The organism is Methylobacterium fujisawaense (genome assembly GCF_039619325.1).
Taxonomy (GTDB): Bacteria; Pseudomonadota; Alphaproteobacteria; order Rhizobiales; family Beijerinckiaceae; genus Methylobacterium; species Methylobacterium fujisawaense.
Genome location: NZ_CP155000.1, coordinates 358,290 through 413,511, shown reverse-complemented (window position 1 = coordinate 413,511; position 55,222 = coordinate 358,290). Strand labels below are relative to the sequence as shown.

54 protein-coding genes (1 of these 54 running past the window's edge) are annotated in these 55,222 nt (G+C 72.3%); 30 read left to right on the top strand and 24 right to left on the bottom strand.

Annotated features, from left to right (window positions below; genetic code table 11):
* Window positions 1-721, top strand: the 3' portion of a protein-coding gene (gene serA / locus ABC766_RS02060; protein ID WP_345822653.1) for a phosphoglycerate dehydrogenase. The gene continues 503 nt to the left of window position 1, outside the view; the window shows 721 of its 1,224 coding nt (coding positions 504-1,224); its start codon lies beyond the left edge, outside the window; its stop codon occupies window positions 719-721.
* Between the two features lie 226 nt (window positions 722-947).
* Here the strand turns inward: serA and ABC766_RS02055 are convergent, their stop codons facing one another.
* The 4 genes from ABC766_RS02055 to ABC766_RS02040 all read right to left on the bottom strand — a co-directional run bounded on the left by ABC766_RS02055 (window position 948) and on the right by ABC766_RS02040 (window position 5,870).
* The gene (locus tag ABC766_RS02055; RefSeq protein ID WP_345820930.1) at window positions 948-2,924 is read right to left on the bottom strand and encodes a family 2A encapsulin nanocompartment cargo protein cysteine desulfurase; all 1,977 of its coding nucleotides are present in this window, start codon (window positions 2,922-2,924) and stop codon (window positions 948-950) included.
* On the bottom strand, window positions 2,911-4,344 hold the full coding sequence (locus ABC766_RS02050; RefSeq protein WP_043389294.1) for a family 2B encapsulin nanocompartment shell protein: 1,434 nt from the start codon (window positions 4,342-4,344) through the stop codon (window positions 2,911-2,913). Before ABC766_RS02050 ends, ABC766_RS02055 begins: the two co-directional genes overlap by 14 nt.
* Window positions 4,345-4,777: 433 nt before the next feature.
* A complete protein-coding gene (cysE, locus tag ABC766_RS02045; RefSeq protein ID WP_345820929.1) occupies window positions 4,778-5,650 on the bottom strand; it encodes a serine O-acetyltransferase in 873 nt (290 codons plus the stop codon).
* A 13-nt stretch (window positions 5,651-5,663) separates the two neighbouring features.
* Window positions 5,664-5,870 carry a hypothetical protein gene (locus ABC766_RS02040; protein WP_043354144.1) on the bottom strand — a complete coding sequence of 69 codons (207 nt, stop codon included), beginning with the start codon at window positions 5,868-5,870 and terminating at the stop codon, window positions 5,664-5,666.
* A 535-nt stretch (window positions 5,871-6,405) separates the two neighbouring features.
* On the opposite strand from ABC766_RS02040, the gene ABC766_RS02035 reads away from it, so the two are divergent.
* The 3 genes from ABC766_RS02035 to ABC766_RS02025 all read left to right on the top strand — a co-directional run bounded on the left by ABC766_RS02035 (window position 6,406) and on the right by ABC766_RS02025 (window position 8,275).
* Window positions 6,406-6,684, top strand: a complete 279-nt coding sequence (locus tag ABC766_RS02035; protein WP_043389298.1) for a hypothetical protein — start codon at window positions 6,406-6,408, stop codon at window positions 6,682-6,684.
* Between the two features lie 53 nt (window positions 6,685-6,737).
* Window positions 6,738-7,961, top strand: a complete 1,224-nt coding sequence (locus ABC766_RS02030; RefSeq protein ID WP_345820927.1) for a hypothetical protein — start codon at window positions 6,738-6,740, stop codon at window positions 7,959-7,961.
* A gap of 92 nt (window positions 7,962-8,053) precedes the next feature.
* The gene (locus ABC766_RS02025; protein ID WP_043389304.1) at window positions 8,054-8,275 is read left to right on the top strand and encodes a hypothetical protein; all 222 of its coding nucleotides are present in this window, start codon (window positions 8,054-8,056) and stop codon (window positions 8,273-8,275) included.
* A gap of 27 nt (window positions 8,276-8,302) precedes the next feature.
* Here ABC766_RS02025 and ABC766_RS02020 read toward each other — a convergent pair whose 3' ends face one another.
* Genes ABC766_RS02020 through ABC766_RS02000 form a run of 5 tightly spaced genes read right to left on the bottom strand, consistent with a single transcriptional unit; the run spans window position 8,303 to window position 13,373 of the window.
* Complete coding sequence (locus ABC766_RS02020) at window positions 8,303-9,103, bottom strand: ABC transporter ATP-binding protein (protein WP_345820924.1); 801 nt, start codon at window positions 9,101-9,103, stop codon at window positions 8,303-8,305.
* Window positions 9,104-9,110: 7 nt separating this feature from the next.
* Complete coding sequence (locus ABC766_RS02015; protein ID WP_345820923.1) at window positions 9,111-10,478, bottom strand: ABC transporter substrate-binding protein; 1,368 nt, start codon at window positions 10,476-10,478, stop codon at window positions 9,111-9,113.
* 33 nt (window positions 10,479-10,511) lie between these two features.
* Window positions 10,512-11,546, bottom strand: a complete 1,035-nt coding sequence (locus tag ABC766_RS02010) for a branched-chain amino acid ABC transporter permease (RefSeq protein ID WP_345820922.1) — start codon at window positions 11,544-11,546, stop codon at window positions 10,512-10,514.
* 7 nt (window positions 11,547-11,553) lie between these two features.
* Window positions 11,554-12,447 carry a branched-chain amino acid ABC transporter permease gene (locus ABC766_RS02005; protein ID WP_345820921.1) on the bottom strand — a complete coding sequence of 298 codons (894 nt, stop codon included), beginning with the start codon at window positions 12,445-12,447 and terminating at the stop codon, window positions 11,554-11,556.
* Window positions 12,444-13,373, bottom strand: a complete 930-nt coding sequence (locus ABC766_RS02000) for an ABC transporter ATP-binding protein (RefSeq protein ID WP_345820919.1) — start codon at window positions 13,371-13,373, stop codon at window positions 12,444-12,446. Before ABC766_RS02000 ends, ABC766_RS02005 begins: the two co-directional genes overlap by 4 nt.
* Window positions 13,374-13,798: 425 nt before the next feature.
* On the opposite strand from ABC766_RS02000, the gene ABC766_RS01995 reads away from it, so the two are divergent.
* Both ABC766_RS01995 and ABC766_RS01990 read left to right on the top strand, forming a co-directional pair.
* Window positions 13,799-14,530 (top strand): Crp/Fnr family transcriptional regulator, encoded by a 732-nt coding sequence (locus tag ABC766_RS01995; protein ID WP_053609776.1) that lies wholly within the window; start codon window positions 13,799-13,801, stop codon window positions 14,528-14,530.
* A 57-nt stretch (window positions 14,531-14,587) separates the two neighbouring features.
* Entirely contained in the window at window positions 14,588-15,304 is a 717-nt protein-coding gene (locus ABC766_RS01990) for an HWE histidine kinase domain-containing protein (RefSeq protein ID WP_043355062.1), read from the top strand.
* Window positions 15,305-15,353: 49 nt separating this feature from the next.
* Here ABC766_RS01990 and ABC766_RS01985 read toward each other — a convergent pair whose 3' ends face one another.
* Complete coding sequence (locus tag ABC766_RS01985) at window positions 15,354-16,133, bottom strand: Crp/Fnr family transcriptional regulator (protein ID WP_043756572.1); 780 nt, start codon at window positions 16,131-16,133, stop codon at window positions 15,354-15,356.
* 309 nt (window positions 16,134-16,442) lie between these two features.
* Window positions 16,443-16,661: a DUF6894 family protein gene (locus ABC766_RS01980; RefSeq protein ID WP_043355064.1), complete on the bottom strand. Its 219-nt coding sequence runs from the start codon at window positions 16,659-16,661 to the stop codon at window positions 16,443-16,445.
* Window positions 16,662-16,987: 326 nt separating this feature from the next.
* Here ABC766_RS01980 and urtA point away from each other — a divergent pair, with 326 nt between their 5' ends.
* From urtA to ABC766_RS01945, 7 genes are all read left to right on the top strand, one after another.
* Window positions 16,988-18,283 carry an urea ABC transporter substrate-binding protein gene (urtA, locus tag ABC766_RS01975; protein ID WP_345820916.1) on the top strand — a complete coding sequence of 432 codons (1,296 nt, stop codon included), beginning with the start codon at window positions 16,988-16,990 and terminating at the stop codon, window positions 18,281-18,283.
* A gap of 280 nt (window positions 18,284-18,563) precedes the next feature.
* On the top strand, window positions 18,564-20,138 hold the full coding sequence (gene urtB, locus ABC766_RS01970) for an urea ABC transporter permease subunit UrtB (RefSeq protein WP_345820914.1): 1,575 nt from the start codon (window positions 18,564-18,566) through the stop codon (window positions 20,136-20,138).
* 5 nt (window positions 20,139-20,143) lie between these two features.
* A complete protein-coding gene (gene urtC, locus ABC766_RS01965) occupies window positions 20,144-21,298 on the top strand; it encodes an urea ABC transporter permease subunit UrtC (RefSeq protein WP_345820912.1) in 1,155 nt (384 codons plus the stop codon).
* A complete protein-coding gene (urtD, locus tag ABC766_RS01960) occupies window positions 21,295-22,092 on the top strand; it encodes an urea ABC transporter ATP-binding protein UrtD (protein ID WP_043389328.1) in 798 nt (265 codons plus the stop codon). The genes urtC and urtD overlap by 4 nt, the downstream gene beginning before the upstream one ends.
* 2 nt (window positions 22,093-22,094) lie before the next feature.
* Window positions 22,095-22,790 (top strand): urea ABC transporter ATP-binding subunit UrtE, encoded by a 696-nt coding sequence (gene urtE / locus ABC766_RS01955; RefSeq protein WP_043756581.1) that lies wholly within the window; start codon window positions 22,095-22,097, stop codon window positions 22,788-22,790.
* 370 nt (window positions 22,791-23,160) lie between these two features.
* A complete protein-coding gene (locus ABC766_RS01950; protein WP_236952905.1) occupies window positions 23,161-23,298 on the top strand; it encodes a hypothetical protein in 138 nt (45 codons plus the stop codon).
* A gap of 160 nt (window positions 23,299-23,458) precedes the next feature.
* A complete protein-coding gene (locus ABC766_RS01945; protein WP_345820909.1) occupies window positions 23,459-23,743 on the top strand; it encodes a hypothetical protein in 285 nt (94 codons plus the stop codon).
* A gap of 91 nt (window positions 23,744-23,834) precedes the next feature.
* Here ABC766_RS01945 and ABC766_RS01940 read toward each other — a convergent pair whose 3' ends face one another.
* The 3 genes from ABC766_RS01940 to ABC766_RS01930 form a co-directional block, all read right to left on the bottom strand.
* A complete protein-coding gene (locus ABC766_RS01940; protein WP_345820908.1) occupies window positions 23,835-25,481 on the bottom strand; it encodes a hybrid sensor histidine kinase/response regulator in 1,647 nt (548 codons plus the stop codon).
* 485 nt (window positions 25,482-25,966) lie between these two features.
* Window positions 25,967-26,800, bottom strand: a complete 834-nt coding sequence (locus ABC766_RS01935; protein WP_345820907.1) for a hypothetical protein — start codon at window positions 26,798-26,800, stop codon at window positions 25,967-25,969.
* 83 nt (window positions 26,801-26,883) lie between these two features.
* Window positions 26,884-27,516, bottom strand: coding sequence for a LuxR C-terminal-related transcriptional regulator (locus ABC766_RS01930; protein WP_043389341.1), 633 nt, complete (start codon window positions 27,514-27,516; stop codon window positions 26,884-26,886).
* Window positions 27,517-27,790: 274 nt separating this feature from the next.
* Here ABC766_RS01930 and ABC766_RS01925 point away from each other — a divergent pair, with 274 nt between their 5' ends.
* The 12 genes from ABC766_RS01925 (at window position 27,791) to ABC766_RS01870 (ending at window position 40,222) form a co-directional block, all read left to right on the top strand.
* The gene (locus ABC766_RS01925; RefSeq protein ID WP_043389344.1) at window positions 27,791-28,384 is read left to right on the top strand and encodes a hypothetical protein; all 594 of its coding nucleotides are present in this window, start codon (window positions 27,791-27,793) and stop codon (window positions 28,382-28,384) included.
* A 3-nt stretch (window positions 28,385-28,387) separates the two neighbouring features.
* A complete protein-coding gene (locus ABC766_RS01920) occupies window positions 28,388-29,488 on the top strand; it encodes an AAA family ATPase (protein ID WP_043355315.1) in 1,101 nt (366 codons plus the stop codon).
* 69 nt (window positions 29,489-29,557) lie between these two features.
* A complete protein-coding gene (locus ABC766_RS01915; RefSeq protein WP_345820899.1) occupies window positions 29,558-31,513 on the top strand; it encodes an AAA family ATPase in 1,956 nt (651 codons plus the stop codon).
* 22 nt (window positions 31,514-31,535) lie between these two features.
* A complete protein-coding gene (locus ABC766_RS01910) occupies window positions 31,536-32,897 on the top strand; it encodes a hypothetical protein (protein WP_043756594.1) in 1,362 nt (453 codons plus the stop codon).
* A complete protein-coding gene (locus tag ABC766_RS01905) occupies window positions 32,894-34,348 on the top strand; it encodes a peptidoglycan-binding protein (protein WP_345820895.1) in 1,455 nt (484 codons plus the stop codon). Before ABC766_RS01910 ends, ABC766_RS01905 begins: the two co-directional genes overlap by 4 nt.
* A 9-nt stretch (window positions 34,349-34,357) precedes the next feature.
* Window positions 34,358-35,698, top strand: a complete 1,341-nt coding sequence (locus ABC766_RS01900) for a hypothetical protein (RefSeq protein ID WP_345820894.1) — start codon at window positions 34,358-34,360, stop codon at window positions 35,696-35,698.
* A 53-nt stretch (window positions 35,699-35,751) separates the two neighbouring features.
* Window positions 35,752-36,531 (top strand): hypothetical protein, encoded by a 780-nt coding sequence (locus ABC766_RS01895; RefSeq protein WP_182592923.1) that lies wholly within the window; start codon window positions 35,752-35,754, stop codon window positions 36,529-36,531.
* 67 nt (window positions 36,532-36,598) lie between these two features.
* Entirely contained in the window at window positions 36,599-37,399 is an 801-nt protein-coding gene (locus tag ABC766_RS01890) for a hypothetical protein (protein WP_345820891.1), read from the top strand.
* Window positions 37,400-37,529: 130 nt separating this feature from the next.
* Complete coding sequence (locus tag ABC766_RS01885) at window positions 37,530-37,940, top strand: hypothetical protein (RefSeq protein WP_345820889.1); 411 nt, start codon at window positions 37,530-37,532, stop codon at window positions 37,938-37,940.
* 88 nt (window positions 37,941-38,028) lie between these two features.
* Complete coding sequence (locus ABC766_RS01880) at window positions 38,029-38,919, top strand: lysozyme inhibitor LprI family protein (protein ID WP_345820888.1); 891 nt, start codon at window positions 38,029-38,031, stop codon at window positions 38,917-38,919.
* A gap of 2 nt (window positions 38,920-38,921) precedes the next feature.
* Window positions 38,922-39,881 carry a hypothetical protein gene (locus tag ABC766_RS01875; protein WP_345820886.1) on the top strand — a complete coding sequence of 320 codons (960 nt, stop codon included), beginning with the start codon at window positions 38,922-38,924 and terminating at the stop codon, window positions 39,879-39,881.
* The gene (locus tag ABC766_RS01870) at window positions 39,878-40,222 is read left to right on the top strand and encodes a hypothetical protein (RefSeq protein WP_345820884.1); all 345 of its coding nucleotides are present in this window, start codon (window positions 39,878-39,880) and stop codon (window positions 40,220-40,222) included. Before ABC766_RS01875 ends, ABC766_RS01870 begins: the two co-directional genes overlap by 4 nt.
* Before the next feature lie 9 nt (window positions 40,223-40,231).
* Here ABC766_RS01870 and ABC766_RS01865 read toward each other — a convergent pair whose 3' ends face one another.
* From ABC766_RS01865 to ABC766_RS01850, 4 genes are read right to left on the bottom strand one after another with little or no spacing between them, the layout of a single operon-like run.
* Window positions 40,232-40,531 carry a hypothetical protein gene (locus ABC766_RS01865; protein WP_075380000.1) on the bottom strand — a complete coding sequence of 100 codons (300 nt, stop codon included), beginning with the start codon at window positions 40,529-40,531 and terminating at the stop codon, window positions 40,232-40,234.
* Entirely contained in the window at window positions 40,515-41,642 is a 1,128-nt protein-coding gene (locus tag ABC766_RS01860) for a hypothetical protein (RefSeq protein WP_236952909.1), read from the bottom strand. The genes ABC766_RS01865 and ABC766_RS01860 overlap by 17 nt, the downstream gene beginning before the upstream one ends.
* Window positions 41,639-42,052 carry a DUF4383 domain-containing protein gene (locus ABC766_RS01855; RefSeq protein ID WP_075380002.1) on the bottom strand — a complete coding sequence of 138 codons (414 nt, stop codon included), beginning with the start codon at window positions 42,050-42,052 and terminating at the stop codon, window positions 41,639-41,641. Before ABC766_RS01855 ends, ABC766_RS01860 begins: the two co-directional genes overlap by 4 nt.
* An 18-nt stretch (window positions 42,053-42,070) precedes the next feature.
* A complete protein-coding gene (locus tag ABC766_RS01850) occupies window positions 42,071-43,525 on the bottom strand; it encodes an FAD-binding oxidoreductase (protein ID WP_345820880.1) in 1,455 nt (484 codons plus the stop codon).
* A gap of 948 nt (window positions 43,526-44,473) precedes the next feature.
* Here ABC766_RS01850 and ABC766_RS01845 point away from each other — a divergent pair.
* Window positions 44,474-44,728: a hypothetical protein gene (locus ABC766_RS01845; protein ID WP_043356624.1), complete on the top strand. Its 255-nt coding sequence runs from the start codon at window positions 44,474-44,476 to the stop codon at window positions 44,726-44,728.
* 118 nt (window positions 44,729-44,846) lie between these two features.
* On the opposite strand, the gene ABC766_RS01840 is transcribed toward ABC766_RS01845, so the two are convergent.
* From ABC766_RS01840 to ABC766_RS01820, 5 genes are all read right to left on the bottom strand, one after another.
* Window positions 44,847-48,095, bottom strand: coding sequence for a CusA/CzcA family heavy metal efflux RND transporter (locus ABC766_RS01840; protein WP_342144086.1), 3,249 nt, complete (start codon window positions 48,093-48,095; stop codon window positions 44,847-44,849).
* Between the two features lie 11 nt (window positions 48,096-48,106).
* Window positions 48,107-49,450: an efflux RND transporter periplasmic adaptor subunit gene (locus ABC766_RS01835; RefSeq protein ID WP_342144087.1), complete on the bottom strand. Its 1,344-nt coding sequence runs from the start codon at window positions 49,448-49,450 to the stop codon at window positions 48,107-48,109.
* A 125-nt stretch (window positions 49,451-49,575) separates the two neighbouring features.
* Entirely contained in the window at window positions 49,576-49,956 is a 381-nt protein-coding gene (locus ABC766_RS01830) for a hypothetical protein (protein ID WP_342144088.1), read from the bottom strand.
* 395 nt (window positions 49,957-50,351) lie between these two features.
* The gene (locus tag ABC766_RS01825; RefSeq protein WP_043356634.1) at window positions 50,352-50,678 is read right to left on the bottom strand and encodes a YnfA family protein; all 327 of its coding nucleotides are present in this window, start codon (window positions 50,676-50,678) and stop codon (window positions 50,352-50,354) included.
* A 186-nt stretch (window positions 50,679-50,864) separates the two neighbouring features.
* Window positions 50,865-51,068 (bottom strand): DUF1289 domain-containing protein, encoded by a 204-nt coding sequence (locus ABC766_RS01820; RefSeq protein WP_043756617.1) that lies wholly within the window; start codon window positions 51,066-51,068, stop codon window positions 50,865-50,867.
* Between the two features lie 88 nt (window positions 51,069-51,156).
* Here ABC766_RS01820 and ABC766_RS01815 point away from each other — a divergent pair, with 88 nt between their 5' ends.
* Window positions 51,157-51,435, top strand: coding sequence for a metal/formaldehyde-sensitive transcriptional repressor (locus tag ABC766_RS01815; RefSeq protein WP_043389372.1), 279 nt, complete (start codon window positions 51,157-51,159; stop codon window positions 51,433-51,435).
* Window positions 51,436-51,445: 10 nt separating this feature from the next.
* Window positions 51,446-52,567 carry a nickel/cobalt efflux transporter gene (locus ABC766_RS01810; RefSeq protein WP_342144090.1) on the top strand — a complete coding sequence of 374 codons (1,122 nt, stop codon included), beginning with the start codon at window positions 51,446-51,448 and terminating at the stop codon, window positions 52,565-52,567.
* A gap of 173 nt (window positions 52,568-52,740) precedes the next feature.
* Here ABC766_RS01810 and chrA read toward each other — a convergent pair whose 3' ends face one another.
* Window positions 52,741-53,982, bottom strand: coding sequence for a chromate efflux transporter (gene chrA, locus ABC766_RS01805; RefSeq protein ID WP_075380009.1), 1,242 nt, complete (start codon window positions 53,980-53,982; stop codon window positions 52,741-52,743).
* 403 nt (window positions 53,983-54,385) lie between these two features.
* Between chrA and ABC766_RS01800 the strand changes: the two genes are divergently transcribed.
* Window positions 54,386-54,598 (top strand): heavy-metal-associated domain-containing protein, encoded by a 213-nt coding sequence (locus ABC766_RS01800; RefSeq protein WP_043389375.1) that lies wholly within the window; start codon window positions 54,386-54,388, stop codon window positions 54,596-54,598.
* Window positions 54,599-54,718: 120 nt separating this feature from the next.
* Complete coding sequence (locus tag ABC766_RS01795) at window positions 54,719-55,138, top strand: hypothetical protein (RefSeq protein ID WP_427902279.1); 420 nt, start codon at window positions 54,719-54,721, stop codon at window positions 55,136-55,138.
* Window positions 55,139-55,222: the final 84 nt, after the last annotated feature.

The window sequence follows — 55,222 nt, the reverse complement described above, 5'->3', positions numbered from 1 at the left end:
CGTGATCTTCTACGATCTGACCGACAAGCTGCGTCACGGGAACACCGAGCCGGCCGAGAGCTTCGACGCGCTGCTCGCCGCCAGCGACGTGGTCAGCCTGCACGTCCCGGAGACGCCGCTAACCCACGGGCTCATGGGCGCGGAGCGCATCCGCGCGATGAAGCCCGGCGCCTACCTCATCAACAACAGCCGGGGCACGGTCGTGGACCTGGACGCCCTGGCGGCGGCCCTGCGCGACGGCCATCTCGCCGGAGCCGCGATCGACGTCTTCCCGGTCGAGCCCACCTCCAACGCGGAGCGCTTCGTCTCGCCCCTGCAGGGGCTGCCGAACGTCATCCTCACCCCGCATATCGGCGGCTCGACGGAGGAGGCCCAGGACCGCATCGGCGCGGAAGTGGCCCGCAAGCTGGTCGACTACGCCCAGACCGGCTCGACGCTCGGCGCGGTGAACTTCCCGCAGGTTCAGCTGCCGCCGCGCCGGTCCGGCGCCCGCTTCCTCCACGTCCACCGGAACGTGCCCGGCGTGCTCGGGCAGATCAACGCGGTCTTCTCGGGCCGGTCGCTCAACATCGACGCGCAGTACCTGCAGACGGACGGCGAGTACGGCTACGTCGTGGTGGACGCGTCGGTGGGGCCTGGCGAGGCGGACGCGGTGCTCCGCGCGCTACGGGCCATCGACGGTACGGTCCGGACGCGGCACCTCCGGCCGGCGGTAGCGTGAGGCTGACGCCGACGGCTGCCCCACCTCGTCGCCCCGTGCGGGCGACAAGGTCCACACCGCTGCGCGTGCGCCTCCCACAGAGCTCGGGCTCGCCCGAGATCTGTTCCTGGCAAGCCCGCACGGGCGAGGGGACCCGCGCCCCGTCCTGAGACCCATGGGCGAGACCCGCGATCGCGTCGCCGCCCTGCAGAGGACGAGCGCGGCGCGGATCCGATCGCCCCCGGGGTCAGTGCCGCGGCAGGGTGTGCAGCGCCGTCAGGAAGGCGTCGACCTCCGCGCGGGTGTTGTAGAAGGCCAGCGACGCCCGCACCGACTGGTCGACCCCGAACCGGCGGAGCGCCGGCAGGGCGCAGTGATGGCCCGAACGGACCGCGATGCCGCGGGCATCGAGGTGGTGGGCGACCGCCTCGTTCTCCTGGCCTTCGATCACGAAGGACATCACGCTCGCCTTCTCCCGGGCCGTGCCGATCAGGCGCAGGCCCTTCACGTCGGCAAGACCGGCCTGCGCATAGTCCAGCAGGTCGTGCTCGTAGGCGGCGATCGCCGGCAGGCCGATCCGCGCGAGGTAGTCGAGGGCCGCCCCGAGCCCCACCGCCCCGGCAATGTCGGGCGTGCCGGCCTCGAATTTTTCCGGCGCGCCCTTGTACACCGTCTTCGCGAAGGTGACGTCCTCGATCATGTGGCCGCCTCCCTGCCAGGGGGGCATCGCCGCGAGCAGGTGCGCCTTGCCGTAGAGCGCGCCGATGCCCGTCGGCCCGAACACCTTGTGGCCGGAGAAGACCAGGAAGTCGGCGTCCAGCGCCTGCACGTCGAGCGGCATGTGCGGCGCGGATTGCGCCGCATCGACCAGCACCGGCACCCCGTAGGCATGGGCGAGCTGGATGATCTCCCGCACCGGGTTCACGGTGCCGAGCGCGTTGGCCACCTGCGTCACCGAGACGATCTTGGTGCGGCCCGACAGCAAGGCCGCGTATTGCTCGAAGATGATCTCGCCCCGGTCGTTGACCGGGATCACCCGGAGCGTCGCCCCGGTCTGCTGGGCCAGCATCTGCCAGGGCACGATGTTGGCGTGGTGCTCGATGGTCGAGACGATGATCTCGTCGCCCGGGCCGATCTGCGCCCGGCCGTAGGAATGGGCGACGAGGTTGATCGCCTCCGTGGTGCCGCGCAGGAAGACGATGTCGTCCTTGGAGGGCGCGTTGAGGAAGCGGCGCACCGCCTCGCGCCCGCCCTCGAACAGGTCGGTGGCGCGCGCCGCCAGGGTGTGGGCGGCGCGGTGGATGTTGGAATTGTGCCGGGCGTAGAACGCGTTCGTCGCGTCGATCACGGCTTTCGGCTTGTGGGTCGTCGCGGCGTTGTCGAGCCACACCAGCGGATGGCCGTTGACGCTCTGGTGCAGGGCCGGGAAGTCCCGGCGGATAGACGCCACGTCGAAGGGCGCCGCGACCGGGCTCGACCCGTGCGAGAGCGCCCGCGGCGCGGGGCCCGGCGCGCGGCTCGGCTCGACGCGCGGCGTCGCGGGAGCCGTCCGGGCCGGGCGGGGGCCGAGGGTCAGGAAGTAATAGTCCGACAGGTTGTCGGCGGCCGGTTCGGGCGCCCGCGAGAGGCGGCCGGTCCTGCGAAAGCTCTCCTGCGCCTCGTCCACGCCCGCCTGCGACGGGTCGGCCGGGACGAGGTGCGGGGGGGCGAGCGCATGCGCGAAGGCCTGGGCGCGGGGGTGATCCGCCGCGACCTGCCGGTGCAGTTCAGGGCCGCCCGGAAACGAGATGTCCGGCAGTGCCGGAGGCGGGCTCACCGGGTGGACCGGCGGGATCGTGGCGGTCCCGGCGAAGGCCGGGCCGGCGGGGGCGAGATTCGGCAGGCCCGGGCCGGTGAGGCCCGGGACGCCGGCCGGCGACGCGCCGAAGGCGCGGGCCCCGAGGGCGGACAGGTCGGGCTGGATCCCCGCGGGCAGCCCGGCGGCCGGTGCCGAGGGCACGCCCACGGCACCGCTCGGCAGCGGAGCGCCGCCGAACCCCTGAGGCACGCTGTCGAGCGCCTGCGGGACCTGCGGGCCCGCGGGGAGGGTGGGGGCGAAGGGCTGGCTCGCCGCCTGCCCCTGACCGTAGATCTCGCGGGCGAGGCGCCCGACGAGATCCGCGTGCGCGAGGTCGCCCGGGCTCGCTCCGGGCACCGCGAGGGCCGTCGCCTCAGGCGTAGTCATGGTAGTTGCCCAGGAGCACGTTATCGAGGCGGGCGATCGCGTCCTCGACCAGCACCGCGGCCGAGAAGTAGCGGGTCACGAGGTGCGAGGCGATCGAATGGTCGTTGGTGCCCATGTAGCGCACCGACAGGCCGGGCTCGATCTCGCCGGTCACCCCGGATTTCTGCAGGCCGACCACGCCCTGCTCGCCCTCGCCGACCCGCAGAAGCAGGATCGAGGTGGTCTGCGCGCCGGTCACCGGGTCGATGTCGATGGGCAGCTTGTCGCTCGGCACCAGCGGCACGCCGCGCCACGTGATGAACGGCGCGCCGAACAGGTGGACGACGACCGGCGGCACGCCCCGGCGGGTCGCCTCCCGGCCGAAGGCCGCGATGGCGCGGGGATGGGCCACGAAATAGGCGGGCTTCTTCCAGACCAGCGTCAGCAGCTCGTCGAGATCATCCGGGGTGGGCGGGCCGCCGCGGGTCGGGATGCGCTGGCGCGGACCGACCTCGTGGAGCAGGCCGAACTGCGAATTGTTCAGGAGTTCCCACTCCTCGCGCTCCTTCACGGCATCGACCGTGAGACGGATCTGCTCGCGGAGCTGGTCGATCTCGTTGGAGTAGAGGTCGGTCACCCGTGTATGGGTGTTGAGGATCGTCTGGATGGTCGAGAGGTGATACTCGCGCGGATCGACCTCGTAATCCACGAAGGTCGTGGGCAGGCGCGGCTCGCCGGTATGGACAGCCAGCAGCTCGATGCCCTGCTCGCCGTAGGAGTTGGTGTGGCCCGTGAGGCGGTCGCGCTCCTCGCGGTACTGGGCGATCCTGGCGCGGATCTCCTCGCTCTCCACCGCGGCGGCGTCCAGCGTCAGGAGGGTCACCGCCGACAGGGCCTTCACGGCCGGGGCGGGCGCACGCTCGCCGGCCAAGCCGGCATCGCCGAAATAGTCGCCCTTCGTGGCCAGGCCCTGCCGCAGGCGGCCCTTGTAGGGGCCCGACAGGGTCAGCTCGACGGTGCCGTCGGCGACCACCGTGAGGCTGCGGCCGGAGGCGCCCTCCTCGTGGATCACATCGCCGGCCTTGTGCCGGCTCTCGGTGAACTGAGCCGCCAGGGCCGCGAGCTCCGCATCGCCCAGCCGGCTGAACAACGGCACGGCCCGCAGGGAGGCGGGGCGGATCACCCGGCGCTTGCCGTCTCCCTTGCCGTCTCCCTCTCCCTTGCCGTCTCCCTTCTCCTCGGCGGCGAGATCGATCCGGCCGGGGCGCGCCAGCACGACGGCGCGGCGGTTGACGCGGTAGACCCCGCCCGCCACGTCAACGAAGGGCAGAAGCCGGAGCAGCCAGCGCGGCGTATTGGCCGCGTTCTGGACCGAGGTGACGGTCGCCGTCGCAAGATTGCGTGCCGCCGTGGCGCTCACGCTCAGACCCGGTCCGCTCATCGTTCATCCTCACTCCATTCAGGGTTGCAGGCGCGCCGCATCCATCCGCAAGCAGCGGTTCGTCCCGCAGCGTATGCGGGGTCGGCGCGAGACGTCTTGATCATGACTTGATGATGATCACGGGCCGATAGAGCGCATGACCGCCAGTCGAATGATGTATCGTCCAAAGATCGGACAATCCTTGTCCGCCGCTTATCCGGCCTCAGTTCTTGTTCGGCCCGACAGGATCTGAATAAGGCCCGACTCGCCCCAGGGTCAACGGAATGATTTCCCTATTTTAGGCCGCTTCATAGGAATTGTACCTTTGGCATACTTGACGCAAAGGACATAGCGATCGTGCGATCGCCGGATCGAAGAATTTAGTTTCATCCCATCAGGGCGCGCGGCGCAGGCCGGGCGACTTTGTTTCACGGGAAGGATTTTTCGGCGCGCCTCAGATGCCGTCCCCGTAACCAAAGGACTGGTCCATGCTGAGCGCCGGCTCCTCGCCGACGGGCAAGCGCGAGACGACCCGGGCCGGCACGCCCGCCACGGTCGTGTGGGGCGGCACGTCCTGCAGCACCACCGCGGCGGCCGCCACCTTGGCGCCCGCGCCGACCCGGATATTGCCCAAAACCTTGGCCCCGACGCTCAGCAGCACCCCGCGCTCGATCTTGGGATGCCGGTCGCCGCTCTCCTTGCCGTTGCCGCCGAGCGTCACAGACTGGAGGATCGAGACGTCGTCGGCGATCACCGCCGTCTCGCCGATCACCACCCCGGTGGCGTGGTCGATGAACACCCCCGAGCCGATCCGGGCCGCCGGGTGGATGTCGCAGCCGAACACCTCTGAGATCCGGCTCTGGACGTGCAGCGCCAGGGTCGCCCGGCCCTGGTGCCAGAGCCAGTGGCCGACCCGGTAGCCCTCCAGCGCCGCCAGCCCCTTGTAGAACAGGAACGGATCGAGGAAGCGGCGGCAGGTCGGGTCGCGCTCGCGGATCGCCACGAGGTCGCGCACGGCGTGGGCGCCCGCCTGCGGATCCGCCTCGAAGGCCGAGAGACACAGGTCGCGCATCGACAGCCGGGCAAGGTCGCCGTCCCCGAGCCGGTGCGCGAGGCGGTAGGCGAAGGCCTGGGCCAGGGAGCGCTGGTCGAGGATCGTGGCCTGGATGATGCCGGCATAGAGCGGCTCCTCGATCAGGGCCGCCTCGGCCTCGGCGCGCAGGCCCGCCCAGACCTCGGCCTCAGCCGTGCCGCGGCTCGTGACGCGCAGCGGCGGCTGGACCACGGCCATCGTGGCCCCCGCGGGGGGCAGGGCGGCGTGATGCATCGGGCGCCGCCGGTCACCGCACGGGGCGGAACAGGTCGGGCAGATAACGTTTCAGGGTGTCGTGCCCCTGGAACTTCACGTCCACGGTGGCCGGGGCATTGCCCGGGGGGTGGATGCCCACCACACGGCCCCGGGCATGCCGCCAGATCCCCAGAATCTCCGCGAGGTCGATCCGCGCGAACACGACCTCGTCGCCCTGCATCATCCGCCCTGGGGTCATGGTGTCGGCTCTCCTTGAACGGCCGGTCGCGGCGGCCTGATTCGGCGGCCAACGGCGCCGGAACCGGGCCGGCGGCGTTGGCGGGAAGTCTTTTCCGGGCACCCCGGTCCGGCGGAGAAGGTTTCGACCGTGCGCGGGCGAAACGGGAGCATCATCTTCGCTAAGCCCTTGTTATCTATTGATATTTGCGCATCGTCCCTGCCTTGGCAAGCCCCGCGCGCCCGGCCTCGGGCCGGAACGGGCGTCCTCGATCGCGGCCACGATGCCGGCCCGCCCGGGCCGGACCTGAGCTTCTGCTCCAAGATGCGCCTTCGACGAACGACCTGCGCTGCAAGTCCTCGCCAATTTGGCAGCACATTCTCGGCCCCGGCCTCTAGATTGACGGTGTCGGCGCGCAGTCAACGCAGAGCCGAATGGAGGTTTGCCGTGATCGCCAGCAAGAAACGGATCGCCGGGACGACTGCGCCGTGTCTGCCGTGTTGCCGCATCCAAGACGAGGAGAGCGCACGACATCAGACACGAAAGGCGAACACCGATGCTGACCTATGACACGAGCCGGAGCACCCAGCCCGACCTGAGCGCCGAAGCGGCCGTTTCCCTCGGCCGAATCCTGACCCGGAGCGTCCGCTCCCATCCCTCCCATGAACGCGCCGCCCTCGCGAGCGCCCTCGACGACGGCCTGATGCCCGACGAGGTCGACCGGATCCTCGCCGGCCGCCGGGTGGCCGAGGCCTTCCCGATCCGCCGGGGCGAGAGCCCCGAAGCCTACGCGTCACGGGCCGTGTCCGAGATGTTCGTCGCCTACCTCCAGTAGGCGCGCCGTCCGGCCACGCCGGCCTCCCCGAACACGAACGATGGACACCTGTCATGTCGGTCTTCCCCCCCGGGTGGAGGCGCCGGACGGGGACGGCTGCCTGCGCCCTCGCCCTGGCGCTGGGAGCCGCCGGCCCGGCCGCCGCGCACCCGCCGAAGGGCCGCGGCGCGGCCTCCGCGGCGTCTGCCGCCGATGGGCCGGACGTCCCGGCCCGGCTCACGGTCGGGCCGGGCGGCCGGGACCTGCGACTCGCCGGCGATCTCACCGAGGGTGTGGCCGCACGGGTCGCGGCCCTCCTCGCCGCGCACCCGCAGATCGCGCGCCTCCATCTCACCAGCGACGGCGGCCTGGTGGAGGAGGGGGCGGCGATCGGGGCGCTCGTGGCGGCGCGGGGGCTCGCCACCTACGTCCCCGACGCCTGCGCCTCGGCCTGCACGCTGATCTTCGTCCGCGGCCGGACGCGCTACCTCGCGACCGGCGGCCGGCTCGGCTTCCACGCCCCCTACGAGATCGGGGCGCAGGGCCGGATGCGCCCGGTGGATTCCGCGCCGGAACGGGCGGCCTACCGGGCCGCCGGCCTGCCGGCGGCCTTCGTGGCGCGGGCCCTGGCGGTGCCTCCGGCCGGGATCTGGATCCCGGCCGCGGCCGAGCTGCGCGCGGCCGGCATCGTCACCGAGGTCGTCGGCCCGGACCGCTTCCCCGATTCGACCCTGGACGCGGATCCGAGCGCGGCCGGGGCCCGGGCCGCGATCCTGCGAACCCTGCCGATCCTGCAGCAGGCCGACGCGGCGGGGCTCGACCCGATCGCCCGGTGGTACAGGGACGGCTACGCCGCCGGCCGACCCGAGGCGGAGGCCGCGGCAGGCCTGAGGCGGATGGCCGCCAGCTACCTGCAGCGGCGCTTCCGGGCGGCCGATGACGGGGTCGTCCGGGCCCTGGGCCACCGGATCCTGGCGATGATGCGAAGTGCCGGATCGCAGGATACGGCCGCCTGCGGCATCCTCGCGGCCGGCGACCTCGTGGCGCTCGATGCGCGGCTGCGGGCCGAGCGGCCGGCGTCGCGCGGGCTCGCACCGCTCCTCGCCCGGACGCAGGCGGGGCGGCCGGACGGTGCGGAGGCGGCAGCCCCGGACGCCGCCCGGTCGGCGGATTGCGCCGCCCGGATCGCCGGCACGCGGCACGCCCTCGGCCTGCCGCCCCACGCGGCGGCCGCCGCGCTGCGGGCGCTGTTCCTCGCCGCGCCGCAGCAGATCCTGGCGAACGGCGCCGGGCCGTAGCGGCCCGCCCCCTCTCGACACGCCGCGCAGGCGCCTATCTTCGCATCCGCCGCCAAACCTCAGGCAGCCTGGTCGGAAACGGGAGTCGATGGATGCCGGATTATCGCCTGCGCGGGGCGGTTCGTGGCGCGGACGGGGAGATCGGCGCGCCGCGCCTCGACGAGATGCTCACGGCCGCGGACGCGAAGGAAGCGGTACGCCTCGCCAACAGACGCTCACTGACGATCGAGGACGATGCGGTGAATGCCCTGTGGCTGGTCGACGCGAACGGGACCATGCTCTGGTCCCTGCGCCGGGCCGATCTGGAATCCTGACGCAGGCCCCACGGAAGGCCGGAGCCGTCAGGCCGGCGCGTGGCGGCGCGCCTCGGGCGGCGCCGCCGCCTCGGGGCGCTCGCCCCCCCCGAGATACAGGGACCGGACATCGTCCCGCGCCCGCAGGGACGCGGCACTGCCGGCCAGCGCGCTGCGTCCGTTCTCCAGCACGACGGCGTGGTGGGCGTGGCGCAGGGCGAGACGGACATTCTGCTCGGCCACCAGCAGGGTCAGGCCCTCGGCCCGGTTCAGGCCGGCGAGCACCCGGTAGATCTCCTCCACCACCCGGGGCGCGAGCCCCATGGACGGCTCGTCGAGGACGAGGAGCCGGGGCCGTCCCATCAGGGCCCGGCCGATCGCCGCCATCTGCTGCTCGCCGCCCGAAAGGAGGCCGGCGGCGACCTCCCGCTTCGCGGCGAGGCGCGGGAACAGGCCGTAGACCCGCTCCAGGTCGGCGCGCACGTCGCTGCGGCCCGAGCCGCGCCCGAGGCCGCCCGCGACGAGATTCTCCTGGACGCTCAGTCCCCGGAAGCAGTGCCGGCCCTCCAGCACGCCCACGAGCCCGGCGCGGACGAGGGCGTCGGTCCGGGTCCGCGTCACGTCGCGTCCGTCATAGGCGAGGCGCCCGGCCGTGACTTGGCCGCGCAGGGCCGGCAGCAGGTTCGACACCGCCCGCAGCAGGGTCGTCTTGCCGGCGCCGTTGGCGCCGACCAGGGCGACGATCTCCCCCGCCCGGACCGCGAGGTCGACGCCGTGCAGGGCGTGCACCGCCCCGCCGTAGACGACCTCCAGGGCCTCGACCTGCAGGAGGTTCGGCGCGGCGCTCATCGGGCGCTCACCGGGCCGCCGCGGCGGCCTGCTTGCCGGCCGCGTCCGCGGCCTCCTCCGCCGCGCAGTCGCGCGGGGTGAGGCCGTGCTCCTTGGCGTAGGCGGTCGCGGAGGCCTCGATGATCGGGCGCAGGCTCGCCCAGTCGGGGGCGATCCAGTCGGACACCACAGTCCACTTCGCCCCGTCCCATTGCTGGAAGGTGACGCGGCCCTCGCCTTCGTGGTTGGCGCAGGTGACGTTGATCGAGTGGAACAAGCCCTTGGCGCCGAGCGCCGCCACCCGGGCCTCGTCGAGGCGCAGGTGCTCGAAGCCCCAGCGCACCTCGTCGCCGGTGAGCGTGCGCGCACCGAACTTGCCTTGCGCGATCCGCACCGCCTCGACGTTGAGGATGCCGTTCAGCACCCCGAGATTGTGGTAGACGCTGCCGATCCGCTTCCTGTCGGCGAGGTTGCCGTTGCCGGCCCCGTAGACCTTGCCGACGACCTCCTGGATCACCGGATAGGCGGTCCCCGAGGCCTGGGTGGTGATGGCGACGTAGCCCTTGGCGGCGTCGCCTGCCGGGATCACGTCCTCCTCCGAGTTCGACCAGACATTGCCGACGATGCGGTCGGCCGGGAAGCCGGTCTTCTGGGCGGTCTTGAGGGCCACCGGGTTCATCACGCCCCAGCCGCGCAGCACCACGAAATCGGGCCGCAGGCGCCGGATCGTCAGCCATTGCGACTGCTGCTCGTTGCCGGGATGGGGCACCTCGATCTGCGCGACCGTGAAGCCGTACCGCTCGGCGAGCTGCGCGTAGATCGGGATCGTCTCCTTGCCGTAGGGCGAGCCATGGTAGAGCACCGCGATGGTCTTGCCCTTGAGCTTGTCGAGGCCGCCCGCGCGGGTGCCGAGATACTGGATGATGCCGCTCGTCTCGCTGTAGGGGTTGAGCAGCAGCGGGAAGACGTAGGGAAAGACGCGCCCGTCGGTGGAATCGGTGCGGCCGTGGTTGATCGTGACCAGCGGCACCCTGTCGGCGGTGATGCGGTCGATCATCGCGTAGGCGATGCCCACCGAGAGCGGGTTCCAGGCGGCGATGCCGGGCCGGGACTTCAGCCGCTCGTAGACCTCGACCCCGCGCTCGACCTCGTACTGGGTCTCGCCCTCGCTCCAGGTGAGCTTGACGCCGTTCACGCCGCCGTCCCGGGCGTTGATCAGATTGAGATAGTCGATGAAGCCGCCGAAGAAGCCGGTCCCGCCGGCCGCGTAGGGGCCGACCCGGTAGCTCTGGAGCGGGAAATACTGCTCGTCGGCCCATCCGGCGCGCGGCGCGGCGCCGGCGAGCATCACGGTGCCGGCGAGGAGCGCGGCGCGGAGGCGGGTCGTCAGGGGCATGGTCGTCCTGGGGTTGGTCAGACGGGGAGGGGATCAGGCGGCGCGGCGGCCGAGGCGGCGGCCGGCCCGGTCGAGGAGGGCGGCGAGGCCCGCGGGCTCGCGGATCAGCACGGCCACGATCAGGGCGCCGAGGACGATGCGCTGGACCATCTCCAGGGTGCCGGAATCGAAGCCGTCGCCGAGGAGCGCCGCGCCGAGGCGGGCCAGCAGCAGGGGCAGCACCACGATGAAGCCCGCGCCCAGGAAGGCGCCGCGCAGGGTGCCCAGGCCGCCGATGATGACGATGAACAGGATCTGGAAGGAGCGGTCGAGGTTGAACCCCGCCGGCTCGACAGTGCGCAGATACGCGAAGGCCCACAGCGCCCCGGCGATCCCGATCACGAAGGACGAGGCCGCGAAGGCCAGGAGCTTGGTCCGGGCGACCTTCACGCCGACGAGGCGGGCGGCGGTCTCGTTGTCGCGGATCGCCACGAGGTTGCGGCCCGTGGGGGAGCTCACGAGCCTCCACGCGACGAGGGTCAGCAGCGTGACCACCGTGAGCGAGACCAGGTAGCGCCCGCGCGGATCGTCGAAGGACAGGCCGGCCACCACCAGTCGGGGAGCGGTGATGACGCCCGAGGGGCTGTCGTCGGAGATCCAGCCGATCCGGTTCAGCGCCCAGGCGACGAAGAACTGCACGGCGAGCGTCGAGACCGCGAGGTAGAAGCCCCGCAGGCGCAGGGCCGGCAGCCCCGCCGCCAGCCCGGCGAGCGCCGCCACGAAGCCGGCGAGCAGGAGTGACGCCGGGAGCGGCAGGCCGGGCAGGCGCAGCGACAGGTTGAAGGCCGCGTAGGCCCCGACCGCCATGAAGGCGGCCGAGCCGAGGGAGAGCAGCCCGGCATAGCCGGTGAGCAGGTTGAGCCCGAGGCCGGCCAGCGCCAGGGCCAGGAACGGCGTCAGCAGCGCCTCGAACAGGTAGCTCGTGCCGGTGAGCGGCACGATCCCGTAGGCCAGGACCAGCAGGGCGCCGAGGCCGAGGGCTCCGGCGGGCGGGTGGGGGCGCGGCGCGGCGCGGGGGAGGGCGTCCATGGCGTCTTCAGACCCGCTCGACAGCGCGCAGGCCGAACAGGCCCGACGGCCGGACCAGCAGGAAGCCCAGCGCCGCCACGTAGGCGATCCAGCCCTCGATGCCGCCGCCGATGACGGGCCCGAGATAGACCTCCGACAGCTTCTCCACCGCGCCGACGATCAGCCCGGCCACGATCGCCCCGGCGATGGAATCGAAGCCGCCGAGCACGAGCACCGGCAGGGCCTTCAGCACCACCAGCGACAGGGAGAACTGCACGCCGAGCCGCGCGCCCCAGAGCAGCCCCGCCACCAGCGCGACGATCCCGGCGGCGATCCAGACCGCCGACCAGATCCGGGGCAGGCGCAGGCCGGTGTTGAGGGCGGCCAGCGGATCGTCCGCCACCGCCCGGAAGGCGAGGCCGGTGCGGGTGTAGCGGAAGAAGGCGGAGAGGAGCGCCACCATCAGGCCGGCGGTCGCGGCGGCGAACAGATCGAACCGGCTCACCAGCACGCCGCCGAGATCGATCGGCGTGTCGTCGATGCCGAGGTCGAGCCCGTGGACCTGGGTGCCCCAGGCGAGCTGGGCCGCGCCCTCGATCACGTAGGCGACGCCCAGCGTCGCCATGAACAGGGTGATCGGCGGCTGGTTGACCAGCGGCCGCAGCACCGTCCGCTCCACCGCGAGGCCGACCACCACCATCGCGGCGAGGGTCGCGGCGAGCGCTGCGGGAAAGGGCAGGCCGCGCTCGGTCAGGCTTACGAAGGTGAGGGCGGCGAACAGCATCATCGCGCCCTGCGCGAAGTTCAGCACGCCCGAGGTCTTGTAGATCAGCACGAAGCCGATCGCCACGAGAGCGTACATCACGCCCGACAGGAGGCCGCCGACCACGACCTCGATCAGGAAGGCGAGATCCGGGCTCATGCGGCGGCCGCGCCCGTGTCGGTATCCCCGTCCGCATCCCCGTCCGCGAGTCCCAGATAGGCGGCGATGACCGCCGGGTCCGCCTGCACCTCCGCCGGCGTGCCGGTGGCGATGCGGCGGCCGTGGTCGAGCACGGTCACCCGGTCGGAGAGGCGCATGACGACGCCGATATCGTGCTCGATCAGGACGATCGCGGCCCCGGACGTCTCCCGCGCCACCCGGATGAAGCCGGTCATCTCGGCCTTCTCGGTCGCCGTCATGCCGGCCATCGGCTCGTCGAGGAGCAGGAGTCGCGGCCGGGCCACCAGGGCCCGGCCGAGTTCGACCCGCTTCTGGAGCCCGTAGGGGAGGCTGCCCGCCGGACGGTCGGCCACGGCTCCGAGGCCGAGGCGGCCGATCACGGCCTCGGCGGCGTCGCGGTGCGCCCGCGCCTCCCGCCGGGCCGACGGCAGGCCCAGGATCTGGGCCCCGAGCCCGGCGCGCCGCGCCGCCGCGAGCCCCGCCAGGACGTTGTCGCGGACGCTCAGGCCCGTGAACAGGGCGAGGTTCTGGAAGGTCCGGGCCACGCCCAGTGCGGCGAGCCGCCCGGCCGGCACCCGGGCGAAGGATTCCACGCCGATCCGCACCCGCCCGGCCTGAGGCGCATAGAGGCCGGTGATCGCGTTGATCAGCGAGGATTTGCCGGCGCCGTTCGGCCCGATCACCGCATGGATCTCGCCGGCCCCGACCGCGAGGTCGATCTCCGCGAAGGCTACCGTGCCGCCGAAGGCGAGGGACAGCCCATCGACCGACAGGACCCGTCCCGCCCGGTCCCGATGCGGGCTCCCGCCGGGGGCGGGGACGGCAGCCGGGCGGGGGGCTGGCCCCGGGAGGAGGGGCCGATTGCCGTCCCGTCCCGTTCGAACGAGGCGCAGCGCAGGCTGCATGATCCGGATTCCGTTCAGGACAGGCCGCCCGCTTCGGCGCGAACCGGCGGCACCCGTTGAGAGAAGACGAGACGCAAGACGATGATCCGTCCCGGGAGGACAGTTCGACGCTCCTGCTGTTCAAATCCTGCTGCTCAGGGCGAATGAAGTCAAAAGCACAGTCTTTCCAATTTCAGGACGACACGCGAACATTCTCCCGCCGGGGAGCGGCGGCACGAGATCGTCTCCATCGTCGCGCCGACGGGCCGCACGGGACGGTCAGATCTTGCCCTGCCGGCGCGGCGACAGAGCCCGAACGCCGGCGGATCGGCCCGGCAGCAGGGACGGAAAGACACCTTGTGGTAGCATAAACTAATCCATGTAAGTATTCATGCGCGGAAACAAAATGTAGGGTTGCACGCTCAGGCCGTTGCGGAGATGCAGCCATGCCAAGCCCGCTCGCGCACAAGCTCAATTGCTACGTCCGGCTCTCGGAAGACGACCGGATGTGCTTGGCCGACGCCATGGGCCCGAGCCGCATGGTCGCCCCGCGCACCGACATCATCCACGAGGGCGACGATCCCCGCGCCATCAACGTGATCCTCGACGGCTGGGCCTGCCGGTACCGGCAGTTCGCCAACGGGCGCCGCCAGATCGTCTCGCTCCTGCTTCCGGGGGATCCGTGCGATCCGCATGTGTTCCTCCTCGACGAGATGGATCACACGATCGGGGCGATCACGCCCGTGCTCCTCGGCCAGATCTCCGGCACCGCGATGCGGGATCTGACCGCCCGCAGCCCGCGGCTCGACCTGGCCTTCCATCGCGAGAGCCTGGCCACCGCGGCGATCCAGCGCGAGTGGACCGTCAGCCTCGGCAGCCGGACCGGCATCGAGCGCCTCGCACACCTGTTCTGCGAGCTGCATGCGCGGCTGACGGCGATCGGGCTGGCGGACGGCAATACCTGCGCGATGCCGATGACGCAGAACGATCTCGGCGACGCCATGGGCCAGACCAGCGTGCACATCAATCGGACGCTTCAGGAGCTGCGCGGCCTGGGGTTGATCACCCTGCGCAGCCGGCGCCTGACCATCCACGACCCGGCGGCACTCGCCCGGCTCGCGCATTTCGACGCCGCCTATCTGCACCGCACGGAGGTCGACCGCATCGTCGCATGCTGAACCCTGCCGGCCCCGTGGCGATTGAGGCAGGTTGAACGACATCCGGAGTGGCCCGGCATGACAGACCCTCGCGACCCGGCGGAGCGACTCTCGGCTCTGGAGGCCGACAACGCACGCTTGCGCCGGCTGCTCGACGAAGCCGGCCTTCCGGACAGCCTGCGCCACGGGATGCGCAACACGATGGCGATGCTGCGCACGGTCATGCACCGGTCCGCCGAGAGCGCCGCGGATGTCGAGAGCTACGTGGCGCATCTCGACGGACGGTTCGGCGCGATCATGCGCGTGCAGGCCGCGACGGACGCGTTCGGCGATGCCGACCTGCACACCCTGATCTCCGACGAGTTGATGTTCCACCTCGCGCGCGAAGGGGAGCAGGCGACCCTCGCCGGCCCGCGGGTCCGCCTCCGCCCCAAGACCGCCCAGGTTCTTGCGCTGGCCCTGCACGAACTGACCAGCAACGCGGTGGAACACGGATCCCTGGCGCTCCCGCAGGGCCGGATCCGCGCCACGTGGCGGGTGAACCTGGAGGTCGAGCCGCCTGTCCTCAGCCTCGCCTGGGCCGAGACCGGCGGCAGCGGGATCACGGCCCCGTGCCGGCGCGGCTTCGGCACGGACGTGCTGACGGAGATGCTGGCCTACGAGCTCGGCGCGGCGGTCGATCTGCACTTTGCGCCGGATGGGCTGCGCTGCGCGATCCGCGTGCCGCTCACCGCCCGGATCGGGCGCCACGTCGCCGAGGATCCCGAGACGGCGTGGGACGGCGACAGCCGGTGAGATCCGGGCCCGCGAGGACGATGCGGGCCCCCACCGGCCCCGGCGGCGCTCACGGTCCCGATGCCGCCCGCACCTGCCCGGTCATCTGGGGAAGCGCGCCGAGCGCCTCCGGGGTCTGGGTCGATCCGGGCAGGAGGAGGTAATCCGGCGTGAAGCCGGAAAAGTCCTGCAGTCGCTTCAGGTTCGGCACGCGCACGCTCTTGCGTCCGCTCTCGATCAGTCCGGCCCTGCGCAGATCCGAGAGGACCCGCGAGAGGTGGACGTTCGAGAGCCCCGCCGTGTCGGCCAGTTCCGACTGCGCCAGCGGCAGGCGGTAGTCGGGCTCCAGGCCGAGGCCGACGGCATTCAGGCGGGCGAAGAGTTCGCAGATGATATGGGCGACCTGCCGGTCGGCGGACCGGCGCCCCACCCCGACCAGCCATTCCTGGAGCACGGCTTCGTCGACCAGAACCGACCACCACAGGGCGCGGTAGATGTTGGGCCGGCGGGCGGCGAGCTCCTTGATCGTCCGGTAGGGCACGGAGGCGACGGTGCAGGGCGTCAGCGTCGCCACGGAGTGGATCGCCCGGTTCAGGAGGGAGGCGTGCAGGTCGCAGCCGTCGCCGGGCACCAGATAGGCGAGGATCGATCGCCCCCCGTCGGGCACGAGCTTGTAGCGGCAGGCAAACCCCTGAAGGATCACGTAGGCGGCGTCGGGCCGCTCGCCTTCCGAGACCAAGTCGCGCCCCGCCTCGACCTGCGCGGTCGCGCTGGTCGCAGCGTCCAGCGCGGCCATGTCGGCCTCATCCAGGTCTGCGCGCAGCGCCAGTTTGCGAAGGAAGGGGTTCAAGGGATGTTCCGGAAGCACCGCGCCGCATCAGGAGCCGCGCCAGCGTAAACGCGCGACCGCCTATTCCTACTCCCTCGGGTCATCACATCACCGTCTCGTCCGGCCCCGGATGCCGACGGCCTCGATCCGCCGGACCATTGAACGGCCGGGCATACCGCTGCCCGGATGCGGCGTTCAGCAGAACCGGGCAAGAGCCGGACCGTTTAGGATCCACAGCCTGCGCCGGGACGAGCCACGCGACGGAAAGGCCGTGCAGACCCGCCCGTCAGGCCCAGGCTCGGCCCGGATCGCGCGGGTGAGCCCGGCGCATCAGGAAAGCCGAAGCGTGCGCAGGACGGTGCCGGCCCCGTCGTGGATCTCCATGCGCCAGCCCTCCCCGGCGTCCGGCAGCTCGCCGGCGCGCCGGAACTCCTCGATCAGCACCAGCGCTTCCGCTTCCGCTTGCGCGATCGACGCGGCCAGGACGCCCACCTCGTCCTCGATCGTCTCGCCGTCGCTGCTCAGGCGAAAATAGTAGCGCTCTGCCATATCATCCTTCTGCACAGGCCCGGACCCGATTTCGACCCGCCCGCGGGCTGCCGCCCGTCGGGCGACGCGTCCGCGCGCCGCGGGTTGAGGTAAGTGGCATCGATCCGCGCCCGATCAACGTGTCGGCGAAAACCCGATGGCAGATGCCCACCGGTTGATCCCGCCGCCGCCCGAAGCAGCATGAAGCTGCCGGTCTCGCGGGCGAAACGCCGCCCATCTGTGCGCCGCTTCGGCCGGGCCGCCGCGCGATGAGGCATGCCTAAATATGTGGCATACGATTTGCGAAGCCCCGAGCCGTCGCAAGGAAGACGACGCAGGGGACCGCCATGAAGGCATTTGGAACTTGGGCTTCGGCCGCCGCGCTGGCCGCCGGGCTCGCGATGGGCGCCCTGGGGGCAGGCCCCGCGCGGGCTCAGGAGACCATCAAGGTCGGCATCCTGCACTCGCTGTCGGGCACGATGGCGATCTCGGAGACCACCCTCAAGGACGCGATGCTGATGCTCATCGCCGAGCAGAACGCCAAGGGCGGCGTGCTCGGCAAGAAGCTGGAGCCGGTGGTGGTCGACCCGGCCTCGAACTGGCCGCTCTTCGCCGAGAAGGCCCGCGAGCTGATCAGCAAGGACAAGGTCGCGGCCGTGTTCGGCTGCTGGACCAGCGTGTCGCGCAAGTCGGTGCTGCCGGTGTTCAAGGAACTCGACAACATCCTGTTCTACCCCGTCCAGTACGAGGGCGAGGAGAGCGAGCGGAACGTGTTCTACACCGGCGCCGCCCCGAACCAGCAGGCGATCCCGGCCGTCGACTACCTGATGTCGGAGGATGGCGGCGGCGCCAAGCGCTGGGTGCTGGAGGGGACCGACTACGTCTACCCCCGCACCACCAACAAGATCCTTGAAGCCTACCTCAAGTCCAAGGGCGTCAAGGACGAGGACATCCTGATCAACTACACGCCGTTCGGCTTCTCGGACTGGCAGACCGAGGTGTCGAAGATCAAGGCCTTCGGCTCGGCCGGCAAGAAGACCGCCGTGGTCTCGACCATCAACGGCGACGCCAACGTGCCGTTCTACAAGGAACTCGGCAACCAGGGCATCAAGGCGACCGACATCCCGGTCGTCGCCTTCTCGGTGGGCGAGGAGGAGCTCGCCGGCATCGACGCCAAGCCGCTGGTCGGCCACCTCGCCGCCTGGAACTACTTCGAGTCGATCAAGACGCCGGAGAACGAGGCCTTCATCAAGAAGTGGCAGGCGTTCAAGAAGAACCCCAAGGCCGTCACCAACGACCCGATGGAGGCCCACTATATCGGCTTCAACATGTGGGTGAAGGCGGTCGAGAAGGCCGGCACCACCGACCCCGACAAGGTGATCGACGCCCTGCCGGGCATCGAGCAGAAGAACCTCACCGGCGGCACCGCCACGATGCTGCCGAACCACCACATCACCAAGCCGGTCTTAATCGGCGAGATCGAGGCGAACGGCCAGTTCGACGTGGTCTGGAAGACCGACAGGCTGATCCCCGGCGAGGCGTGGTCGAAGCAGCTCGAGGGCTCGAAGGACCTCGAGGCCGACTGGGTCAAGCTCAAGTGCGGTAACTACAACACCAAGACCAAGACCTGCGGCGGCGCCTGAGGGGCCCTCCCGCTGAACGGAGGTGCCGGACCTCCAGTTCGGTCCGGCACCTTCGGATCGCGGTGAGGCGCGGGTCCCCTCTCCCGTGCGGGAGAGGGACAGGGTGAGGGATCGGGTCCTTCCGGACAGCGCGCACCCCTCACCCCGACCCTCTCCCGCCCGGGAGAGGGGGCCTGTCGCGCCTCGCATCGACCGATCCGTGCAGACCGCGGCCGCCCGTTGGCGAACTCAGGTGCCGCACGCGTCCCCGTCCCGCTTCCCAGGCGCAACGAAAGTCTCGATGCTCCGTCTCCTCACCCTCCTCGTCCTGCTGCTGGCCGCCCCCGCGCTGGCCCAGGCGCCCGATCCCTACGGCCAGCTCGCCGGGGACGGCTACGCCGAGATCGAGGCGGGCGTCTCCGGCCTCGCCGCCAGCGGCGCCCCGCGCGCGGACGCGATCCTGTCGGCCCTGTCGGACGGACGGCTGCTGGTGCGCCCCGCCGACAGGACCCTGCTGATCCGGCAGGGCGGCACTCTGGTCGACGCCCGGACCGGCGCCGCCGCCGCCGACAGTCCCGACCTCAAGCCCGTGCGCGCCAACAACCGGGTCCGCCGGGCGATCGAGGCCGCCCGCGGGCAGCTCGACCTCGCGAGCCCCGATCCGGGAAAGCGGCGCATCGCCGCCGACGCGGTGTTCAAGGCAAGGGACGCGGCGGCCCTGCCGGCCCTCGACGCCGCCCTGGCGCGCGAGACCAGCGCGCCCGTCCGGCAGGCGCTGACCGAGGCCCGCGCCGCCGTGCTGCTCGCCAGGCCCGGCACCGCGGAGACCGACCGGATTGCCGCAATTCCCGCCATCCAGGCCCGGGGCGATGGCGACGCGATGGGCATCCTGCGCGGTCTCGCGGCCGATCCGAGCGAGGCGGTGCGCAATGCCGCCGCCCGGGGCATCGCGGCGATCGAGACGCGGCTCGCGATCCTCGGGGCCCTCCAGAACGTCTGGTACGGGATCTCGCTGGGCTCGGTCCTGCTGCTCGCCGCCATCGGACTCGCCATCACCTTCGGGGTGATGGGCGTGATCAACATGGCCCACGGCGAGATGGTGATGCTCGGCGCCTACACGACCTATGGCGTGCAGGAGCTGATCCGCACCCAGGCGCCGTCCCTGTTCGGCTGGTCCCTCGCCATCAGCATCCCCTGCGCGTTCCTGGTCGCCGGCCTCGTCGGCGTGCTGATCGAGCGGTTCATCATCCGCTTCCTCTACGGGCGCCCGCTGGAGACGCTGCTCGCCACCTTCGGGGTCAGCCTCGCGCTGCAGCAGGGCGTGCGCTCGATCTTCGGTCCGACCAACCGCGAGGTCGGCGCCCCCGCCTTCATGAGCGGCGCCTTCGATTTCTACGGCCTGTCGATCACCTGGGGCCGGATGTGGATCATCGCGTTCGCGCTGGCCGTGTTCCTGGGCCTGCTGTTCGTGCTCAGAAAAACGTCGTTCGGCCTGAAGACCCGGGCGGTCACCCAGAACCGGCGCATGGCCGCCGCCATGGGCATCCGCACCCCCTACGTCGATGCCCTGACCTTCGGGCTCGGCTCCGGCATCGCGGGGATGGCGGGCGTCGCCCTCTCGCAGATCGACAACGTGTCGCCCAATCTCGGCCAGGGCTACATCATCGACTCGTTCCTCGTGGTGGTGTTCGGCGGCGTCGGCAACCTCTGGGGGACGCTGGTGGCGGCGCTGACGCTCGGCGTCGTGAACAAGCTTGCCGAGCCGTATGTCGGCGCGGTGCTCGCCAAGATCGGCCTCCTGATCTTCATCATCCTGTTCATCCAGAAGCGCCCGCGCGGCCTGTTCGCGCTCAAGGGCCGGGCGGTGGAATCGTGAGCCCCATGCCGTCCCGCACCCCCCTCATCGACCTGAAGGGCTGGATCTTCCTCGCCGTCCTGGCCGCCTTCTGCGGCGCCGTGCCGGTGCTGAACCTCGCGGTGCCGGAGGGCTCCGGCCTGCACCTGCCGACCTACCTCGTCTCGCTGTTCGGCAAGTACCTCGCCTACGCGCTGCTCGCGGTGAGCCTCGACCTCGTCTGGGGCTATTGCGGCATCCTCTCGCTCGGCCACGGGGCGTTCTTCGCGCTCGGTGGCTACGCGATGGGCATGTACCTGATGCGCCAGATCGGATCCCGGGGCGTCTACGGCAACCCGGTCCTGCCCGACTTCATGGTGTTCCTGAACTACAAGACGCTGCCCTGGTACTGGCTGGGCTTCGACCACTTCGCCTTCGCGGCCCTGATGGTGCTGCTGGTGCCGGGGCTGCTCGCCTTCGTGTTCGGCTGGCTCGCCTTCCGGTCACGGGTCACGGGCGTCTACTTGTCGATCATCACACAGGCGCTGACCTACGCGCTGATGCTCGCCTTCTTCCGCAACGACATGGGCCTCGGCGGCAACAACGGGCTCACCGACTTCAAGGATCTTCTGGGATTTTCCGTCCAGTCCCAGAATTTCCGCGTCGGCATCTTCGTGGCGACCGGCTTGGCCTTGGCTTCGGGCTATCTGATCGCCCGGGTCATGACGGTCTCGGCGTATGGAAAGATCCTGATCGCCGTGCGCGATGCCGAGAGCCGCACGCGCTTCCTCGGCTACCGGCCGGAGCACTTCAAGACGCTGGCCTTCACGGTCTCGGCCATGATGGCGGGCGTCGCCGGCGCCCTCTACGTGCCGCAGGTCGGCATCATCAACCCGGGGGAGTTCGCCCCCACCAACTCCATCGAGACGGTGATCTGGGTGGCGGTGGGCGGGCGCGGCACGCTGGTCGGCGCAGCTCTGGGCGCCGTGCTGGTCAACTACGCCAAGACCGTGCTCACCGGCGTGATGCCCGACGCGTGGCTGTTCGCGCTGGGCGGCCTGTTCGTGGTCGTGACGCTGTTCCTGCCGCGCGGCCTCGTCGGCACCGCGATCGAGCGTCTCGGCTCCCGGCGCGCCGCCGCCACGCTGCCGCCGGAGCCCGACATCGCCCCGAAACTCGCCGAAGAAGGGCAGGGCTCGTGAGCACCGACCTCGTTGAGCGCCCGGACGCCCGGGGCCCCGCCAACCGGAAGCGGGAGACGGACGCGCTCCTCTACCTCGACGACCTGCGGGTCACCTTCGACGGCTACAAGGCCCTGCGCGGCCTGTCGCTGACCCTGGCCCGGGGCGAGTTGCGGGCGATCATCGGGCCGAACGGCGCCGGCAAGACCACCATGATGGACTGCATCACCGGCAAGACCCGGCCGGACAGCGGCATCGCGCTGTTCGACGGCACCCACGACCTGCTCAGGAGCGACGAGCCGGCGATCGCCGACCTCGGCATCGGCCGCAAGTTCCAGAAACCGACCGTGTTCGAGAGCCACACGGTCGCCGACAACATCCTCCTCGCCCTCAAAGGCCCCCGCGCGGCCTTCGCCTCCCTGTTCGGCTGGCGCAACCGGGTGGAGGCCGCGCGGATCGACGCCCTCTTGGAGACCGTCGGCCTGCTGGCCCACCGGGGCCGCCCGGCCGCCGATCTCAGCCACGGCCAGAAGCAGTGGCTGGAGATCGGCATGCTCCTCGCCCAGGCCCCCAAGCTCCTGCTGGTCGACGAGCCTGTGGCCGGCATGACCGACGCTGAGACCGCCGAGACCGCCCGGCTGCTCCGGCGGATCGCGGGCGAGCACGCCGTCCTCGTGGTGGAGCACGACATGCACTTCGTCCGCGACCTCGGCTGCCGGGTCACCTGCCTGCACGAGGGCGCGGTGCTGGCCGAGGGCTCGATCGACGCGGTCTCGGCCGACCCGCGGGTGGTCGAAGTCTATCTGGGACGATGACCATGCTCAGTGTCGAAGGCATCGATCTCTATTACGGCGCCGCCCAGGCGCTCCGCGGCGTCTCCCTGACGGCCGAGGCCGGGCAGGTGACGACGGTGCTCGGCCGCAACGGCGTGGGCAAGACTTCGCTCATGCGGGCGATCGTCGGCCAGCAGCCGGTGCGCTCCGGCGCGATCCGGCTCGACGGCCGTCCCATTCAGAACCTCGCCCCCTACGACCGGGCGCGGGCCGGGATCGCCTTCGTGCCCCAGGGCCGCGAGATCTTCCCGCTGCTCACCGTCAAGGAGAACCTGGAGACCGGCTTCGCGCCGCTGAAGCGCCGCGACCGCCACATCCCGGGGGAGATCTACGACCTGTTCCCGGTGCTCAAGGACATGCTGCACCGGCGCGGCGGCGATCTCTCGGGGGGCCAGCAGCAGCAGCTCGCCATCGCCCGGGCGCTGGTGACCCGGCCGAAGCTCCTCGTGCTCGACGAGCCCACGGAGGGCATCCAGCCCTCGATCATCAAGGATATCGGCCGGGCGATCACCTATCTCCGGTCCAAGGGCGAGATGGCGATCGTGCTGGTCGAGCAGTATTTCGCGTGGGCGCGCGACCTCTGCGATTCCTACGCGGTGATGGATCGCGGGCAGGTGGTGCTCGCCGGCCCCCGGGCCGGGATGGTCGAGGCCGACGTGCTCCGGTGGATGTCGGTGTAGGGCGCGTCGGTCGCCAGCCCCTGCCGGTGCTGCGCCGGAGGCACTTGGGAATCCGGCCCTCCGATCCGATTATTCGGACGGATGTTCAGCAATCAGACGATGGGCATCCGAAACTCCGGTCACGAAATCTGTGTTCACCGCCTCGTTCGGCCAAGGTTAAACCACAATTTGGGTTCGCCATGGGGGTCAACCACGGGGGCGCCCATGACGATCCTGGATCCGATCACCGGCGAGCTGGTCACCATCTCCCTACCAAGGCCGCGTCCGCAGACCGGTCCGCGCTGACAGGCGGTGGGGCCTCATGACGAACGCGACCGATCGAAGAACCGGACGCCGCGGCGGTCGTAGCGGCCGCCCCCAGATCCGGACGATGCCGCCGGGCCTGCTGCTGGCCGGCGGCACGGGGGCGAACGCCGCGCTGACGGCCATCGACCTCATCGCCCAGGCCCGCGCGGCCCGCCGAGAGGCCGAATCGCGCGACGGTGCGGACCGCGCGGAGCAGGGCTGACGGCGGCGACCGATTCGGTCACGCCATCGCCCGCCTGTGAGAATCGGGCTCCGCGCGACGCGGGAGTCCCGCCGGCTGCCGGGCCGGCGCGGTCCGGCTTGAAAACACCCGCACAGGAGCGTCAGAAGGCGCCAGCCTCGCAACCGCTGACGGGTGACTCATGAAGATCGGCGTCCTGATCCTGGCCGGAGCCTGCGGCGTGATCGTCGGGATCGTCATCGGATACGTGGCGGGCACGCGCGTCAGCCAGGCCTTCGCACGGCTGCCGGTGACCGACCGCTCCCCCGCCGCCCAGGCGCTCCGGATCGTCTCGCAGATCGCCGCCGAGCACGGCCTCACCCGGGACGCGCTGCTGAAGGCGATGATCGACCCTCAGGCCGGCGGGGAGGGGACGGAGCGTCCCGGCAAGGGTACCGGCAAGGACCGGCGCGATCTGGCCCGGTAAGGGGCCCGGCAATGGGCCCGGCAATGGGCCCGGCAATGGGCCCGGCAATGGGCCCGGTAAGGGGAAATCCGCGACCGCATGCGCGCCGGCCTCACGCGACCGGCACCGGCCGCGGGCGCAGCCTGATGCTGGCGGCGACGAGGACGGAGCGCAGCTCGGCCGGCCGAACCGGCTTCGAGAGGATCGGGATGTCCGGTGCGCCCAGATCCTCGCGCACGCGCGCCTCGTCATGGCCGCTCATCACCACCGCCGGCAGCGCACGGCCCGCCAGGCCGCGGACCGCCGCGATGCACTCCGTTCCCGTCACGCCGCTCCCGAGTTCGAAGTCGGTGATAAGGAGGTCGATCTCGGGCAGCGCAGCGGGGATCCCGGCCTCGGCCTGAACGCGGCATCCCCATTTGCGCAGCAGGCTGGCCGTCGCCCGCAGGACGGCGCCGTCATCCTCCACCAGCAGCACGCGCAGCCCGCCGATCGTCGCCGGCGGGTCGAGGGCGTCGCGCGGGGCCGCGGGCACCGGAGCCTCGGCGAGGGGGAGGTCGCCGATGGTCACGCAGGTTCCGCGCCCCGGCACCGAGCGCAGGGTCACCGCCAGGTCCAGCAGCGCGCCGAGCCGCCGGACGATCGGCAGGCCCAGGCCCACGCCCTCGACGTCCCGGTCGCCGCGGCGGCGGATCTGGTAGAATTCGTCGAAGACCCTGTCCTGATGCTCGGCCGGGATTCCGGGGCCGCGATCGTAGACCTGGATGGCGAGCCGACCGCCCCGCCGCCGGCACGCGATCAGGATCGGCCGGCCGGGCGCGTACTTGATCGCGTTGTTGACGACGTTCTGCAGCATCGTCGTGAGCAGCGCCCGGTCGGTGTCCACGATGCTGGCGCAGGCACGGTGGCGCAGGACCGTCCCGGCAAGCTGGGCGGCCTCCGAATTCTGGCGCCACACGTCGTCGAGGATGTCGTTGACCGGGACAGGCTCGGGGCGGGGCACCACCCGGCCGCTGTCGAGGGTCGAGATATCCAGAAGCGACTTGAACAGGCGCGAGACGCTCTGCAGCGACCGGTCGATGTTCTCGACCATCTGCAGTTCCTCCCGACCCAGCGGGGCGTCCCGCAGGCAGGCGGTGAACAGGCTGATGGCATGGATCGGCTGGCGCAGATCGTGGCTCGCCTGAGCCAGGAAGCGCGACTTGGACAGGTTCGCCTCCTGCTCGCGCTCATAGGCGCGGCGCAGACGCTCCAGGAGGCTGTAGATGTAGGTCGGCACGAGGACGGTGATGGCCGCCAGCGTCAGGACGAGAAACGGATTGCCGCGCCAGTACGCGTTGAAATACGTCGTGACCGCGAGCGAGACCAGGGCCGCGGCCGTGGACGCCTTCAGGGAGGTGCCCCCGTAGCGCAGGCCGTTGCCGACGATCAGCCGGATGACGATCGCGTAGAGCGGCAGGAACGGCGCGCCGCCCACGGCCATCGCGTAGGTCATTCCGCCGAGATCGAGGGCGAAGGTGACGACGCGGCGCGGCGTGTTGCTGCCGGGATGCCGGGCGATCCAGCCGTACAGCGCGACGGCGAAGACCCAATGGCCGGTCACGAGATAGGCGACGAACCGGGCTTCCGGCGGGGCGATGCCACCGTAGATCTGGGGCAGGAGATACAGGCAGGCGCAGCCGATGACGACGGCTCGGATGAGGGCCTGCGCCTTCTCGTTGTCGTACGCCTCGTCCCGCTGGCGGCGCGGCTGGAACATCGGCGATCAGGCCGGGCCGGAAGCGAACGGCACGGCCCCGACGCCGTCCCGGGACTTCACGGGGGCTGCGCCTCCGGCATACGGCCCGCCCCCCCTCCTGCCGGCCCCGGTATCCTGCTGTCGCGTCATCGTGCGAACTGCCCAGCCGTATCACCGCCCGGACCCGGGTAACGGCCGCAACCGTCGCCGACCGAGGACAGATCTCTCAAGCCTACCTGAGGGTGAGCAGCACTACCAGGGGTAAAAAGAAGGGGCGATCGGGCGACGCGGACGGCATTTCCGGGCGCCGGGCGGCTATACAATCCTCGACAATCTTCGGCACAGCCCAGTCCGATCATCGCAACAACATCGATTTGGAAAATATTCAGTGTGATCTTGTTTACGACACTGCAAAAATAGTCTCGCTCCACGGCCGAGTGCTCCCGGCGACCGGCACCCCGTGGCGTGGCGGGTGGCCCTCCGGGAGGCCGGCCGGGTGGCCGGCCTCAGCGGTAGGTGCCGGTGGCCGGGTCGAATCGATAGAGGCGGGCATCCCGGTCCGTGGCCGGACGCAGGCTGCCGTCCGCGCCCAGCACGGTGCCGCTGAGGGTGACCCGGACCGGGGGCCACGCGGCGGGATCGCGGGGATCCTCCGGCCGGATCTCCAGCCGGCCCTCGCTCGTGCCCATCCGGCAGGGCTCCTCCTCGACGCAGGCGGCCGAGCCGTCCGAGCCGGCCGAAACCTCGCCCGCCAGCACCCAGCGCGTCGGCGCCCCGTAGAACTGCAGGAGGAGGAAGGAGAAGTCGCGGGCCCCGGCCGCACCGGAAGCGGCAAGGCGCAGGCCCATCAGGAGGCGCCCCCGGCTCAGCGGCTTGAACACCGCGCCTCGCTGCTCGTCCACCGCCGGGGCGCTGCCGTTGCGGTTTCCGGTCCCGATCCGCCCGGACAGGGTCTGCACCCCCTCGAGACGCCAGCGCATGTCCTTGAGGGCGTAGGTGGCGGCCGCGACGCTCCGCCGGTTGGGCGCGGCGGCATCCTCGCCCGGCGCCGGCATCGTGACGAACCCGGTGAACCAGCTCCCGGTCTCGGTGGAGAACATCGCGGCGGTCCAGAACTCCGCCGTGCGGCCGTCCTTCATCCGGCAGGTCTCGGCTTCCTTGTCGGCGGGCCGCCCGCAGATCGCCGCCAGCACCGTGGCCTGCGGCAGCATGGCGAGGTCGGGATCGGCCGCAGCGGGCCGGGCGGCCAGTCCGGACAGCCCCGCCAGGGCCAGACCCGCCAGACCCGCCAGACGCCGCATGCGGGCCGGACGCCCGACCCCGTGTCCCGATCGCCTCATGCCCCGGCCTTTGCCACGGGGTCCGCGACGGCGACATTCGGACAGGTGTACGATCGGACGCGCCGCAGCCGCCCCGCCCCCCCTCATTCACCGACACCGGCCGTCGCGGCTTTCGCGGCCGCCGCGGAACGGGAGGTGACGTCGAGGGCCCGCAGGAGCGCCGAGACGTGGATGCGGACGGTGAAGGGCGAGATGTCCAGTTCCCGGGCGATCTCCTTGTTGGTGTGCCCCCGGGCGACGAGGCGCAGCACGTCGCGCTGGCGCTGCGTCAGGGGCGGGAGCGGTCCGCGCGGTAGGGCGAGGCCCGAGACGGGGCTTCGCCGGATCACGAACTCCCCGTCGCGAATCGCCGCGATCGCCTGGGCGATCTCCGCTGCCGGCAACGCCTTGCCGATGAAGCCGTCGGCGCCCTCGGCCATGACGGTCCGGATCAGGCCCTCGTCGTCGGTCATCGACACGACGACGATCGAGGCCCGCTCGAACTCGACGCGCAGCGCACCGATGGAGTGCCGGGGATCGAGGCCGGGGAACAGAAGGTCGAGGAAGAACGCCCGGGGCGGCGGCCCGGTGCGGGCCATTGCCAGGACCTGCTCCATCGTGGCGGCCTCCCGGACGAGGGCCTGGGGATAGAGCCGTTCGGTGATGCGCCGCATGCCCTCGCGGAACAGCGGATGATCGTCGGCGACGATGAGGGTCTCGCGCGCGGAGCCGTTCATTCCACTCCCGATCGCAGCATCGGAATCTTTCCCCACGACGTCCCCGGCACAGGGCCATGCCGGATGAAATCCAGGCCCTGTCAAGGGTGCGACGATAGGTCAGATACACTAGTAGACCGGTTTTTTCCGCATGCCTAGAAGTCAGCCCGTCATGATGACAGGCATCGGCCGCCGGTTCTTTTGAATCTTTCCAAAAACATCAAGGCTGTTTGTCCTGTCGTGCGTGCCGATGCGGCGCACGAATTACGTCGTTCCATGTTCGGGGGCCTGCTGGATGTCGGAAGTCGAGCGCCAGAATGCTGAGCGGCAGGCTCAGGACAGGCTGTCCGGTCCCCACGCGGCCCCGAGCCCGGCGGCATCCGCCAAGCCGGCCCTGTCGCCGAGCCTCATCGCGATCGTGGGCGGGCTGGTGGCAGCGGGCGCCGTCGCGGGCGTGCTGCTCTCGGGCGGCGGCGAGACCGCCGGGACGGCCGAGCGGCCGGCCCTGAACCTCGTCAAGACGGGCCAGATCGACAAGGCCGCCGAAACCCTGCCCGCCGACGAGAAGGACAAGATCGTCGCCGAAGCCAAGGCCTGCCGGGCGCCCCTGGGCCTGATGCGCCTGTCGAAGACGAAGGCCGATGCCGGCGGGGTGGTGCGCATCCGGGCCGGGAACTACCTGTCGCCGGCCTTCAACATCACCGACGGGCCGATCAACATCGCGGTCCCGTTCCCGGCCCCCTACGAGGCCGGCAAGGGCGAGATCGTCATCGAGGGCGCCGCCAAGGACGTGTTCGTCGAGCTGACCCCGGGTTTGACGGTCGATACCACCGCGGGCGTCAAGCGGATCCCCGTGATCTGGAACACCAGCAAGCCCTGCGGAGGCTGACGGATGTCGAAATCCGCCATCCTCCCCTTCGTCGTCTCCGGCCTCGTGGTCGCGGTCCTCACGCCGCTCCTGCTGAGCACCGATTACGGCCCGGTCGCCTGGTGGAACGCCGCCGGAGCGGAGCTGCGGTGGAGGGCGGCCATCGGGATCGCCGTCGCCCTGCTGGCGGCGCTGGGCCTCGCCGCGACCGCGACGGCCGCCCGCAAGGCGGAGGCCGGCCTCGGGCAGCCGGCCGGGGGCCTGCTCGCCCTGCCGCGCCTGATCGTGGCGCCGCGCCGGGTCGTGGAGGCCCGGTCTCCCGAGGCCGTGATCGCGAATCTGGAGAACATGGTCGGGCTCGCGCCGGTCAAGCGCGAGGTCAACGCCCTGATCGCGCGGCTGGAACTGGAGCAGCGGCGGCGCGCCGAGGGCCTGCCGGTGGCGGCGATCAGCCAGCACATGGTGTTCACCGGGCCTCCCGGCGTCGGCAAGACCGAGGTCGCCCGGGCGATCGGCGAGATCTACCGGTCCCTCGAGGTGCTGCGCCGCGGGCATCTCGTGGAGGTCGACCGCGCGGCCCTGGTGGCGGGCTATGTCGGCCAGACCGCGGCCAAGACCCTGGAGAAGTGCCACGAGGCCCTCGACGGCATCCTGTTCATCGACGAGGCCTACACCCTGGCCGCCGGCGGCGGGGGCGGGGGCGACTTCGGCAAGGAGGCGATCGACACCCTCCTCAAGTTCATGGAGGACAACCGCGACCGGATCATCGTGATCGTCGCCGGCTACACCAACGACATGCGCCGGTTCATCGACACCAATCCGGGACTGGCCGGCCGCTTCACCAAGACCGTCGAATTCCCGCCCTACAGCCCGAAGGATCTCTGCGAGATCCTGAAGCGCATGGCGGCCCGGCAGCAATTCGCGCTCCCCGAGGGGTTCGAGGCGGCGCTCACCCCCTGGCTCGCGCAGCGGTCCCGCGCCGAGGACTGGTCGAACGCCCGCGAGATGCGGACCCTCCTGGAGAAGGCCCGCGAGGCCCAGGCCGCCCGGGTCGCCCTGCAGGGCGGCGACCTGCGCCGCCTGGAGATCGTCGATCTGCTCCGCGCCACCGGCGAGGACGCCTGACGGCGAGACGATCGCGGGACGCCCCGCGCCCGCTCAGCACCACGGCCAGCACCAAGGTTTGTCACGTCCATGGAACGCCTCGACAAGCATCCGGTCGCGCTCTTCGCGGTCATCGTGCTGGGTGCCACCGGCCTGCTGGTCGCCCTGCGGCCGGACCTGCTCGGGCCGCTCGCCGCGACGCCCGCGGCCCTGCTGCGCAACGGCCTGATCCTCGGCGGCCTCGTCGGGGGCCTCCTGGCGGCGAGCTACATCCCGGCGCGGATCGAGGCGACGCGGCGCGCCCTGGACCAGGCCCGGGCGAGCCGCAGGATCCGCCCGATCCGCTTCGCGGACGACGGCGCGGGCGCGGAGAAGAAGGACCTCCTGGCCACCGCGCTCGCGACCCTCGACGGCATGGTCGGCCTCGACCCCGTGAAGCTGGAGGTGAAGGGCGTCATCGCCCGGATGCAGGTGGAGCAGCAGCGCCGCGCCCAGAACCTGCCGGTGGCGGCCATGAGCCAGCACATGGTGTTCACCGGGCCCCCCGGCGTCGGCAAGACCGAGGTCGCCCGGATCCTCGGCAACGTCTTCAAGGCGCTGAAGGTGCTGCGCAAGGGCCACGTCGTGGAGGTCGACCGGGCCGGGCTGGTGGCGGGCTATGCCGGCCAGACCGCGATCAAGACCCTGGAGCGCTGCCGCGAGGCCCTCGACGGCATCCTGTTCATCGACGAGGCCTACACCCTGGCCGCCGGCGGCGGGGGCGGGGGCGACTTCGGCAAGGAGGCGATCGACACCCTCCTCAAGTTCATGGAGGACAACCGCGACCGGATCATCGTGATCGTCGCCGGCTACACCAACGACATGCGCCGGTTCATCGACACGAATCCGGGGCTCGCCAGCCGCTTCACCAAGACCGTCGAGTTCCCGCCCTACAGCCCGCCGGAACTCGCCGAGATCCTGAAGCGCATGGCGGCCAGCCAGGGCTTCGTCATGCCGGAGGGGTTCGAGAAGGACCTCGCGGCCTATGTCGGCGCCCGGTCCAAGGCCGAGGACTGGGCCAATGCCCGCGAGATGCGCACGGTGCTGGAGAAGGCCCGCCAGGCGCAGGCGCTGCGCCTCGCCGCCAGCCCCGGCGGCGACATCAACCGGCTCGAGCCCGCCGACATCGCCGCGGCCCTCGGCCGCCAGGCCGGCGGCGCGGTCGACATGGACGCGGCCCGGAAGGTCATGGCCCGCCTCGACGCGATGATCGGGCTCGCGCCGGTCAAGGAGCAGGTGAAGACCGTGGCGGCGCGGGTGCTGGTCGATGCCCGGCGCCGCGCGGAGGGCATCGAGGTCGGCGCGGTGAGCCAGCACATGGTGTTCACCGGCCCCCCCGGCGTCGGCAAGACCGAGGTGGCGCGCATCATGGGCGACATCTTCCGGGCGCTCGGCGTCCTGCGGAAGGGGCACGTGGTCGAGGTCGACCGGGCCGGGCTGGTGGCGGGCTATGTCGGCCAGACCGCGGCCAAGACCCTGGAGCGCTGCCGCGAGGCCCTCGACGGCATCCTGTTCATCGACGAGGCCTACACCCTGGCCGAGGGCGGCGGGGGCGGCAGCGACTTCGGCAAGGAGGCGATCGACACCCTCCTCAAGTTCATGGAGGACAACCGCGACCGGATCATCGTGATCGTCGCCGGCTACACCGACGACATGGCCCGGTTCATCGACACGAATCCCGGCCTCGCCGGCCGCTTCACCAAGACCGTCGCGTTCCCGGCTTACGATCCTTACGACCTCGTCGAGATCCTGCGCCTGATGGCGTCGCGGCAATCCTTCCGGCTGCCGCCGCGCTTCGAGACCCTGCTGATCCCGTGGGTCGAGCAGCGGGCGCAGCGGCACGACTGGGCGAATGCCCGCGCGATGCGCACCCTCCTGGAGCGCCTGCGCGAGGCCCAGGCGATGCGGCTCGCCAGCGATCCCCTGGGCGATTACGGCCAGTTCGAGCTCGTGGATTTCGAGCGGGCGCTCGGCGGCGGCGCCCCGCGCCCCGCCGCATTGTCGTGACGGCCCGGGAGCCGTCGCGGCCATGAGCATCGCACGCGAGGACTGGCTGCGCGCGCACGCGACCCTCTGGTACGACGATCGCCGCTACCGCCTGGCCTGGCTCGCCCTGCCGCAGGCCGTGACCTGCGCGGTGGCGGGCCTGTGCATGGCGCTGGCCGCGCAGGGCGTCTGGGGTCAGCCGGCCACCGCCTCGAAGGCGCGGATCGCCGAGCTGAGCGCCCTGCGCGACCGGGCCGGCAAGGACGGCGACCGCACGGCGTTCGACGCGCTGACCGCCGCGGCCACCCGGGGCCAGATCGACGCCGCGACCAAGCTCGGGACGCTCTACGACCCGCTGACCGCCGCCTACTTCCCCAGCAAGCCCGCGCCGAACGATTTCGCCCGGGCGGCCGCGCTCTACGGACCGGGCGCCGCGATCGGCGACCTCCTGGCGGTCGCGCGCCTCGCGGACGTGCTGCTCGATCCGGCCAACCCCAACCGCGACCTCCGGCGCGGCTGCCGCCTCGCCCAGACCTGGTTCGACGATCCCGAGACGCTCGAGCGCACGATCACCGGCGAGGAGCGGCTCACCGTCAAGCTCGCCACCTGCTACGTCGAGCCCGAGAGCGGCCTGCCGCAGGACCCGGTCCGGGCCGGGGGGCTGGTGACCGCGGTGCTGTGGCGCAAGCACCGGCCGACGATGGACGCCTTCATCAACAATCTCGGCCAGCAGAACCCCGCCCTGGTGTCGGGCCTCCAGCGGCATCTGGCCGAGCAGCGCCGCTATATCGGCCCCGTGGACGGGCGGCCCAATCCCGGGATCATCACGGCCCTCCAGGTGGAGGCGGGGATCACCAACACGGTCGCGACCCCGCGGCCCGAGCCGCGGCGGATGGCGCCCAAGGGCCCGGATCCGGAGGTGATCGCCCTCGCGACCGCCGCCCGGGCCGGCGACCGGCGGAAGCTGGCCGAGCTCAAGGGCCGGGCCGATGCCGGGGACGCGGACGCGCTCACCGCCTATGCGCGCCTGTTCAACCCGGTGATGAACAAGGGCGACGTCTTCGCGCCGGACGCGCAGGTCGCCGTGGCCGCCTACGAGCGCGCCGCGGCCGCCGGGAACGGCATGGCGGCGGGCGAGGCCGCGGTGCTCTACGATTCCGGCTACGGCAACGTCGCCAAGGATCCCCGGAAGGCCGCGGCCCTCGCCCTGCGGGGCATCGACCTCAAGGACGACCAGATCACCTTCTGGCTGCTGTTCCCCGAGGCGGGGCACTGGAGCGACGGGTTCTGGGGCGCCCTCCAGGCCGAACTGACCACCCGCGGCTTCTACACGCTCCCGGTCGAGAACACGCGCAATCCGGCGGTCATCACGGCCCTGCGCGCCTACATGAAAGCCAAGTCATGAGCGGCGTCTTGATCGGGACCGACCGGCTCCGGGCGCACGCGACGCTCTGGTACGCGGATGCGCGCTACCGCCTCGCCTGGCTGGTCCTGCCCCAGGCCGCGGTCGCGCTCCTGGCCGGAATCGCCCTCGCGCTGCTGAAGCCCGCGGGCGAGTGGGGCAAGCCCGCCGACAGCAAGGAGAACGAGAAGCTCTATCTCGACCTGCTCGACAAGGCCGGCAAGGACGGCGACAGGGCCGCCTTCGAGAAGCTCAAGGCGGGTGCCGAGGCCGGCGACGTCAGCGCCCGCTCGTTCATGGGCGCCCTCTACAATCCCGAATGGGCCGCGCTCTACGTCAAGAATCCCGTCAAGCCCGATGCCGCCAAGGCCCTGACCTACTACCAGAAGCCCGCCGACCTCGGCTTCCCCGGGGCCCAGCGCGGCATGACCGAGCTCCTGCTCAACAGAGGCCGCGGCCAATACGATCTCAAGCGGGGCTGCCGCTACGGGCTGGCCTTCCACGCGAACCCGGTCGCCGCCCGGAACGCCTATCTCGATTCCTGGTCGACGCTCTACTGGATCGCCGGCTGCTACACCGATGCCGAGAGCGGCGTCCCGCGCGATCCGCAGAGGGCCGCCGACCTCTACATGGACACGGTGGCGGCCAAGCTGCCGCTGGCGGTCACCACCTTCACGGACGAGCTCGGCCGCCAGCCCCCCGACCTCGTGGCGGCGATCCAGCGCAATCTCGCGAAGCGCGGCTTCTACACGGGTCCCGCCGACGGGTCGGCGACACCGCAGACGCGCGCGGCCGTGCAGGCGCTGGCCGGCAGGGCCGCCGGCCCGCAGACCAATCCGGGGACCGGCAATCCAGGGGCGGGCAATTCCGGGGCGGGCAATTCCGGGGCGGGCAATTCCGGGGCGGGCAATTCCGGCCCCGGAAAGCCGGGCACGCCGCCGCCCGCGACACCGCCCGCCTCCGCGCCGAGCGTCGAGGCGTTGATGGCGCTGTTCAAGAGCGCCACCACCAACGCCGCCGACGAGGCGAAGCTCAGGAGCCTGGCGGAGAGCGGGGTCTCGGTGGCGCAGTATCTCTACGCGCTGCTCCTGTCGCCGGCGAACACGGAGCAGCGGATCACCGCCCCCGACGGCCTCTTGGCGCGGCGGTATCTGGAGCGCCTCGCGGGCGAGGCCTCCTTCGCCCCCGCGGCGGCCTCGGCGGCGTTCCTGTTCGATATCGGCGGCGCCGGCCTGCAGCGGGATCCCGGCAAGGCGGCCGACATGACGATCCGCGCCCTCGAACTCAAGTCCACCGAGATCCTGCAGAACCTCGAGCAGGACAAATGGGGCGTCGGCTTCTGGGCCGCGCTCCAGCAACGCCTCGCCGACCGGAATCTCTACCAGGGCCGCGTCGTCGACCAGCGCAACGACCGCACCATCCAGGCGGCCCGCCGCCTCCTCGGCAATCCATAGGAGACGGCCATGGCCCCCCGCCGCCGTTCGAATCCTGCGCGGTTCCCGGCCCCTCGGGCCGGGCGCCGCCTCGCCCTCTTCGCCGCCGCCCTGTTGGCCGGCCTCCTCCTGCCCGCCGCCGCGCAGGCGCAGATCAAGGTCCGCAAGGCCGATTGCTTCTTCGCGGCCGACGGCAGGACCGTCATCGACGGGGTCTGCGAGTTCCTGACCGACGCGCGCAGCTACGGCGTGGGCGGGTTCCGCCTCGCCACCTACGACAACGGCTACCTGCGCGACGGCGTGGTCGTGTCGGTGACGGCGCCGGGCCGGGGCACGGCGACCTGGAACCGGGAGCCCGGCGGCAAGCCCGAGGACGGCCCCGCCGACGGCGTCACGTCGGAGGGCGCCTGCTGGACCGGGTCCCGGAGCCGGGTCTGCGCCTGGAAGGTCGGCGAGGGCCGCCCCGGCTTCGGCGGGGCTCCCGCGGCGGCGCCCGAGGCCGGCGCGCCGCGGGCCGCCGATTGCTACCTCGAGGTCGCCGGCGATGTCCGCCTCGACGGGGCCTGCCAGTTCCGGGCGGAGACCGGGCAGACCGGTGCCCGCGGCTTCGAGATCCGCTCCTATTCCGGGAGCAAGCTCGACGTCGTGGCGCAACTCGTCCGAGACCCGCAGAACCCGCTGAAGGCCACCGCCTTCTGGAACGGGTCGTCCGGTGGCCTGCGCGCCGCCGAATCCCTCGGCGCCCTGTCCCCGAGCGGCCCCTGCTGGGACAATGACGGCGTCCGTCTCTGCGTCTGGCAGCCCGGCCAGCCTCGCGGCGGCTGGGACCGGCGGGACGGCGGGACCGCGCCTTCCCGCGATCGGCCCGCCGAAGCGCGGGCTCCGGCCCCGCCCGACACGCCGCCGTCGCCGTCGCCGTCTCCACCGCCCGCGCCCCGCGACACCGCGGAGACGCGGGACCCGCCGCCGGGCACGTTCCTGAAGCTGTCCTTCAAGGGCCGCTGCGAATCCCTGGTGATGGACGGGGAGGACCTCACCGCCCTCTGCGCCTCGGGTGCGGTGAACACCTCCGTCGTCGGGAGCCCGAAGGCCGGGTTCATCTTCGGCACCACCGACGGCAAGGCCATGGCGTTCCTGGCTTCGGCGAAGGGCCTCGTCGCGGGCGGCACCCTGCGCCAGCCCATCGACGAGCTGATGTACGCCGAGCGCGACCAGTCCACCGTCAAGGTGAAGGGCACCTGCGAGTTGCCCAACCCGATGGGCGGCCCGGTGGTCATCACGTGCAACGCCCAGTCGACGAACAGCACCTACGCGGTCCGGTTCCGCACCGATGGCGGCAAGCCGGTCCTGGAGCGCTCCGACCCGAAGTGAGCGTCCCGCCCGCGGTCCACGACCGCCCGTCCCGCAGGCCGAGGAGGAGTCCCATGGCACACAGCGTCCCGAAGTCGAGAGCGGCCGGGGTCGTGCGGCCTGGGCGGCCCGGCTTCGGCTTCCTCTTCGGCCTCCTCGGCCTCCTCGGGCTCTGCCTCGCGGGGCCGGCGCTCGCCGGATCCACGAGCGTGACCGCGCGCCCCGGACAGCGGATCCGCCTCGACGGCTACGCCACCCACGAGACCCGGCCGGGCTGCCCGTCGGTTCCGGCGGCCGCGGTCGAACTGGTCACGCCGCCCCGCGGCGGACGCATCGAGCAGCGGCGCGAATTCCTGGTCCTCGGCCGGAACACCGACGGCACCCCGTCGCGGGACGGCTGCCAGGATGTCGAGCGGGACGCGCGGGCGCTCTACTACACGGCCCGGCCCGATTTCTCCGGCCTGGACACGGTGTCGGTGATCGTCACCTTCGTCACCGGCGAGGAGGCGACCTACACCTACAGGATCACGGTGCCCGAGGGCGAAGGCCGGCGGGCGCCGGCGGTGTCCCAGGCACCCGCCCCCCGCGACGCGGGCCTCTCGCGGCCGGCCCCGACGGCGCGCGCCGCCCCGGCCGAGCGAGCGGCTCCGGCTCCGGCGCCCCAGGAGGCCAGCACCGGCGACTTCCTGCGCGACGCGGTCCGCGGCGCGGTCCCGGCCGGCCGGCCGGCACCGGCTTCGCCGCCCCCGAAGGCTGCAGAGGCCGCGGCGCCCGTGTCCGGCACGCCCGCACCGCCCGCGCTGCCGCCACAGCAGCTGGCACCGCCGCGGCCGCCCGCCGCGCCGCAGCTCTGACGCGCCGCGGACGGTCAGCCCTGCGGCGGAGGCCGCGCCCCCCATCGCCAAGCCGAGGACGAGTCCCGTGCATCAGCGCCTTCCGAACGCTCCCCGATCCGCAGCACCGACCCGACCGCGGCGGCGCACCGGCGCCGGCGTCCTGGCCCTCGGGTCGGCGCTCGGCTCAGCGCTCTGCCTGCCGCTCTGCCTCGCCCTGCCGGCCCGGGCCGAGGTGGAGAACAAGACCGCGCGCCCCGGCCAGCGGATCTTCCTCCAGGGCTTCACCTACTACTTCGCCACGCAGGGGTGCCGCTCGCGCGCGGCCACGATCGAACTCGTCAGGCCGCCGCGCGGCGGGCGCATCGAGCAGCGGCGGGAATTCCGGATCCTCAGCGGCAAGGTCGACGAGACCGGGGCGCAGATCCGGCAGCCGGACGGCTGCGAGGACGCCAAAAAGGATGCGATGTCGCTCTACTACACGGCACGCACCGACTTCTCCGGCCTCGACACCCTGTCGGTCGCCGTCACCTTCGGGGACGGGTCCACGGTGCCGTACACGTTCCGGATCACCGTGCCGCCGGGCGAGCCCCGCCGGGCCCCGGCGGTGTCGCAGGTGCCGGTGCCGCGCGACGGCGGCAGCGGCCAGGCCGCACCGGCGGCCCGGGCGGCGCCGGCTCCGGCGTCCCGGGAGGCCGGCACCAGCACCGGCGATTTCCTGCGCGACACGGTCCGCGGCTCGGTCGCGGCCCCGCGGCCGGCGCCGGTCGCTGAGCCTCCGAAGGCGGAGGCGGCCGCGTCCGGCGCGCCGCCGCGGACCGAGCCCCCGGCACCGCGCGCGATGACGCCGCCGCCGCGCCCCCGGCCACCGGCCGCGCCGCAGCTCTGAGACCCTGCGGGGGGCCGGCCGGCGCGGACCGGCCTCCCGCACCCGTACGGATCGACGCCCGACCGGGACCCGGCCGCGCAGGTCCGCCAAGTCCACGCCAGAACGAAGTGAGAGGCGCCCCATGGGATCGATGCAAACCGCGTTCGTCCACGCGGCAATCCTGTCCACACTCGCGCTCCCGGCGGCCGCGGCGGAGACATGCCGCGACCATTACCGGAGCGAGGGGACGCCGATGCTTCAGGCCATCACCTACAAGACGTGGATGATCTTCCCCTCGGTCAGCCCCAAGGCCGCGTTCGACCGGGTGACGCGGGCGGTCCTGGCCGAAGGCTTCGTGGGCGTGCACGTCGAGAAGCAGCTCGGGACCCTGACGGCCCAGCAGGAGACATCGGGCTCGGGGCGACCGCAGACGCTGCGGGTCGTCGTGCGCAAGGCCGGGACGGGCAGCCGGGTCGACGCCCTCTTCATGGTGCAGGCCGGGCAGGTCGGTCAGGACGTCGACCAGAACCTGTGCCGCGTCGTCGATGCCGCGGCGCAGTAGGGCCCGGATGGCGCGCGGCTGCGGGCGCGCGGTCCGGATGCGAGGTTCAGATGCGCAGTTCAGTGCGCCGTTCAGTGCGAGGCCGGCCGTGACGCGGCTCCTGGTGGCGGCCGTCGCCGCATCCCTCCTGGCGCCGTCTCCGGCCCGGGCGATCGACTGCCGCAAGGCGGCCAGCCCGCTCGAGCGCATGATCTGCGCCGACGCGGCGCTCCGGAAGGCCGATGCCGCCCTGGGTTCGGCCTATGCCGGCCTCCTGCACGGCACGGACGACGCCGAGATCCGGGCGATGCTGATCGCCAGCCAGAAGCGCTGGGTGGCGGCCCGGGACACGTGGCTCGGCGACCTGGACGCGGCCGACGCGCGCACCATCGTGCTGGGGGCGATCCGGGCCCGGACCGAGGACCTGTCCGGCCGCGCGAAGAGCGATCCGGCCCGGCCGCACTGGATCGCGGCGGCGCTGCGCCAGCGGGCCTTCGCGGCACGGTTCACCGGCGGCCCCTTCGCGGGGTTCGACACGGCCTGCTATTTCCTGCCCGTCGGGCAGGACCGGGTCTACGGCTGCTTCGGCAGCCGGCGCTTCCAGAACGGCGACCGGGTCTGCACGCTGTCCGACGACTGGGCGAGCGGGCACACCACCGAGACGCGCACGGTCGGGCGGGTCGTCGACGGCGCCGTTCGAACGGTCGCGACCTGCACGATCGGCGGGGGCGACGACGCGGAATGCCCGGGTCCCGAAAACCCCGCCGGCCGCTGGACGCGGCCTGCCGCCCCGGCGGCCGCGACTGCCAGCGCGACGACGGCGCCCGCGGGCCCTCGGGCCGTCCTCGATGTCGAGCTGGCCTCGGACGCCGAGGCCGAGACCTGGCTCTCGACCTGCCTGACAGACCCCGCCTATCCGCCGCCCGACCCGGTTCCGGCGGCCGGGACGGAACCGGGGTCGCGCCCGCCGGCGCGCGCGGGTGACCCGAACGGGAAGTGACGATGAGACCGGACGCCCCCTTGCCGGACCCGGCCCGCAGCCGCCATCCGGGTGACGCCGGCCTTCGGCTGCGCGCAGGCCGTGGCGCAGCCGGGGAAGCTCCTCGGCGCCCGCGCATCGGCCGAGCCGGCCGGGCACCCGCCCTGGCCCTCGGCCTGATGCTCGGTCTGATGCTCGGCCTGCCCCTCGCCGAGCCGGCCGGGGCGCAGGACGGGCCGCCGGCGCCGCGGGTCGCCTCCGCCGTGAAGAACCTGCGCTTCGTGCCCCTCGCCGCGCTGCCGCGGGCCCCGGGCGGGGCGGGGCGCCAGGCCGGCTGCCCGGGCGAGGTCGTCCCGGCACAATCGGAGGCGGCGCAGGCTGTGGCCGCCCGGGACTGGTTCGTCACCGGCGAAGCGGCGCTGGGCCGCTACCGGGCCGTCAGCTTCGCCAGCGACCTGCAGCAGGGGACGAGCGGCACCTGCTTCATCGCGGACGGCAATGTCGGCCTCTTCGAGGGACCGCGCCTCGTCGCCCTCGTGTACGGCGCCGGCCGGACCGGCGCGGTCGGCCGGATCGCGGCGCGCGCCGGCGGCGTGCGTCTCTGGGACGGCGATCTGCCGCCCTCTCCGGTGGGCGACCTGACCCTGCGCCCGGACGGGACCCTGTCCCTGGAGCCGCTTCCCGCGGTCGAATCCGTCTGCGGTGGCCGCGGAGCGGTCCCCGCCATCCGCGGCCAGCCGATCGACACGGCCCGGGCGGCGCTGATCGCCGCGGGCTGGACGCCGGTGAAGGGTCCGCCGAGCGACGATGCGCGGGAGCGGGACCTCGCCCGGCGCGGCGTGATCGAGGTCGACGGCTGTTCCGGGACGGGCCTCGCCTATTGCAGCTTCCGGTATGCGGGGGCCGCTGGCGCGCTCTCGGTGACCACGACGGGCGACGGGGACCTGCCCGAGGTCCACGAATACGGAGTCACGTGCCGATGAGACGGATCCTGCGGGCGCTGGCGCTGATCGCGGCGACGGGGCCGGCCGCGACCGCCGCGGTCGCGGCGCCCGCGCCGCCCTGCGCGGCCGAGGCCGAGCGGCAGGCCCTCAAGCTGCTGCGCTTCCACAGCGACGGCGACGCGCGGGCCACGGTCGATCCCGCTTCCGTTCGGTCCGTCGGCACCGTCGCGTCCCTGGTCGGGACGCGGCGCTTCCAGGTGATCGAGGCGGAGGGCAGCATCGACAAGGGCAATTATCGGATCCGGCTGATCTACGCGCCGATGCCCGGGAGCTGCGTGCTGATGGGGCAGGAGATCCTCGAGCGGTCCGATCCCTACTGAGCACCGCCCTCAGCGCGCGCCGAGGCAGCCGGTCCCGGGGGCCGGCAGGACCAGCCAGGCGCCCCCCGCGTAGAGGCGCCGGACCGCGCCCGGCGCGGCGGGCCGGATCACCAGATACGCGCGGCCGGCCGAGACCAGGGCCCCGTCGTCGGCGGCCGCCAGGGCGGCGGGGTTCCCGAGCGCCACCACGGTCTCCGGCTGGACCGCGAGGGCGGTCAGCGCGGTCACGCCGAGCCACCCGGCGAGCGCCGCCGCCACCGGGGCGACCGGCAGGCCGCGCCGGGGGCGCCGATCAGTAATCGTAGGCATGCTCGAACCGGCCCCCCGCGGCCTCGACGGCGCGGATCTGTTCGACGAGCTGCTCCACCGCGGTGTCGTAGCCGACGCGCTGCCAGCCCGGCTCGGACTGGATCGGCATCGCGAACAGCGGCTCGGCCCCGGCGAGGGCGACCGTCCGGCCCGGCGGCAGGAGGACGGTGGTGAGGATTCGGTCGTTGCCGGCGATCTCCAGCACGGTCCGGCCGCGCGCCCCCAGGCCCCGCAGGATCTCCGTGAAGGCCCGGTAGCGCGGCGTCTCGATCAGGGCGGCCGGTCCGCCATCGCCGGCCGGGACGGGGCCGAGGCGGGTGATGCGCGGGTCGGCGGCCGCGTCGGCGGCGTCGAGCCCCGCCACGACGCTGCGGATCGTCAGGCCGGCCGGGTCCATCCCGGCGAGCCACACGATCCCCTGCGCGTAGGCCCATTTCACCCCGTATTGCAGCGAGAGCGCGCCGCGCCGCTCGACCGCCCGCAGGGACGGCGTGAACGGGACATCGCGCCAGAGCCGGGACAGCTCCGCGTCGAACGGGTAGCGGTACCAGGGGGTCTGGCGCAGGAACACGGCGTAATCCGCGAGCAGCCGGGCGTTGAACCGGTCCTCCTCCGTGGGCTCGGGCCCCCGCCACCACGCGGTCAGCGCCCCGACGGTGCGCTCGTAGGCGCCCTGGATCAGCATCTCGGCCGTGAAGCTGAGGCCGATGACGTAGTTGGTGACCTTCTGGCCCGCGGTGACGTCGCCGGTGCGCCCGGCCGCCCGGGTCGCCCCGCACAGGCTCGTCCAGAAGCCGGTGGTCGCCGCCCAGTAGTCGAAGGCCGATTCCGAGGCGGATCGCGTCACCCCGGCGAGGTCCGCGTAGGCGTGGACGATGTCCCATTCGGGGAAGGTCAGGTAGCTGTCGCCGGCCGCGCGCTTGTAACCGTCGGCGGCGATCCCGAAGCGCGAGCCGCCCCCCGCACGCTCCTGCAGGGTGGGATCGGGCGCGACCGCGCAGCCGCCCTCGATCGCCGCGACCGGCAGGGCGCAGGCGAGCGCGAGGAGGGCCAGGCCGGCGGCCGCCCAGCGGGCGGCCCGCCGGCGGCGACGGGCGGGACGGGGGCTCACGCCGCGCCCGCCGCGGCGGCGCGCCACGGCCACCAGCCGAGCACCACGCCGGCGAGCCCGAGGCTCAGGTGCGGGCCGTTCGAGAGGAACGGGCTGTCCTGGAAGCCCTTCAGGAACAGCGACAGGTCGAGGAAGCTCGACCCGGTGATCACCCCGACCATGCCGTCGAGGAGGTAGATCGCCCCGAAGGCCCGCAGGAAGGTCACGGCGGCGTGCCGCGACCACAGGGCGGCGACGAGCGCCCACAGGCCGGAGGCGAGGTGGAGCGCGTCCTTGTAGACGTCGAGCCGGAACAGGCCGAAGACGCGGCCCTCCGCGTCCCGGAAGGCCGGGATGTAGTCGGTGGCGGCGGCGAACAGCAGGATGGCCGCGAAGGCGAGGGCGGCCGCCTGTGGGGGCGTGGGTCTCATGAGCGGATCCTTGCGCGGTCAGGCCATGGAGGTCGACCAGAGGGCGTTCCGGAACAGCAGCCCGGGATCGTACCGGCGCTTGGCCGCCACGAAGGCGTCGAGCCTGGGATAGGCCCGGGCCATCTGGTCGCGCCGGGCATGCAGGCGGTAGGGCAGGTAATAGGCCCCGCCGAGCGCCACGACGCGCTCGATCAGGGCCTCGGTCATGCGCATCATCGCGGCCTCGTCGCCGGGGGTGAGCCCCTGCGAGAACGACATCACGGCACCGATGCGGGGAGAAGGCGCGTAGGCCAGCGTCGAGTCCGGGTCCGCCGCCACGTAGCGCAGGGTCACGTTGAGGCAGTCGCAGCCCGAGCCCGGGATGATCTCCCGGCAGGCGGCGCGGAACGCGTCGAACCGCTCGGGCGGGACGAAATACTCGTGCAGGATGTCGGTGCGGTTGCGGTCGCGCGAGGCGAGGTTCGCCACCGGCTCGTTCATCAGGCTGTTGCGGGTGGCGAGGCCGGGGTCGAGCGTCGGGTTGAGCCGGGTCTCGGCGATCCAGCGGGCGCGCTTGCCGAACTCGCTGCCGACCTGGGCGCGGTAGATCTCCCGCGAGACCGCCGAGAACGCCCCCTGCGCGGCCGCGGCGGGCAGGACCTGCGGCGGGTGCTCCGCCTCCGCGTAGGTGACGAGGATCGCCTCCTCGAAGAACCCGGCCTGCGCCACCGAGAGGCGGCCGTAGGCCATCCGCAGCCGCGGGTCGCGCTCCACCGCCGCCACGAAGGCCGGCGCGAACTCCGCGGCCGGCATCACCGCGAAGGTCGGCGTCAGGAGGCGGTTCGGCACCATCTCGACCACGAGGTCGACCACGATCCCGAACAGGCCGTAGCCGCCCATCGCCAGCCCGAACAGCTCGGCGTTCTCGGTGCGGGAGCAGGTGACGAGGCTGCCATCGGCCAGGACGAGGCGGAGGGCGCGGACGGTGGAGCCGAAGGGCCCGCGCGGGGCCGGCCAGCCATGGGCGTTGACGCTGAAGGTCGAGCCGACCCCGAAATCGCTGTTCGACTGCATCACCGCGGGCGAGAACCCGATCCGGTCGAGCTGCCGGATGACCTGCGACCAGCGCGCGCCGGCCCCGACCCGGTAGAGGCCGGCAGCGGTGTCGGGCTCGATCGGGCCGCCCTCCAGGGTCACGGCCGTCCCGTCGCGGGCGAGGCTCTGGCCGCCCATGGAATGGCGGGCGACGCCGACCGCCACCGGCCGCCCGGCGGCGGCGGCGTCCCGGATCTCGGCGCGCAGGGCCTCGATCAGGGCCTCGGTCGACCCTGTCGGGAGCACGGCGTCGCGGGCCACCGGGGTCGGGTTGAGGCCGCTCGCATCGTTCAGGATGATCCGCGGCGCGGCCCGGGCCGCCCGCGGCAGCAGCACGGCGGCCGCCAGGGCGCCGCCGCCCGCGAGGATCCTGCGCCTGCTCGGTCGTATCCCCGCCATGACCGTCGCCCCCAGCCCTCGATTCGCACCGGCGGGGCGACCGGCTCGCCCCGCCGGCCTACCCTGCGACGAGTCCGGGCCCGCCGGCGTGAGATCGCGCACGGAGCGCGATACGGCCAAACAAACCGACCGACCCTCTTCGCACGCGGCGGCTCGTTCGCCCCTACCAGCGGCCGGCCGCGCGGTTAACCGCACGCCTGCGCGGGTCCTGCGCCTGCTCAAGGCCCGCCAGGATGCCGTCTTGCGTGACCTGCTGCCCGCGGGCCTGCCCACAGGCGCCCGTGACGGCGAGCCTGCCGCCTGTGAGGTCCGCCCCGTCCAACGGTAGGACGAAGCCCTGCGGGGGCCGCGGGGTAAGACGGGCGCCGCATCGTCGGTCGGCCGTCCGTCCGGCCAGGGCCCGTGGCGACACCCGATCGGCCCTGTGACGCCCGCCTGTCCCGAGAGCGTGATTCTGGCCGGATCCGGCGCATGTCCGGCTCCGGGATCGGAGTGTTCTGCGTGCGCGGAGACAACCGGCCGTCGCCCCCGCGGGACTTCCGAGATTCTTCGTGCCGCCCGGCGGCCGAAGCCGTCTCAAGGCACGCGATTGTCCATCGCGGCTTGACACTGACCTTCCGCCTCGTGGCCACTCGCCGGCCTTCATCCCCTGCGCTGGAGCGGATATCGGCCGCGGCGGGACCAGCGGCGCCTGCAGATCCGTTGCCGGAGGCGGATCCGACGCGACGCCACTCGGGCGCTCGCTTGCGCGCGGGTCTCGCGGGTCGCTGCCGAGCGCGGTGGCGCGTCGTCCGTGAGCCCTTCGGCCTCTTAAGCATGCCCGAGGCGGCGCGCGCGCCGTGCGGAACGGTGTCGTGAGCTTGGCTGTTGCCTCCCTGCCGACCAGTCCCTGGCCGGCACCGAGCCGCCGGCGATGACCGGCGCGCCGACACCCTGAGAGGAACGCCTATGAGGAAGTCCCTGCTGGTCGTCGCCGTCCTGGCCGCCTTCGGCGCGGCCGGCGCCGCGACCTCGGCCTCGGCCGCGCCCGGCCTGCCCGGCGCCGTGAGCGCCCCGTCGGACGTGGTCTCCGTCCGCATGGACCGGATGCACGGCCACCATCACCACCGGATGATGCGCCATCACCGCCACGGGCACATGATGCGCCATCACCATCATCGCGGGCACATGACGCGGCATATGCACCGCCATCACCGCATGTGAGCTGGTCGGGGCCCCCGAGGGGCCCCGTTCCCCGGGATCCGGCGTGCGGCCCGGCCCTGCGACCGGCGCGACATGAGCCGGGCCAGGCCGCCCCAGCGGGAGGCCTGACCGCACGCCTCTACTCTGCGGCCTCGCGGTGGACCGGCTCCGGCTGGCGCGCCCGGGACGTGGCCGTCGCGGGCCGGACCCTGCCGAAGCGGGCGTAGAGGGCCGGCAGCACCACCAGCGTCAGCAGGGTCGCGCTGATCAGGCCGCCGATGACCACGGTGGCGAGCGGCCGCTGGATCTCGGCCCCGGTCTCGGTGGCGATGGCCATCGGCACGAAGCCGAGCGAAGCGACCAGCGCCGTCATCGCCACCGGCCGCAGCCGGATCATCGCGCCCTCCAGGATGGCCTCCCGCTTCGGGCGCCCCTCCGCCACGAGCTGCTTGATGAAGGTCAGCATCACGAGGCCGTTCAGGACCGCCACGCCCGACAGCGCGATGAAGCCGACCGCCGCCGGCACCGAGACCGGCATGCCGCGCAGCCACAGGGCCACGATGCCGCCGGTCAGCGCCAGCGGCACCGCGCTGAACACCAGCAGCGCGTCCCGCGGCGAGCCCAGGGCCGAGTAGAGCAGCAGGAAGATCAGGAAGAAGCACGCCGGCACCACCACCATCAGCCGCTGCTTGGCCGAGGCGAGGTTCTCGAACTGGCCGCCCCAGGTCACGAAAGAGCCCGGCGGCAACGGCACTTGCCGCCCGACCTCGGCCTGCGCCTCCGCCACGAGGGAGCCGATGTCGCGCCCGCGCACGTTGGCGGTGACGACCACCCGGCGCTTGCCGTTCTCGCGGCTGATCTGGTTCGGCCCCTCCGTGACCGAGAAGCCCGCCACCTGCTTGAGCAGGACCGAACGCGCACGGCCGTTCGGGCCGGGCGGCAGCGGCACCGGGATATTCTCCAGGGCCTCGCGGTCCTCGCGCACCGTGTCGGTGAGGCGCACCACGATGGGGAAGCGCCGGTCGCCCTCGAAGACGACGCCGGCATCCTTGCCGCCGATGGCCGCGCCGATGACCTCCTGGATGGCGCCCGTGCTGAGGCCGTAGCGGGCGGCCTCGGCCTTGTTGATCTTGATCTCCAGGAACGGCAGGCCCGCCGTCTGCTCGACCTTCACGTCCTCGGCGCCGTCGATGCCCTTCAGGACCGCCGCGATCTGGTTGGCGGTCTTCAGCATCGGCTCGAACTCCTCGCCGAACACCTTCACGGCGAGGTCGCCCCGGGTGCCGGCGAGCAGCTCGTTGAAGCGGAGCTGGATCGGCTGCGAGAACTCGTAGACGTTGCCGGCGAGCGCCCCCACCGCCGTCTCGATCTGCGCCTGCAGGTCGGCCTTCGACAGGCTCGGGTCCGGCCACGCCTCCTGCGGTCTGAGCATGACGAAGGTGTCGGAGGAGTTCGGCGGCATCGGGTCGGAGGCGACCTCCGCCGTGCCGGTCTTCGAGAACACGTAGGCGACCTGCGGGAATTTGGAGACCACCTGCTCGACCTTGAGCTGCATCGCCTGCGACTGGGTCAACGAGGTCGAGGGGATGCGGGTGGCGTTGAGCGCGATGCTCTTCTCGTCGAGTTGCGGGATGAACTCGGTCCCGAGCCGGGTGAACAGGACGCCCGCCCCGACCAGCAGCAACAGGGCCGCCCCGAGAAAGGCGAGGGGACCGCGCACCGCAGCCCCGAGCACCGGCCGGTAGGCCGCCTTCAGCGCCCGGATGATGAGGTTGTCCTTCTCGGTGACCGTGCCGGTGATGACGATGGCGATCAGCGCCGGCACGAAGGTCAGCGACAGGATGAAGGCCGAGACCAGCGCGATGATGACGGTCAGCGCCATCGGCGCGAACATCTTGCCCTCGACCCCGGTGAAGGTCAGGAGCGGCACGTAGACCAGGATGATGATGGCTTGCCCGTAGAGGGACGGCTTGATCATCTCCTCGGCCGACGCCCGCACCGTCTGAAGGCGCTCCTCGGTCTCGAGGGCCCGCCCGAGGGCGTGTTGCTTCTCGGCGAGATGGCGCAGGGCGTTCTCGGTGATGATCACCGCCCCGTCGACGATGAGGCCGAAGTCGAGGGCGCCGAGCGACATCAGGTTCGCCGAGATCTTCGCCTCGACCATCCCGGTCAGGGTCATCAGCATCGCCACCGGGATGACCAGCGCCGTGATGACGGCCGCCCGGATGTTGCCGAGCAGCAGGAACAGGATGACGATGACGAGGGCCGCGCCCTCGGACAGGTTCTTCACCACCGTCCTCACCGTCGCCTCGACGAGACGGGTCCGGTCGAGGACGGTCTGGACCGCGACGCCGGGGGGCAGGCTCCTGCGGATCTGGTCCATCTTGGCGTCGACCGCGGCGGCCACCGTGCGGCTGTTCTCGCCGATCAGCATCAGGGCGGTGCCGATGACGACCTCCTGGCCGTCCTCGCTGCCCGAGCCGGTGCGCAGGTCGCGCCCGATGCGGACCTCGGCGATGTCCCGGATCCGGACCGGCACGCCGCCCCGGGTCGCGACCACGACGTTGCCGATGTCGTCCATGTCCTCGAGGCGTCCGGCGGCGCGCACGACGTAGCCCTCGCCGTTATCCTCCAGGTAGCGGGCGCCCTGGTTGGCGTTGTTCGCCTCCAGCGCCCGGGCGACGTCCGAGAAGGACAGGTCGAGGGAGGCGAGCTTATCGGGGTCGGGCTGGACGTGGTACTGCTTCTCGAAGCCGCCGATCCCGTCGACGCCGGCCACGCCGGCCACGGTCTTGATCTGGGGCCGGATGATCCAGTCCTGAACCGTGCGCAGGTACGCGGTCTGCTCCAGCGCCGTCCTGAGGCGCTGGCCCTCGGGGGTCAGGTAGCTTCCGTCGGGCTGCCAGCCCGGCGCGCCCGCCTTCGAGAGCGTTCGCTCGCCGGGCTTCGCGTAGTGGATCGACCACATGTAGATCTCGCCGAGGCCCGTGGAGATCGGGCCCATGGCGGGCTCTGCCCCGGGGGGCAGGTCCCGCCTCACCTGGGCGAGGCGCTCGGCCACCTGCTGGCGGGCGAAGTAGATGTCGAGCGTCTCGGCGAAGACGGCGGTGACCTGCGAGAAGCCGTTGCGCGAGAGCGAGCGGGTGTATTCGAGCCCCTTGATGCCGGCGAGGGCGGTCTCGACCGGGTAGGTGACCTGCTTCTCGATATCGACCGGCGCGAGCGAGGGCGCGGTCGTGTTGATCTGCACCTGGTTGTTGGTGATGTCCGGGACCGCATCGATGGGCAGCTGCGTCACCGCGTAGCCGCCGAAGCCGGCGGCGAGCAGCGACAGCAGCAGCACGAGCCAGCGCTGGCGGACCGAGACGTCGAGGATGCGGCTGATCATGTCTCGGCCCCTCAATGGTCGTGGCCGGCTTCGCTCTTCCCGAGCTCGGCCTTGAGGAGGAAGGTATTGGCGACCGCGATGTCCTCGCCGGCCCTGAGGCCGGAGACCACCTCGTAGGCGTCGTCGTCCGCGCGCCCGAGCTCGACCTCGCGCTTCTCGAAGCCCTCGTCGGTGCGCACGAAGACGACGCGCTTGCCCTCGACGGTCTGGAGCGCGGCCTTGGCCACCCGGACGGGCACTCGATCCGTCTCGGTCTCGACCTCGGCGGTGACGTAGGTCCCCGGACGCCAGGCCATGTCCTGGTTGGGCAGCGAGACCACCACCCGGGCGGACCGGGTGTCGGCGTTCAGCAGCGGGCTGACGAACACCACCTTCCCCTGCACGCTGCGGCCGCCGCGGTTCACGGTGACCCGGGCGCCTTCCCGGACCTCGTCGAGGTCCGAGGTCGGCACCGCGAGCTCGATCCAGACGGTCGAGAGGTCGGCCACGGTGTAGACGTCGGCCGGGTCGCCCTCCTTGCCGACGGCGGTGCCCACGTCGACCTTGCGCTCGACGATGCGGCCGGAGATGGGCGCCCGCAGCTCGTACTGGCGCAGGGTCGAGGCGTTGGGCGTCGCCTCGTCGCGTTTCTGCGCGGCGGCGACCTCGGCGGCGTTCAGGCCGAGCGCCGAGAGCTTCTGGCGGGCGAGGTCGACGCGGAGCTGGTTCTCCTGGAACACGGCCTTGGCGTTGTCGAACGCCGCCTGGGATGCCGCCGCGGATGCCAGCAGCCTCTGCTGGCGCTCGAAATTGACCTTCTGGAGGTCGGACTGGACCATGGCGGTGAGGTACTCGCTCTTGGCGTCGGCGACCTCGCGGCTGTCGAGGACGGCGACGACGTCCCCCTTCCGCACGTCGTCGCCGAGGCGCTTGCGCATCTCGGACACCGTGCCGACGACGCGGACCGGGACGCGGGCGATCCGGTCCGTGTCCGGCGTGATCGTGCCGGGGACGAGGATGTGCCTCGACAGCAGGCCGCCTTCCGCCTTGGCCACCTTGATGTCCTGGTTCTCGATCTGCTCGGCGGTCATCGTGACGTGCCCCTCCGCGCCCTCGGCCTCGGAAGGCTCGTGCGCTCCGTGAGCGTGGCCTGCGCCCGCCTTGGGGGCGGCGGCCTTGCCGTAGTCGTGGCCGCCGCCCGCTTCGTGGCGGGGCTCGCCCGGCGATGCGGGGCCAGGCCCGGCGGCGAAGGTGTGGAGGGCCGGCGGCAACCCGGCCGCGGCGAGGAGGCCGCGAACGAAGCCGGACACGGCGGGAACGGCGGCGCCCACGAGGACGCCGGCGGCCACCAGGGCCGCGGTCAGGAGAATGCGCATGATGCCTGCTCGTCGGGGCGCCGGTGCCGTGGCGGCTTCCGGGCCGGTCCCGTTGCGATGACGTGAGGAAGCGGCCCCGGGGCCTCGGACCCGGGGTTCAGGACGCGCGCCGTCGCGGCGTCACCTCAGGCGCGCGGCGGACGCGGCAGGCGGTCGGGGGAGATCGAGGCGCGCGCCGCGTCGACCGGGGCGTAGCAGGGTCGGGACGGCAGGGCGGGCGGAACGGGGGCGAGGCCGTCCGACGGCATGGCCACGTGGCAGCCGCAATGGACGTGGCAGGCGATGCCGGGATCCGCCGCCCGGGCCGAGGCCGGCGTCAGGTCCGACGCCATGACCAGCTCCGTCCGGTCGTGGCCCGGATGGTTCTGATGATACGCCAGGTCCTCGGCGAGGCCGGCGGTCGGGAGAGCGACGGCCAGCGCCAGAACGAGCGCGAGCGCGCGGGCGGCAATCGCCCACCACCCCGTCCAGGCCCCGAAGGCTCGCTGGCGTCCCGCCGACTTCATCGTGCTCCTTATGGGCGATTCGGGCGTCGGGCCACAAGACGCGGGGGTGAAACGCCGGGCGGTCAGGTCGCCGGTCCGGCCGACGGAGTGCCGAATGTCACCGTCCGTTGCGCCTCAACGCCGTCGCGACAGCCTGGCTCGGCCGGCATCGGGAGAGACCCGACAGGAGACGACGCCTCTTCGCCCTGGCGGCAGCCGCCCAATCCTCCGCGGGCGGCTCCGGCGACCGGCGGCCGCACGACCACGTCGGCCGGCATCACCATCCGCGCCGCGACGAGGACAGGTCGTTCTTCGATGAACGGGGCCCCCATCCCCCCAACCACGACTTCGCCGACGGAACGGACCGCCCCGGACCGCCCCGGACCGAACGACGGTCCGGCGCGGTCGGCGGAGGCTCAGGCGCCCCGCGGCCCGAACAGGATGAGGGCGCTGCCGAGCACGCATACGAGGCCGCCGGCGATGTCCCAGCGGTCGGGCCGGTGGCCTTCGAAGCCCCAGAGCCACAGGATGGCCGCGACGACGTAGATGCCGCCGTAGGCCGCATAGGCGCGTCCCGCCGCCCCGCTCTCCACGACGGTCAGCAGGGAGGCGAACAGCGCCAGCGAGGCCATCCCCGGGACGAGCCACCACGGGGATCTGTCGAGGCGCAGCCACGCCCAGAAGGCGAAGCAACCGGCGATCTCGGCCAAGGCGGCCGCGGCGAAGGCGGGATAGGTGAGCATGGGCGCGTGTTCGCATGCGCCGTGCGTGCGGCAAACCGGCGACACGGGCCGGAGGCGCCGGTCCTGACCACGCGGCGGGCCGGCGCCGTCTCGACCTCCTCCCGTCCCGGCTTGAGGCGGCCGAGCCGTGCGGGCGCCGCCGGCGCCAAGCTGCGCCCGGGCGCACGCTGCCGTCCACGCGCCACGTCAGGTCCTGTCGGGACCGGCTTGGGCCTGTACGGCGGCGATCTGCCGTATCCGCCGCGGCAGGTCGCGAACGAGAGCGGTCTTCCGGTAGGGCGTCATCTTCCGCCACGCGCGGATCTCCGGGACCGTGCGGCCGCATCCGAGGCACCAGCCGGTCCGCCCGTCCCACTGGCAAACCCCGATGCAGGGGTCGTCCGTCTTCATGTTAGGGCTCCGTACGCCAGGCGGCCCGTCCGCCGCTGGACACATATAGGGTACCCCCCTATACGTCACTACGACGAGGAAGCCCGCGATGGCCCACACGGTCAAGGAAAAGGCCAAGCTCCTGGCGCGGGTGCGCCGGATCAAGGGACAGGCGGAAGCCGTCGAGCGGGCCCTGGAGGCCGAACTCGGCTGCGCCGACGTCCTGATGCTGGTCGCCTCGATGCGCGGGGCCATCAACGGCCTGACCGCCGAGCTGATGGAAGACCACATCCGTCACCACGTCGTGAACCCGGACGCGGAACCGGACGCCGAGCGCGCCCGGGGCGCCGCCGAGCTGATCGAGGTGGTCCGGACCTACCTCAAATGAAGGCCGCCCCATGACGCCGTTCGCCGACCTGCTGCAGCAGGGGACCGCCCATGCCTGGCTGTTCGTGCCGAGCGCGATCCTGCTGGGCGCCCTCCACGGCCTGGAGCCCGGTCACGCGAAGACCATGATGGCGGCGTTCATCATCGCCGTGCGCGGCACGGTCCTGCAGGCGGTCCTGCTCGGGCTGGCGGCGACGCTCTCCCACACGGCGGTGGTCTGGACCATCGCGCTGGGCGGCCAGTACCTCGGCCGGGAATGGGGCGGCGAGGCCGCCGAGCCGTATTTCCAGCTCGCCTCGGCCGCCCTCATCCTCGGCGTCGCGTTCTGGATGGCGTGGCGGACCTGGCGCGAGCAGCATCACGCGCACGACCATCACCACCCTGACGCGCATCGGCCCATCGTCACGCGCGACGGTGCGCTGACGCTGGAGGTGTTCGAGGACGGCGTGCCGCCGCGCTGGCGCCTGCGGGCCGAGGGCGGATCGTTGCCGGTCCCCGCGGCCGTCACGGTCGAGACGGTGCGCCCGGATGGCGCCCGCCAGGCGTTCGGATTCGTCGCGCGCGAAGGCTTCCTGGAGAGCCGGGACGAGATCCCCGAGCCCCACGCGTTCACGGCGCGTGTCCGCCTCGACGGCCCGGCCGGGTCGGAGATGCACGAGGTCGCCTTCGCGGAGCACGACCACGACCACGATCATATGAACCTCGGCGACGAGGACGACGCCCATGCCAGGGCGCACGCGGAGGACATCCGCCGCCGCTTCCAGGGCCGCACCGTGACCACGGGGCAGATCGTGCTGTTCGGCCTGACCGGCGGGCTCATCCCGTGCCCAGCCGCCATCACGGTGCTGCTGCTGTGCATCCAGCTCAAGCAGTTGAGCCTCGGCTTCGCGCTGGTCGCCTGCTTCAGCATCGGGCTGGCGCTCACGATGGTCTCGGCCGGCGTCGTCGCGGCCTTGAGCGTGCGGCACGTGGCCGGCCGCTGGTCCGGGTTCGGCGCGTTCGCACGCCGGGCGCCGTACGCCTCGGCGGCGCTGATCGTGCTGGTCGGCCTCTACACCGGCTGGCTCGGCTGGGACGGCATCCGCCACGCCGCCGCGGCGCAGGCGGCCCAGTCCGGGAAATCGGTCGGGTGACCGACGACTGCCGGGTCTGAAACGCCGGCGGCGGCCTCGACCTTCCGGCCCAGGGCTGAAAGCCTATCGCAGGGCCGGAAACGGACGGGATCGGGCATGGCAGGCGATCCCCCGGAAGGTCTCAGCAGGCGGCAGGATCGCGCATGGCTGCCCGAGGCCTCGACAGCGATCCGTCAGAGCAGGGCCAGGGCGACGCCGCCCAGGGCCGTGAGTGCGACGACCATCCAGGGCGGCGTCCGGCCGACGGTCAGGAGCCCGAAGGCGAGCACGGCCACCGCGTAGTCGCGCGCGTTCCCGACCGCGCTGGTCCAGACGGGATCGTAGAGCGCGGAGCCGAGGATTCCGACCACCGCCGCGTTGGTCCCGCGCATGGCCGCCTGGGCCAGCGGTCGCGTCCGGAGCGCGTCCCAGTAGGGCAGCATGCCGTAGACCAGCAGCAGACCGGGCAGAAAGATCGCGACCAGCGCGATGGCCGCACCGACCACGCCGTGGGGTGCCGGTCCGGCGACGGCTCCGAGATAGGCCGCGAAGGTGAACAGCGGCCCGGGCACGGCCTGGGCGGCCCCGTATCCGGCGAGGAAGGTGCCGGGGCCGACCCAGCCCGGGGCGACCACCTCGGCCTGCAGCAGCGGAAGGACCACGTGGCCGCCGCCGAACACCAGAGCCCCGGAGCGGTAGAAGGCATCGAACAGCGCCAGAGCCTGGGATTGCAGACTGGCGGCCAGCAGGTGGGGGACGACGAGGAGCAGCGCGAAGGCGACCAGGCCGATTGCGCCGGCCCGTCGGGACACCGGGAAGGCGAGAAGCCCGGCCTGCTCCTGCGGCGGCAGCCGGCAGAGCACGAGGCCGGCGAGGGCACCGAGCGCGATGGCCCCGACCTGACCGACCGACCCGGCGACGAACACGGTGAGGAACAGCGCCGCCACCGCGATGCCGGCGCGCGGCCGATCCGGCGCCAGCGCGCGGGCCATGCCCCAGACCGCCTGCGCGACCACCGCGACGGCGACCAGCTTGAGCCCGTGGATCGCGCCCTCGGCCACCGGGCCGGACAGGGCGCCGGCGCCGGAGGCGAAGGCCAGAAGCAGCAGGGCGGAGGGCAGGGTGAAGGCCGTCCAGGCCGCGAGCCCGCCGAGAAGCCCGCCGCGCAGGACCCCGAGCGAGAACCCGACCTGGCTTGACGCCGGCCCGGGCAGGAACTGGCACAGCGCCACGAGGTCGGCATAGCCACGCTCGTCCAGCCACCGGCGCCGGATGACCAACTCGTCGCGGAAATAGCCGAGATGCGCGACCGGGCCGCCGAACGAGGTCAGGCCGAGCTTGAAGAAGGCGCGGAACACCTCCCCGGCGGAGCCGGACGCGCCCGCCGAGGCGGGATCGGTACGCCGCGCCTCGGCGGCCGCGGGGGCTTCGGTCATGGGCGGCCTCGCTCCGTCGTGCCGGCGGGGGGACGGCCGGCCATGCGTTCGCGAGCGGCGTCCCGCATCGGACGGCCTCCGACGGCGTCCCCGCGAAGCCCGCCGCGCCCTGCGGTCGCATCCGTCGGGATCGCGGCGCCATCCTGCGGTGTCGCATGTCGGTATCGGGATCGAGGGACCGGTACAAGCCACCCGCGCAGGCCTGTCTCGCCCCGGTCCCGCACGGGATCGCCCCCCCGGCAAGGTCATCGGCAAAACGGCCGACAACGGCCCGGGACCGGCCACCGGTCTACGCCGTCACGCCGAGGCCCGCCGGCACGCCGAGGCCCGACGATCCCGGGGGCTTGACCTTCCAACGGTGGGAAGCCCCATCTCGTCGGGACGGCATCCGAAGGAGAACGTCATGGTCCGCTTCAAGGTCGACAGGATGGGCTGCGGTGGCTGCGCCGAATCCGTGACCCGCGCCGTTCAAGCCATCGATCCCGGCGCCCATGTCGAGGTCGACCTCGGTGCGAAGCGCGTCACCGTGTCGAACGCCTCGGCTCCGGCCGAGCGGATCGCCCGGGTCCTCGTCGCCGCCGGCTATCCGGCCGAGCCGATGCTCGCGGCGGCCTGATGCTCCGGGCCGCCAACCCAACCTGCGCTGTGCATGGACGTCCCATGCCCGACATGGTCCCGCCACCCGAACCGGTGTAATCCTGATTCCATGTGCTTCGACCGGCAGATCGCGCGCCTGATGGCGGCGATGATCCTCGCGATCATCGCCTACGTCGCGCCGTCCGCCGCCCAGGCCCACGAGGGCCATGGGGGTCATGGGGGCCACGGCCGCCACGTGGCCGCGGCGCAGCCACAGCCGAAGGCGGCGGCGGCGGCGGCGAAGCCGACGGTTCGCGCCGCGGCGCCCACGTGGTCCAAGGTCGTCACCACGGCCGTCGAGGCGGCGTACATCGCGCCGACCGGGGATGCGTGTTGCCGGCCCGGTTGCAAGACCCGCTGCTGCGGGACGATGTCCTGCTGCGCGACCGGCGTCCTGTCCGGGTCCGACGCCCTCGTCCCGTCCCTGTTCCGGACCGGCACGCAGATCCCGGGGGACGTCTCCGGCCGCGTCGGCACCGCCCCCGAGACCCTGCCCAAACCCCCACGAACCCTCGCCTGAGATGAGGCGCGCCCGAGGCGCGCGACGCCCGAGTTGCGCCCGCGAACGGCCGCGCCCGGCATCCCCACCGCGAGGAATACCGTT

Bases quoted from the DNA above. Each gene is read 5' to 3' on its own strand.
- ABC766_RS02055 (WP_345820930.1), bottom strand. From the start codon at position 2,924: ATGACTACGCCTGAGGCGACGGCCCTCGCGGTGCCCGGAGCGAGCCCG.
- ABC766_RS02050 (WP_043389294.1), bottom strand. From the start codon at position 4,344: ATGAGCGGACCGGGTCTGAGCGTGAGCGCCACGGCGGCACGCAATCTT.
- cysE (WP_345820929.1), bottom strand. From the start codon at position 5,650: ATGCATCACGCCGCCCTGCCCCCCGCGGGGGCCACGATGGCCGTGGTC.
- ABC766_RS02040 (WP_043354144.1), bottom strand. From the start codon at position 5,870: ATGACCCCAGGGCGGATGATGCAGGGCGACGAGGTCGTGTTCGCGCGG.
- ABC766_RS02035 (WP_043389298.1), top strand. From the start codon at position 6,406: ATGCTGACCTATGACACGAGCCGGAGCACCCAGCCCGACCTGAGCGCC.
- ABC766_RS02030 (WP_345820927.1), top strand. From the start codon at position 6,738: ATGTCGGTCTTCCCCCCCGGGTGGAGGCGCCGGACGGGGACGGCTGCC.
- ABC766_RS02025 (WP_043389304.1), top strand. From the start codon at position 8,054: ATGCCGGATTATCGCCTGCGCGGGGCGGTTCGTGGCGCGGACGGGGAG.
- ABC766_RS02020 (WP_345820924.1), bottom strand. From the start codon at position 9,103: ATGAGCGCCGCGCCGAACCTCCTGCAGGTCGAGGCCCTGGAGGTCGTC.
- ABC766_RS02015 (WP_345820923.1), bottom strand. From the start codon at position 10,478: ATGCCCCTGACGACCCGCCTCCGCGCCGCGCTCCTCGCCGGCACCGTG.
- ABC766_RS02010 (WP_345820922.1), bottom strand. From the start codon at position 11,546: ATGGACGCCCTCCCCCGCGCCGCGCCGCGCCCCCACCCGCCCGCCGGA.
- ABC766_RS02005 (WP_345820921.1), bottom strand. From the start codon at position 12,447: ATGAGCCCGGATCTCGCCTTCCTGATCGAGGTCGTGGTCGGCGGCCTC.
- ABC766_RS02000 (WP_345820919.1), bottom strand. From the start codon at position 13,373: ATGCAGCCTGCGCTGCGCCTCGTTCGAACGGGACGGGACGGCAATCGG.
- ABC766_RS01995 (WP_053609776.1), top strand. From the start codon at position 13,799: ATGCCAAGCCCGCTCGCGCACAAGCTCAATTGCTACGTCCGGCTCTCG.
- ABC766_RS01990 (WP_043355062.1), top strand. From the start codon at position 14,588: ATGACAGACCCTCGCGACCCGGCGGAGCGACTCTCGGCTCTGGAGGCC.
- ABC766_RS01980 (WP_043355064.1), bottom strand. From the start codon at position 16,661: ATGGCAGAGCGCTACTATTTTCGCCTGAGCAGCGACGGCGAGACGATC.
- urtA (WP_345820916.1), top strand. From the start codon at position 16,988: ATGAAGGCATTTGGAACTTGGGCTTCGGCCGCCGCGCTGGCCGCCGGG.
- urtB (WP_345820914.1), top strand. From the start codon at position 18,564: ATGCTCCGTCTCCTCACCCTCCTCGTCCTGCTGCTGGCCGCCCCCGCG.
- urtC (WP_345820912.1), top strand. From the start codon at position 20,144: ATGCCGTCCCGCACCCCCCTCATCGACCTGAAGGGCTGGATCTTCCTC.
- urtE (WP_043756581.1), top strand. From the start codon at position 22,095: ATGCTCAGTGTCGAAGGCATCGATCTCTATTACGGCGCCGCCCAGGCG.
- ABC766_RS01950 (WP_236952905.1), top strand. From the start codon at position 23,161: ATGCCGCCGGGCCTGCTGCTGGCCGGCGGCACGGGGGCGAACGCCGCG.
- ABC766_RS01945 (WP_345820909.1), top strand. From the start codon at position 23,459: ATGAAGATCGGCGTCCTGATCCTGGCCGGAGCCTGCGGCGTGATCGTC.
- ABC766_RS01940 (WP_345820908.1), bottom strand. From the start codon at position 25,481: ATGTTCCAGCCGCGCCGCCAGCGGGACGAGGCGTACGACAACGAGAAG.
- ABC766_RS01935 (WP_345820907.1), bottom strand. From the start codon at position 26,800: ATGAGGCGATCGGGACACGGGGTCGGGCGTCCGGCCCGCATGCGGCGT.
- ABC766_RS01930 (WP_043389341.1), bottom strand. From the start codon at position 27,516: ATGAACGGCTCCGCGCGCGAGACCCTCATCGTCGCCGACGATCATCCG.
- ABC766_RS01925 (WP_043389344.1), top strand. From the start codon at position 27,791: ATGTCGGAAGTCGAGCGCCAGAATGCTGAGCGGCAGGCTCAGGACAGG.
- ABC766_RS01920 (WP_043355315.1), top strand. From the start codon at position 28,388: ATGTCGAAATCCGCCATCCTCCCCTTCGTCGTCTCCGGCCTCGTGGTC.
- ABC766_RS01915 (WP_345820899.1), top strand. From the start codon at position 29,558: ATGGAACGCCTCGACAAGCATCCGGTCGCGCTCTTCGCGGTCATCGTG.
- ABC766_RS01910 (WP_043756594.1), top strand. From the start codon at position 31,536: ATGAGCATCGCACGCGAGGACTGGCTGCGCGCGCACGCGACCCTCTGG.
- ABC766_RS01905 (WP_345820895.1), top strand. From the start codon at position 32,894: ATGAGCGGCGTCTTGATCGGGACCGACCGGCTCCGGGCGCACGCGACG.
- ABC766_RS01900 (WP_345820894.1), top strand. From the start codon at position 34,358: ATGGCCCCCCGCCGCCGTTCGAATCCTGCGCGGTTCCCGGCCCCTCGG.
- ABC766_RS01895 (WP_182592923.1), top strand. From the start codon at position 35,752: ATGGCACACAGCGTCCCGAAGTCGAGAGCGGCCGGGGTCGTGCGGCCT.
- ABC766_RS01885 (WP_345820889.1), top strand. From the start codon at position 37,530: ATGCAAACCGCGTTCGTCCACGCGGCAATCCTGTCCACACTCGCGCTC.
- ABC766_RS01875 (WP_345820886.1), top strand. From the start codon at position 38,922: ATGAGACCGGACGCCCCCTTGCCGGACCCGGCCCGCAGCCGCCATCCG.
- ABC766_RS01870 (WP_345820884.1), top strand. From the start codon at position 39,878: ATGAGACGGATCCTGCGGGCGCTGGCGCTGATCGCGGCGACGGGGCCG.
- ABC766_RS01865 (WP_075380000.1), bottom strand. From the start codon at position 40,531: ATGCCTACGATTACTGATCGGCGCCCCCGGCGCGGCCTGCCGGTCGCC.
- ABC766_RS01855 (WP_075380002.1), bottom strand. From the start codon at position 42,052: ATGAGACCCACGCCCCCACAGGCGGCCGCCCTCGCCTTCGCGGCCATC.
- ABC766_RS01850 (WP_345820880.1), bottom strand. From the start codon at position 43,525: ATGGCGGGGATACGACCGAGCAGGCGCAGGATCCTCGCGGGCGGCGGC.
- ABC766_RS01845 (WP_043356624.1), top strand. From the start codon at position 44,474: ATGAGGAAGTCCCTGCTGGTCGTCGCCGTCCTGGCCGCCTTCGGCGCG.
- ABC766_RS01840 (WP_342144086.1), bottom strand. From the start codon at position 48,095: ATGATCAGCCGCATCCTCGACGTCTCGGTCCGCCAGCGCTGGCTCGTG.
- ABC766_RS01835 (WP_342144087.1), bottom strand. From the start codon at position 49,450: ATGCGCATTCTCCTGACCGCGGCCCTGGTGGCCGCCGGCGTCCTCGTG.
- ABC766_RS01830 (WP_342144088.1), bottom strand. From the start codon at position 49,956: ATGAAGTCGGCGGGACGCCAGCGAGCCTTCGGGGCCTGGACGGGGTGG.
- ABC766_RS01825 (WP_043356634.1), bottom strand. From the start codon at position 50,678: ATGCTCACCTATCCCGCCTTCGCCGCGGCCGCCTTGGCCGAGATCGCC.
- ABC766_RS01820 (WP_043756617.1), bottom strand. From the start codon at position 51,068: ATGAAGACGGACGACCCCTGCATCGGGGTTTGCCAGTGGGACGGGCGG.
- ABC766_RS01815 (WP_043389372.1), top strand. From the start codon at position 51,157: ATGGCCCACACGGTCAAGGAAAAGGCCAAGCTCCTGGCGCGGGTGCGC.
- ABC766_RS01810 (WP_342144090.1), top strand. From the start codon at position 51,446: ATGACGCCGTTCGCCGACCTGCTGCAGCAGGGGACCGCCCATGCCTGG.
- chrA (WP_075380009.1), bottom strand. From the start codon at position 53,982: ATGACCGAAGCCCCCGCGGCCGCCGAGGCGCGGCGTACCGATCCCGCC.
- ABC766_RS01800 (WP_043389375.1), top strand. From the start codon at position 54,386: ATGGTCCGCTTCAAGGTCGACAGGATGGGCTGCGGTGGCTGCGCCGAA.
- ABC766_RS01795 (WP_427902279.1), top strand. From the start codon at position 54,719: ATGGCGGCGATGATCCTCGCGATCATCGCCTACGTCGCGCCGTCCGCC.